48 protein-coding genes (1 of these 48 running past the window's edge) are annotated in these 57671 nt (G+C 65.6%); 27 read left to right on the top strand and 21 right to left on the bottom strand.

All coding sequences use genetic code 11. From position 1 onward, the window contains the following. On the bottom strand, positions 1-244 hold the 5' portion of the coding sequence (locus tag CKO27_RS12475) for a sensor domain-containing protein (RefSeq protein WP_200375225.1). The gene continues 3080 nt to the left of window position 1, outside the view; only the first 244 of its 3324 coding nucleotides appear in the window; the start codon lies at positions 242-244; the stop codon falls past the left edge of the window. A 251-nt stretch (positions 245-495) separates the two neighbouring features. Between CKO27_RS12475 and CKO27_RS12470 the strand changes: the two genes are divergently transcribed. Both CKO27_RS12470 and CKO27_RS12465 read left to right on the top strand, forming a co-directional pair. Then, on the top strand, positions 496-3993 hold the full coding sequence (locus CKO27_RS12470; protein WP_200375224.1) for a hybrid sensor histidine kinase/response regulator: 3498 nt from the start codon (positions 496-498) through the stop codon (positions 3991-3993). Then, positions 3974-4897, top strand: coding sequence for a diguanylate cyclase (locus CKO27_RS12465; RefSeq protein WP_200375223.1), 924 nt, complete (start codon positions 3974-3976; stop codon positions 4895-4897). Before CKO27_RS12470 ends, CKO27_RS12465 begins: the two co-directional genes overlap by 20 nt. Positions 4898-5026: 129 nt before the next feature. On the opposite strand, the gene CKO27_RS12460 is transcribed toward CKO27_RS12465, so the two are convergent. The 9 genes from CKO27_RS12460 to ruvB form a co-directional block, all read right to left on the bottom strand. Next, a complete protein-coding gene (locus tag CKO27_RS12460; RefSeq protein ID WP_200375222.1) occupies positions 5027-6958 on the bottom strand; it encodes a GGDEF domain-containing protein in 1932 nt (643 codons plus the stop codon). A gap of 8 nt (positions 6959-6966) precedes the next feature. Continuing rightward, positions 6967-8832 carry a methyl-accepting chemotaxis protein gene (locus CKO27_RS12455; protein WP_200375221.1) on the bottom strand — a complete coding sequence of 622 codons (1866 nt, stop codon included), beginning with the start codon at positions 8830-8832 and terminating at the stop codon, positions 6967-6969. 271 nt (positions 8833-9103) lie between these two features. Then, positions 9104-11212 (bottom strand): polysaccharide deacetylase family protein, encoded by a 2109-nt coding sequence (locus CKO27_RS12450; protein ID WP_200375220.1) that lies wholly within the window; start codon positions 11210-11212, stop codon positions 9104-9106. A 379-nt stretch (positions 11213-11591) separates the two neighbouring features. Next, positions 11592-12359 (bottom strand): SDR family NAD(P)-dependent oxidoreductase, encoded by a 768-nt coding sequence (locus CKO27_RS12445; protein ID WP_200375219.1) that lies wholly within the window; start codon positions 12357-12359, stop codon positions 11592-11594. Between the two features lie 317 nt (positions 12360-12676). Then, on the bottom strand, positions 12677-13360 hold the full coding sequence (locus CKO27_RS12440) for an HAD family hydrolase (protein ID WP_200375218.1): 684 nt from the start codon (positions 13358-13360) through the stop codon (positions 12677-12679). Next, positions 13353-14075 carry a bifunctional 2-polyprenyl-6-hydroxyphenol methylase/3-demethylubiquinol 3-O-methyltransferase UbiG gene (gene ubiG / locus CKO27_RS12435; protein WP_200375217.1) on the bottom strand — a complete coding sequence of 241 codons (723 nt, stop codon included), beginning with the start codon at positions 14073-14075 and terminating at the stop codon, positions 13353-13355. The genes CKO27_RS12440 and ubiG overlap by 8 nt, the downstream gene beginning before the upstream one ends. A 221-nt stretch (positions 14076-14296) precedes the next feature. Then, positions 14297-15262, bottom strand: coding sequence for a GDP-L-fucose synthase (gene fcl / locus CKO27_RS12430; RefSeq protein WP_200375216.1), 966 nt, complete (start codon positions 15260-15262; stop codon positions 14297-14299). Between the two features lie 127 nt (positions 15263-15389). Next, positions 15390-15920 (bottom strand): VanZ family protein, encoded by a 531-nt coding sequence (locus CKO27_RS12425; RefSeq protein WP_200375215.1) that lies wholly within the window; start codon positions 15918-15920, stop codon positions 15390-15392. Between the two features lie 168 nt (positions 15921-16088). Next, a complete protein-coding gene (gene ruvB, locus CKO27_RS12420; RefSeq protein ID WP_242470884.1) occupies positions 16089-17174 on the bottom strand; it encodes a Holliday junction branch migration DNA helicase RuvB in 1086 nt (361 codons plus the stop codon). 127 nt (positions 17175-17301) lie between these two features. On the opposite strand from ruvB, the gene CKO27_RS12415 reads away from it, so the two are divergent. The 3 genes from CKO27_RS12415 (at position 17302) to CKO27_RS12405 (ending at position 20145) form a co-directional block, all read left to right on the top strand. After that, positions 17302-18825, top strand: a complete 1524-nt coding sequence (locus CKO27_RS12415; protein WP_200375214.1) for a DUF2491 family protein — start codon at positions 17302-17304, stop codon at positions 18823-18825. A 51-nt stretch (positions 18826-18876) separates the two neighbouring features. Next, entirely contained in the window at positions 18877-19302 is a 426-nt protein-coding gene (locus CKO27_RS12410; protein WP_200375213.1) for a DUF350 domain-containing protein, read from the top strand. Between the two features lie 66 nt (positions 19303-19368). After that, the gene (locus CKO27_RS12405; protein ID WP_200375212.1) at positions 19369-20145 is read left to right on the top strand and encodes a hypothetical protein; all 777 of its coding nucleotides are present in this window, start codon (positions 19369-19371) and stop codon (positions 20143-20145) included. 10 nt (positions 20146-20155) lie between these two features. Here CKO27_RS12405 and CKO27_RS12400 read toward each other — a convergent pair whose 3' ends face one another. Continuing rightward, the gene (locus CKO27_RS12400; protein ID WP_200375211.1) at positions 20156-21790 is read right to left on the bottom strand and encodes an MBL fold metallo-hydrolase; all 1635 of its coding nucleotides are present in this window, start codon (positions 21788-21790) and stop codon (positions 20156-20158) included. Positions 21791-21927: 137 nt separating this feature from the next. Between CKO27_RS12400 and CKO27_RS12395 the strand changes: the two genes are divergently transcribed. Beyond that, positions 21928-23550 (top strand): response regulator transcription factor, encoded by a 1623-nt coding sequence (locus tag CKO27_RS12395; RefSeq protein ID WP_200375210.1) that lies wholly within the window; start codon positions 21928-21930, stop codon positions 23548-23550. On the opposite strand, the gene CKO27_RS12390 is transcribed toward CKO27_RS12395, so the two are convergent. Then, positions 23468-24952: an FAD-linked oxidase C-terminal domain-containing protein gene (locus tag CKO27_RS12390; RefSeq protein ID WP_200375209.1), complete on the bottom strand. Its 1485-nt coding sequence runs from the start codon at positions 24950-24952 to the stop codon at positions 23468-23470. The genes CKO27_RS12395 and CKO27_RS12390 overlap by 83 nt on opposite strands. Before the next feature lie 233 nt (positions 24953-25185). On the opposite strand from CKO27_RS12390, the gene CKO27_RS12385 reads away from it, so the two are divergent. After that, positions 25186-25752: an acetate uptake transporter gene (locus CKO27_RS12385; RefSeq protein ID WP_200375208.1), complete on the top strand. Its 567-nt coding sequence runs from the start codon at positions 25186-25188 to the stop codon at positions 25750-25752. A 62-nt stretch (positions 25753-25814) separates the two neighbouring features. Further along, positions 25815-26366 carry a cache domain-containing protein gene (locus CKO27_RS12380; RefSeq protein WP_200375207.1) on the top strand — a complete coding sequence of 184 codons (552 nt, stop codon included), beginning with the start codon at positions 25815-25817 and terminating at the stop codon, positions 26364-26366. 222 nt (positions 26367-26588) lie between these two features. Here CKO27_RS12380 and queF read toward each other — a convergent pair whose 3' ends face one another. Beyond that, positions 26589-26978: a preQ(1) synthase gene (gene queF, locus CKO27_RS12375; protein ID WP_200375206.1), complete on the bottom strand. Its 390-nt coding sequence runs from the start codon at positions 26976-26978 to the stop codon at positions 26589-26591. A 258-nt stretch (positions 26979-27236) separates the two neighbouring features. Between queF and CKO27_RS12370 the strand changes: the two genes are divergently transcribed. From CKO27_RS12370 to CKO27_RS12355, 4 genes are all read left to right on the top strand, one after another. Next, entirely contained in the window at positions 27237-31385 is a 4149-nt protein-coding gene (locus tag CKO27_RS12370; protein WP_200375205.1) for a hypothetical protein, read from the top strand. Between the two features lie 132 nt (positions 31386-31517). After that, positions 31518-32033, top strand: coding sequence for a hemerythrin domain-containing protein (locus tag CKO27_RS12365; RefSeq protein WP_242470889.1), 516 nt, complete (start codon positions 31518-31520; stop codon positions 32031-32033). Continuing rightward, positions 32026-32298, top strand: a complete 273-nt coding sequence (locus tag CKO27_RS12360) for a DUF2249 domain-containing protein (RefSeq protein WP_200375204.1) — start codon at positions 32026-32028, stop codon at positions 32296-32298. The genes CKO27_RS12365 and CKO27_RS12360 overlap by 8 nt, the downstream gene beginning before the upstream one ends. After that, positions 32292-33575 (top strand): hypothetical protein, encoded by a 1284-nt coding sequence (locus CKO27_RS12355; protein ID WP_200375203.1) that lies wholly within the window; start codon positions 32292-32294, stop codon positions 33573-33575. The genes CKO27_RS12360 and CKO27_RS12355 overlap by 7 nt, the downstream gene beginning before the upstream one ends. Here the strand turns inward: CKO27_RS12355 and CKO27_RS12350 are convergent. The 3 genes from CKO27_RS12350 to CKO27_RS12340 all read right to left on the bottom strand — a co-directional run bounded on the left by CKO27_RS12350 (position 33556) and on the right by CKO27_RS12340 (position 35523). After that, complete coding sequence (locus CKO27_RS12350) at positions 33556-34407, bottom strand: sirohydrochlorin chelatase (RefSeq protein WP_200375202.1); 852 nt, start codon at positions 34405-34407, stop codon at positions 33556-33558. The genes CKO27_RS12355 and CKO27_RS12350 overlap by 20 nt on opposite strands. A gap of 3 nt (positions 34408-34410) precedes the next feature. Beyond that, a complete protein-coding gene (locus CKO27_RS12345; RefSeq protein WP_200375201.1) occupies positions 34411-34926 on the bottom strand; it encodes a YbaN family protein in 516 nt (171 codons plus the stop codon). Between the two features lie 180 nt (positions 34927-35106). Next, positions 35107-35523, bottom strand: a complete 417-nt coding sequence (locus CKO27_RS12340; RefSeq protein WP_200375200.1) for a hypothetical protein — start codon at positions 35521-35523, stop codon at positions 35107-35109. A 277-nt stretch (positions 35524-35800) separates the two neighbouring features. Between CKO27_RS12340 and CKO27_RS12335 the strand changes: the two genes are divergently transcribed. Next, complete coding sequence (locus tag CKO27_RS12335; RefSeq protein WP_200375199.1) at positions 35801-36751, top strand: adenylate/guanylate cyclase domain-containing protein; 951 nt, start codon at positions 35801-35803, stop codon at positions 36749-36751. Positions 36752-36755: 4 nt separating this feature from the next. Here the strand turns inward: CKO27_RS12335 and CKO27_RS12330 are convergent, their stop codons facing one another. Further along, the gene (locus CKO27_RS12330) at positions 36756-37739 is read right to left on the bottom strand and encodes a hydrolase (protein WP_200375198.1); all 984 of its coding nucleotides are present in this window, start codon (positions 37737-37739) and stop codon (positions 36756-36758) included. A 327-nt stretch (positions 37740-38066) separates the two neighbouring features. Here CKO27_RS12330 and CKO27_RS12325 point away from each other — a divergent pair, with 327 nt between their 5' ends. The 7 genes from CKO27_RS12325 (at position 38067) to CKO27_RS12295 (ending at position 48366) form a co-directional block, all read left to right on the top strand. Continuing rightward, the gene (locus CKO27_RS12325) at positions 38067-39410 is read left to right on the top strand and encodes a TolC family outer membrane protein (RefSeq protein ID WP_200375197.1); all 1344 of its coding nucleotides are present in this window, start codon (positions 38067-38069) and stop codon (positions 39408-39410) included. 2 nt (positions 39411-39412) lie between these two features. After that, complete coding sequence (aroC, locus tag CKO27_RS12320) at positions 39413-40513, top strand: chorismate synthase (protein ID WP_200375196.1); 1101 nt, start codon at positions 39413-39415, stop codon at positions 40511-40513. A 246-nt stretch (positions 40514-40759) separates the two neighbouring features. Next, on the top strand, positions 40760-41902 hold the full coding sequence (locus CKO27_RS12315) for an MFS transporter (RefSeq protein ID WP_200375195.1): 1143 nt from the start codon (positions 40760-40762) through the stop codon (positions 41900-41902). 269 nt (positions 41903-42171) lie between these two features. Further along, positions 42172-44268, top strand: coding sequence for a glycogen debranching protein GlgX (gene glgX, locus CKO27_RS12310; protein ID WP_200375194.1), 2097 nt, complete (start codon positions 42172-42174; stop codon positions 44266-44268). A gap of 118 nt (positions 44269-44386) precedes the next feature. Next, complete coding sequence (locus CKO27_RS12305; RefSeq protein ID WP_242470883.1) at positions 44387-45673, top strand: polysaccharide deacetylase family protein; 1287 nt, start codon at positions 44387-44389, stop codon at positions 45671-45673. A 90-nt stretch (positions 45674-45763) separates the two neighbouring features. Next, positions 45764-46864, top strand: coding sequence for a hypothetical protein (locus CKO27_RS12300; protein ID WP_200375193.1), 1101 nt, complete (start codon positions 45764-45766; stop codon positions 46862-46864). 32 nt (positions 46865-46896) lie between these two features. Further along, positions 46897-48366 carry a glycogen synthase gene (locus tag CKO27_RS12295; protein ID WP_200375192.1) on the top strand — a complete coding sequence of 490 codons (1470 nt, stop codon included), beginning with the start codon at positions 46897-46899 and terminating at the stop codon, positions 48364-48366. A 27-nt stretch (positions 48367-48393) separates the two neighbouring features. Here CKO27_RS12295 and CKO27_RS12290 read toward each other — a convergent pair whose 3' ends face one another. Further along, complete coding sequence (locus tag CKO27_RS12290) at positions 48394-48768, bottom strand: PilZ domain-containing protein (RefSeq protein ID WP_200375191.1); 375 nt, start codon at positions 48766-48768, stop codon at positions 48394-48396. A gap of 120 nt (positions 48769-48888) precedes the next feature. Further along, on the bottom strand, positions 48889-49254 hold the full coding sequence (locus CKO27_RS12285; RefSeq protein ID WP_200375190.1) for a hypothetical protein: 366 nt from the start codon (positions 49252-49254) through the stop codon (positions 48889-48891). A 153-nt stretch (positions 49255-49407) separates the two neighbouring features. On the opposite strand from CKO27_RS12285, the gene folP reads away from it, so the two are divergent. Genes folP through nikB form a run of 4 tightly spaced genes read left to right on the top strand, consistent with a single transcriptional unit; the run spans position 49408 to position 52401 of the window. Then, the gene (folP, locus tag CKO27_RS12280; RefSeq protein ID WP_200375189.1) at positions 49408-50241 is read left to right on the top strand and encodes a dihydropteroate synthase; all 834 of its coding nucleotides are present in this window, start codon (positions 49408-49410) and stop codon (positions 50239-50241) included. Positions 50242-50252: 11 nt separating this feature from the next. Further along, the gene (mtgA, locus tag CKO27_RS12275) at positions 50253-50957 is read left to right on the top strand and encodes a monofunctional biosynthetic peptidoglycan transglycosylase (protein WP_200375188.1); all 705 of its coding nucleotides are present in this window, start codon (positions 50253-50255) and stop codon (positions 50955-50957) included. Between the two features lie 45 nt (positions 50958-51002). Next, positions 51003-51488: a L,D-transpeptidase gene (locus CKO27_RS12270; RefSeq protein WP_200375187.1), complete on the top strand. Its 486-nt coding sequence runs from the start codon at positions 51003-51005 to the stop codon at positions 51486-51488. Beyond that, positions 51481-52401 carry a nickel ABC transporter permease gene (gene nikB / locus CKO27_RS12265; RefSeq protein WP_338116009.1) on the top strand — a complete coding sequence of 307 codons (921 nt, stop codon included), beginning with the start codon at positions 51481-51483 and terminating at the stop codon, positions 52399-52401. The genes CKO27_RS12270 and nikB overlap by 8 nt, the downstream gene beginning before the upstream one ends. Here nikB and CKO27_RS12260 read toward each other — a convergent pair whose 3' ends face one another. Continuing rightward, positions 52402-53661 (bottom strand): glucose-1-phosphate adenylyltransferase, encoded by a 1260-nt coding sequence (locus CKO27_RS12260; protein ID WP_200375186.1) that lies wholly within the window; start codon positions 53659-53661, stop codon positions 52402-52404. A gap of 210 nt (positions 53662-53871) precedes the next feature. On the opposite strand from CKO27_RS12260, the gene gpmI reads away from it, so the two are divergent. The 3 genes from gpmI to sohB are packed head-to-tail and all read left to right on the top strand — an operon-like array spanning position 53872 to position 57329. Beyond that, the gene (gene gpmI, locus CKO27_RS12255) at positions 53872-55419 is read left to right on the top strand and encodes a 2,3-bisphosphoglycerate-independent phosphoglycerate mutase (protein ID WP_200375185.1); all 1548 of its coding nucleotides are present in this window, start codon (positions 53872-53874) and stop codon (positions 55417-55419) included. Positions 55420-55422: 3 nt separating this feature from the next. After that, positions 55423-56262: a thymidylate synthase gene (locus CKO27_RS12250; protein WP_200375184.1), complete on the top strand. Its 840-nt coding sequence runs from the start codon at positions 55423-55425 to the stop codon at positions 56260-56262. 59 nt (positions 56263-56321) lie between these two features. Further along, entirely contained in the window at positions 56322-57329 is a 1008-nt protein-coding gene (gene sohB, locus CKO27_RS12245; protein ID WP_420825830.1) for a protease SohB, read from the top strand. On the opposite strand, the gene CKO27_RS25290 is transcribed toward sohB, so the two are convergent. Further along, positions 57238-57624, bottom strand: coding sequence for a very short patch repair endonuclease (locus tag CKO27_RS25290; RefSeq protein ID WP_420825829.1), 387 nt, complete (start codon positions 57622-57624; stop codon positions 57238-57240). The genes sohB and CKO27_RS25290 overlap by 92 nt on opposite strands. Positions 57625-57671 lie beyond the last annotated feature (47 nt).

Raw genomic sequence — 57671 nt, 5'->3', positions numbered from 1 at the left:
CATCCTCGCACGGCGTCCCCGCCAGGTCGTAGGCGCCGGTCCGGGCCGGCCCGCCGTCCGCCCAGGCGGCTAGGATCTCCACGCGAGGCTGGTCCGCAAGGGGCGTGGCGACATGCACGTAGTCGAGTCCAAGATTCAGAGCGGCATGTTCGACCAACTCCGCGAAGAATCCCTGGCGACTCGGCGCGGAGACGAATTCCGCCGTGGCCTCCAGGGCGGACTCGAAACGATCACGCGGCTTCATATCCCTGATACCCGTTCAGTTTGAGAACCAGCTCTCAGTATTCGGGTTAGTGGCGAGTAAAGTCCAGCAAGGTATGACGGCGGTCCGATAGGATGCGTCTGGCGCCAGACGGGGGTTCGAAGCGCAAGGAACAGGCGTGAGCCTGCTCGACATGGCGGCTGGCGCGAATCCAATCCCAAACCCCGCGTCCCTGATTGGATGTAGTCGCGATCCGCGAGGCTCGTCAACGTTTCGGTTCCTTTATCAACACGATGTCCCCCATCTCTCCAGGTTTCCAGGGTCGCGGTCTTCAGTCGAAGTTGACGCTGGTGTTTCTCGGGGTCGCCCTGCTGGTGTCGGCCGCGACCTCGCTGGTGCTCTACCAGGTCGCGCGCGAGCAGGCCACCACGGATCTGCGCCAGCGGCTGGGCGATGTCGTCGCGATCGCCGCCGCCGGGCTGGACGCGGACCGGCATGCGAGCATCACTCCAGAGACAGGGATGGATTCGGAGTCCTACCGGAGCCTGAAACGCTATCTGCAAGGCGTTCGCGATAGCGCCCTGGATCTGCACTTCGTCTATACCATGCGGCGCGCAGCCGATGGGACCATCCGCTTCGTGGTCGACGCCGAGGAGGATCCCGGCGAGCTGTCTCCGTTGAACTCCGTCTATTCCGAGACGACCGACCTGCTGCTCCAGTCCTTCGACAGCCCCTTGGCTTCGCTGGTGGAGCGGGATGTCGACACCGATCAATGGGGAACCTGGCTCTCCGCCTATGCCCCCATCGTCACGAGCACCGGCGAGCGCGACGGGGTGCTGGGCGCGGACATCTCGGCGACGACCGTCCTGGCCTACGAACGGCGGGTGCTCTGGATCGCCCTGACGGTGTTCGCCGCCACCCTGCCTCTGATCCTTCTGGCCGGCTGGTGGATGGGGCGTGCCATGGCGCGCCCCATCGGTATCCTCGACGCCGGCGCGCGGCGCATCGCCGAGGGCGACCTCGGGGTGCGTCTGCGCCTCGATCGGCACGACGAGATCGGTGCCCTGGCCCGCTCCTTCAACCACATGGCGGAAGAGCTGACGCAGGGGCGACGCCGGATCGAGGAGGCGGCGGCCAAATATCGCTCCATTTTCGACAATGCCGCCGAGGGCATCTTCCAGAGCACGGCGGATGGGCGGGTGATCACCGCCAATCGCGCGCTCTTGCGGATGCTCGGTCATGGGGATCGGGAGGAGTGGCCGCGCGAGATCGATGATGTCGCCCGGTCGGTCTATGCCAACCCCGAGGATCGCCGTCGCCTGCTCGCCCAGCTTGGCGAAACCGGCCATGTCGAGGAATTCGAGACCCAACTGCGCCGCGCCGATGGCTCCACCTTCTGGGCCGCGATCAGCATGCGCTCGGTCGAGCCGGCCGGCTCGACCCAGTTGCTGGAGGGCATGGTCCTGGATCTGTCCGAGCGCCACGAGCGGCGACGCGCCGAGCGTGAGCGCGAGGCCGCGCGCGCGGCGAACGAGGCCAAGAGCGGCTTCCTCGCCCACATGAGCCACGAGATCCGCACCCCGCTGAACGCCATCCTGGGACTGACCGATCTGGTCCTGCGCGGTGAGCTCAACGCGCGTCAGCGCGATTATCTGGATAAGGTCAAGCTCTCGGCCAAGGCGCTGCTGGGCATCATCAACGACATCCTGGATTTTTCCAAGATCGAGGCCGGCCGGTTGGACCTGGAGCGCACCGCCTTCTCGCTCGACGAGGTGCTCGCGAGCCTCGCCGAGATGTTCGCCTATCGCGCGCACGAGAAGGAGATCGAGCTGATCCTCTCGGCCGCGCCCGAGGTGCCGCGCGCCCTGATCGGGGATCCGGTGCGATTGGGTCAGATCCTCATCAACCTGACCGGCAACGCCATCAAGTTCACCGAGCGGGGCGAGGTGGTGGTGACCGTCGCTCTGGTCGACCCGGCGCCGCGCGCGCTGGCCGATGGCGAGGTGATGTTGAATTTCAGTGTCCGCGACACCGGTCCGGGAATCGCGGAGGACCGGCTGGACGCCATCTTCCAGTCCTTCGCCCAGGCCGACGGGTCCATCACGCGCCGGCACGGGGGGACGGGGCTTGGGCTGGCCATCTCGCGCGAGCTGGTCGATCTCATGGGCGGCGACATCCAGGTCGCGAGCCAGGTCGGTCAGGGCAGTCTCTTCTCCGCGCGGGTCGTGCTCGGGCTTCAAGCGGAGCCCCTGCAAATCCGTCCGCGCACCCCGCTGGATCTGCGCGGACTCAGGGTGCTGGTGGTGGACGACAACGCGACCTCGCGCGAGATCCTGATCAGCCAGCTCGAATCCTTCCAGATGGAGCCGGCGTCGGCGGCCTCGGGCGAGGAGGCCCTGGAGTGTCTGGCGGATCCCGCCGCGACCTTCGATCTGGTGCTCATGGATTGGCGGATGCCGGGGATGAACGGCCTGGAGACCACCCGCCGTCTCCGTCAGGATCTGCGGCTCGACAAGACGCCGGTCGTCTGCATGATCTCCGCCTATGCCCGCGAGGATCTGATGCGGCCCGCGGAGCGCGTCCTGCTCGACGGCTTCCTGAATAAACCGGTCAATCAGTCCTTCCTGTTCGACACCATCATGACCCTCTTCGGTCATACCGACGCGGTTCTGGCCGGCGGATCGCTCGCGACCGGCCAGCCATCCGCCGAGGCACCTCCCGATTTCAGCGGCCGGCGGGTGCTGCTGGTCGAGGACATAGAGATGAATCGGCTGGTGGCGCTGGAGTGGCTGACCTCGGTCGGTCTGGAGGTCGATACCGCCGAGAACGGCGTCCAGGCGGTCCGGATGGCCGATCCGGCGAGCCATGATGCCGTGCTGATGGATCTGCAGATGCCGGTGATGGACGGTCTGGAGGCGACGCGGCGGATTCGCTCCGACCCCGCCAAGGCCGCGCTGCCCATCATCGCCATGACCGCCCACGCGCTCAAGGGCGACCTGGAGCGCTGTCTCGCGGCCGGAATGAACGACTATGTGGCCAAGCCGGTGGAGCCAGAGCGTCTGTTCGCCGCGCTGGCGCGCTGGATCGCGCCTGGATCGGGGGCGGCGCCGTCCGTGACCCTGGTCGATCTGGGCTCGGATCCGGCGCAAGCGGCCGCCCGGTCGCTGGTGGCGGAACTGAAACTGCCCGGCATCGATATCGCCGAGGGACTGTCGCGCGCCAACGGGAACGCCGTCCTCTATCTCAAGCTGCTGCGTGGTTTCGGGCCTTCCTGGGAAGACACGGCGGCGCGCGTCGAGGAGGATCTCGCGGCCGGACGGAGCGAGGAGGGGCGTCGTCGGGTGCATTCGGTCAAGGGCGTGGCCGGCAACCTGGGCGCCCAGGATCTTTACGCGAGGGGGCAGGTGGCCGAAACCTGGATTGCCGAGGGTGAGTTCGATCCCTACCATCCGATCTGGCGCGACTTCGCCGAGGCCCTGAGCCGGGTGACGGAGGGCCTGGCGGTCGTTCCGGAGCCTGGCGGGGCCGTTGCCGGTTCGGACGGAGAGGGCCGGGGGATGGACAGTGGCGCCCTGTGCCGGGGGCTCGACGCCATGATCGGTCTGCTCGACGATGATCTCGGACAGGCCCAGGCACGCCTCGATGGGCTGCTTCCCACGCTCTCGCGGCGTCTGGATCCCGAGCGCGTCCAGACGCTGCTGGCCCGAATCGACGGCTTCGAGATCGATGACGCCATCGCGACGATCAAGTTGATGCAAGAGGATCTTGAATGTGACCAGCGAGCGGGATGAACGTCCCAAGATTCTCATCGTCGACGACACCAGGGAAAACATCGATCTCTTGATGGAGGTCTTCCGCGACGAGTTTCGCGTCGCCGCCGCGACCAATGCCGAACGCGCGCTCAAGCTGGCGCGCTCCGGGAGTCCGCCCGACATCATCCTGCTGGATATCCTGATGCCCGAGATGGATGGCTACGAGCTGTGCGCCGCGCTCAAGCGGGACGAAACCACCAAAAGGATTCCGGTGGTCTTCGTTACCGCCGTGTCCGAGGTCATGGATTCAACCCGAGGTTTCGCCGCCGGGGCCGTGGACTACATCACCAAGCCCTTCCACCCGCCCATGGTGAAGGCGCGGGTCAAGCTGCATCTGGACCTCAAGAGCAAGTACGAGCTGCTCGAATCCTATGCCTTCATCGACGCCCTGACCGAGGTCAACAACCGCCGGCGCTTCGACCAGGTTCTGGAGGCCGAGCTGAGCCGCGCGCATCGCTCCAGGCGGTCGCTCTCGCTCGTCTACATGGATGTCGATCAGTTCAAGCAGTACAACGACGCCATGGGACATGGCGCGGGTGACGACTGTCTGCGTCGCCTGGCCTCGGCGCTCTCGACGGCGCTCAACCGCTCGGGCGACTTCATCGCCCGTTACGGCGGCGAGGAATTCATGGTGCTGCTGCCCTATACCGACCGGGATCAAGCCTGGTCGATCGCCACGCATCTCAATCAGGTGATCGACGACCTGGCGATCCCCCATCCCGCCTCCAGCGTCGCCACGCATGTGACCCTGAGCCTGGGCGTGGTCACCCTGGATCCAGACTCCAGGCTCGACAGCCGCGAGATCGTCGCGGCGGCGGACAAGGCCCTCTACGCCGCCAAGGCCGCCGGACGTAATCGCATCGTCCGGGGCGAACTCTCCTGAGCGGTTGCGAACAGGAAACGAAAGGCCGGCCGGGTCGTGCTCCCGGGTGGATGCCAAGCCCTTGATTCATTGATTATAAAAATCTCTTCGGCGGCCTATCCAGGTCTGGCGCACCACCGGAACAGGGTACTAGCTGGCGGTGGCCGGGCACGGATGGCGGGTCCGATCCAGGGGCGGAGACTCCCGATTGAGTGGCGCCAGATCCGCGATGATCACCGTTGGCCCAAGCGGATCGCGCCGCAGAACCAGCCCCGAGAGGCTCCGCTTGGCCTGGTGCTTCAACTCCGCGATGGCCCGTCCGAGTTCATCGCCGCTGCCGTAGTCGTCGCCAGGCCGGATCTCCAGCAGGGCCGCGCTGCATCGCATGAGCGGCATCCCGTGGATCTGGCCGAAGCGATCGCTGGCCCGGATGTGACCCCTGAGCCGGTCCTCCGGGTCGTAAAGGCCGCGCACGTCGGAGCGGAAATTCACCAGCAGTTGTCGCAGTTGACCGAGCACCAGCGTCAGCGGCGCGTCCTTGATGCCGGCGAAGAAATCGTCGCCACCCACATGTCCGACGAACCAGCCGCCCGGATTCAGGTGTTGTCGGATCAGCTCGGCGAACAGTTGGATGACGCGATCGCCCCGGCGGAATCCGTAGTGATCGTTGAAGGCCTTGAAGTTATCGAAATCCAGGTAGACGAGATGACAGGTTCCATCGCGTGGACCGAGCGCCTGTGAAACGTATTGATGAATCGGGTTGTTGCCGGGGAGCTTGGTGAGCGGGTTCTGGTCGCGCGCGACCGCGAGGTTCTTCTGCTCGATGAGCTGAAGGAGCGAGGTGGCGGAGATGAAGCCATGGTAGCGGCCGTCCCGGATGAGAATCACGCCGGCCGGATTGAGCGTGGCCGAGTAGGCTTCCAGGAGGCGATCGACGGGGTCATGGATGTCGACCATCGGGCAGGGTCGAACGAAATCCCGCAGTTGACGCGCGAAGGCTCGGTTGACGATCAGGTCGCGTCCATAGTTGGAGTAGATGAAGTCCTTGATGTCGGCCTCGTGGATCAGTCCCAGCGGATGCTCGGCGGCATCGAGCAGCGGGACGACATGATGGCTCTTGTCGCGCCGAAAGGCGTCGAACAGACGACCGATACCCTCGTCGCTGTGGAGCGGGGGGATGGTCTCCAGGAATGGCTCGATCAATCCCAGATCCCCCGGCCGATCGCGACGGTTGCGGCGGTGGATCTCGGCGACCTGATCGTAGCTCGCGCGCAAGGCGCCCAGATCGAGCTGGGGACGGGCGATCAGATAGCCCTGCACCAGGTCGCAGCCGATTTCGCGGCAGGCCAGCAGCTCCGACTCCGTCTCCACGCCCTCGGCGACGACCTGGATGCCCATCAGATGCGCGAGCTGAACCGCGCTGGCGACGAACAGCCGCTTGCGGTGATCCTCGGCGATCCCGCTGATGAAGAAACGGTCGATCTTGAGTAGATCCGGCGGATGTTCGTAGAGCAGGCGCAGGCCCGCGTAACCGCTGCCGAAGTCGTCGATGGCGAAGCTGAAATCATGCCGGCGATAGGCGGCGATGGCGCGCTCGACATTCGGATTGGCGGTCAGGTCGCTGCGCTCGGACAGTTCCAGACAGATGGATTCCGGTCCCAGGCCGTGTCGCGCGAGCAGCTCGATGGTGCTCTCCGGGTGTTCCTGCTCGATGAGTCGCGGATCGAGATTGAAGAAGAGGCGGTAACGTCGGGCGTTCGGGAGTTGCACGAAACTGGTGATCGCCAGCTCGCGCAGCAGCCTGTCGAGGGCACTGGAGAATCCGCGATCCCAGGCATGCGCCAGGAAGCCGAAGACATCCTGGAACCCAAGCTGGTCGACCCCCCGTAGCAACGCCTCGTAGCCAAAGACGCCGCCGGTATGGATGTTGACGATGGGCTGCAAGGCGTAGGCGAGCGACGCCCGCGCCTGAATCAGAAAATCCTCCTGTCCAGCGGGATCCGGGTCTGGTCCAGGCGCGGTGTCCGCGACGAGATCACGGGCGCGCGCGATCTCGCTAATCGGGATGGGGTCGGCGTGCATAAGGGCTCTCACTGGAGTCGGAAGTAGGCGACGCGTTCCCTGAGCGCGGATGAGAGGCTGTTGAGGTGGGCGCTCTGGGCGAAGCCGGAATCCGCCGCCTCGGCGTGATCCTGGGCCAACTGGGTAATCTGGTTGACGCTGAGCGCGATCTCGTCGGCCATGCGGCTCTGTTCCTCGGCGGCGCCGGCGATCTGGTGGCTCATGTCGGTCAGATGGGCGACCGAGGTCGCGAAGGCGTCGAGATTATCAACGGTCTGGCCATAGTGATCGACACTCTGCCGGGCGCGGTCGCGGTTGGCATGGATCACCCCCACGGCCTCCCTGGTGCTGCTGCGCAGGGCGCCGATCAGATTCTCGATCTCCTGGATCGAACGTTCGGTGCGGATCGCCAGTTGGCGCACCTCGTCGGCGACCACGGCGAAGCCGCGACCCTGTTCGCCGGCGCGCGCGGCCTCGATCGAGGCATTGAGCGCCAGCAGATTGGTCTGGCTCGCGATGGCGCGGATCACGTCGAGCACCCGGCCGACCGCGTCGCTGCGATCGGCCAGGCCGAGGACCACGTTCGCCGCCTCGTCGATCTCGACGGCCAGACGTTCGATGAGTTCGGTGGTGCGGGTCAGGATCTCGCGGCTGCCGTGGATGCGTTGGCGCGCCTCGGCGGTGGTTCCGACCGCGCGGCTGGTGTGAGCGGCGACCTCCTGGGCGGAAATGGCCAACTGATTGACGGCGCGATCGACATGACCGGTCTCGGCCTTCTGCCGATCGAAGCGGATCTTGCTGTTCTCGGCCAGGCGCGCCATGTCGCCGGCCGAATCGTGCAGATCCCCGCTGGCGACGTGAAGGTGACCGACGATGTCGCGGATCCGCTCGACCATGCATTGCATGGCCCGCATCAGTTGTCCGACTTCGTCCCGGCGGTGGGTCGCGAAGGAGACGTTGAGATCGCCCTCGGCGAGCGCCAGGACGGCCCGAACCGCCGCGTCCAGCGGACTCAAGGCGTGACGCATGTAGAGATAGAGCCCGATCAGGGTCAGCGCCAGGATCAGGGCGACACTGGAATAGGCGATCCACTCGAACCGCTGTCGCGCCATGTATCCCGAGGTGTCGTCCGTGACGCCGACCAGATGGGCGATGGGTTCTCCCGCGATGCCCCGGATCGGAAGCACCGCGACGCCGTAGGCCAGGTCGCCCGAGACGAGCGTTCGAAGGCGGCTCTCGCCCAGGGCCGGTAACGGCAGGGCCAGGCGTTCGAGCAAGCTCGGATCGGTCCCGCCCAGAACCCGGCCATCCACGTCGAGCAGGTAGGCGTCGGAGCCGTCGATCCCCTTGAGCGTCGCCAGGGCGGGCGTGATCGGCGCCTGGAAGACGACGGCGCCAATGGGGTCATGTCGCGAGGTCAGTTCGAACGCCAGGAAGGCCACCGGCTCGCCCTGCTCGTTCAGGCCGAGGCCCCGCCGTGGTTTCCCGTCGCTCCGGCTGGCGCTCATGAGCGAGACGGCATCGGCGGGCGCCGTCCCCGCGTCGCAACAAACCTGCGCTCGCTCGGCGTCGAACAGATAGAGCCGGTCGAAATAGCCCTGTTCGGCGATCAGATTGGTGAGCGAGTCGACGGCCTTGACCAGCGCCTCGGGATCGCTCTTCTTGAGTGCCTGCTTGAGATAGAAATCGTCCTGGAAGCTGGCGATGCCCTTTTCCATGGTTTCGAGGATGCGGTTGGTGACCTGATTCCAGATCAGGCTTTTGCCGGCGGTCACCTCCAGGGCCAGCCGCTGTTCGATACGTGCCTGACTGACTTGCGCCACCAGAACCAGAACCGCGGCGACCATGAGGGTAACCGAGATGGCCGCCAGCGTGACACTGCGACGGATGCTCATGAAACGACTCCAGGATCTTCATTCGAGTCGAACGGTTCGCGAGGGAAGCCGCTCGGAAGGCCCCGAGTAGAGCAAAGTGCCGTGACACTATGATGACACCGGCAAGGGATTGTGAACGGCGTCTCGATCTCGGACCCGTGGCGTGGGAGCGGCTTTCTAGCCGCGACCTAGTCGCGACGCACGTTGGTGTTTCGGCTCAAGCGCCGGCGCGGCGGTCTTCGCGGCGGCAAGCCGCTCCCACGGAATCCGATCGATTGGAGCTGGGCGCGCCTCAGGCCAGGAATATCCGCTCCAGCGCGCCGCTTGAGCGGTTCCCCCGCTGGTCCTCCGCTTCGATGAAATAGCGGATGTCCCCCAGTCCGACCGGCAGATCGGCGACGTAATAATGCGCCGTCGCGCGCGCGACGGTCTGGCAGGGGTAGGGACCGAGGTCGGTCATGGGGATGGCCTGCTCGCCCTGGTCCGAACGCAGACGCAGGGTCACGCGCGCCAGACTGGAGAGGTCGAAGACGAATGTGTGTACACGACCCTCGCGCGGGGCATCCATCAAACATCCCTGACCCCATTGCTTGCCGCCCGGATTCTCGGGCGTGACCCAGGGCGGGAAGATGGTCGGTCCGGTGCGGTCGGCGAGCCGCTCGAAATCCGCTCCGGCGAGCGACCAGGCGCGATTGGCGGCGTTGGTGACCTGTTGGTCCCAAACCGTCTGGCCGGTCCAGTACCAGTAGTCGCTGGCCTCGGCGGTCAAGAGCAGGCGTGTGAGTTCACCAAGTAGCGGATGCGTGGGCTCGGCGTCCTCCAGCGAGTGCACAGCGTTCTGCAGCGCCGTGAGCACGGCCCAGGAGTTGAGATCCGGGGAATAGGGCTCGCGATAGCGGCCGAACCATTTCATGAACTGCGGATCGCCGTTGTCCGCGCCGCTCCAGGAGCCGGGTTCCAGATGGACGGCCTGGTCGGGATCCGGTGGGAAGCGTTGCAGATAGTCGGCGATGCCGATCAGCTCGAAGCGCGGATCCTCCTGGAGCCATTCGATCATACGGGCGGTGTTGTGGCCGTAGTAGCTCTCGGCCCCGCCGCCGTGGTTGTCGCCGTCCGAATGCAGCAGCAGGAAGGGCGGGTGTTTGGGATCGAAGCCGTCGGTGTCGAGCAGGTGCTGGTACAGCTGCCCCATCACGTCCGGATACTGGAGCGCCCCGAAACCGCCGCGCGCGTCCTCGTTGCCGATATAGCGCTCGGCTGGAACCCCAATGATCTTGTGCGTCACGCCGTCCGGATCGGTATAGGCCAGATATTCCGGGCGCAGCAGGCTGGGCGCGATCTCCGAGCCGGTCCAGACGTTGCGCAGACGCAGCCAGTCGCGGACCGGCGGGTTGACCTGATCGGCCGGATTGGGCGGGAGCATGCCCTCGGTGGGACCGCCGTAGGGATAGTCGCGGCAGGCGCGATAGCGGTGGATGGAGTCGTACATCACCGCCTGGATGCCGGCCTGGTTGAGCGCCGGGATGAGGCGCGGATGAAAGGCGGTCTCGGGCGGGAAGAGGATGTTGGAGGCCGGGACACCGAAGACCCTGGGGATCAACTCGCGATGCCTATGGATCTGGCGGACGATGTCGCGCGCCGGGATCAGCGGCATCAACGGGTGATGGAAGCCGAAGGCGCTGATGTCCAGGCGCGGGTTGCCGAGCGTCGTGGTCAGGGTGGCGACCTCGCGCAACTGGCGGGTCCAGTCAGCGAAGCGCCCGCCGCAGCGGCCCTGCTCGGCGCAGCGCTCAAGCTGCTCGATCAGCGAGCCGCTCCAACTGCATGTCAGTCCGCCGTGGGGCAGTTCCGCCTCCGCGTACTGGCGGATCGCGGTGGGCACGAAATCGGTATAGGGGCCGCCGCGCGAACCGAAGATCTGGTCCTTCTCGCCATCCCAATAGTTCGGATCCACCGCGTCGTAATAGGGCTGATGCATGTGCTTGTGGATGCCGAAATAGAGTTTCGGCTCATCGCCGCCCTGGACGCGCGCGACGATCGGGCGGGGCGCGCGCTCCAGTTCCATGGTGCGGAAGGTCTTGACCCAATCGCCGCCGCCCGCCTGTCGATAGTCGGCCGAGCGGCAGCCCTCGATCTGAATCTGGACCTGACCCATACCGAGAAGTCCCGCCGGAATCTCGGCTCGGTAGCGCTGGGTTCCGTCCGGCTCGCTCGCGACGGGCGCGATCCGCTCGCCGTTGATCAGGTGCTCGCGACCCTGCTGGCGCAGTATGATCTGCGGGAAGGGGATGAGGCCGTCGGCCAGGAGGTCGATGCCGAAGCTCGGGTTCTTGTTGTTCGACTCGCCGCTGAGTCGATCGGGAAGGTCGATCCGGATGAAGCGGGTAAAGACGCTGGTCATGATTGGGAATGGTCTCGTTGAGGGGTGGCTAAAGCCTAGCGCGATTCGTCCCGGACGACCTTGACCTGAGGGGCTGGGCGCAGGCGGGTTCGACTGGATCTCATCCGTCCTGGCTGACGCGCTCGCGATCATTTCGATGGGGCCATTCCATCTCACCCTCAGCGGCTCACCCAGACCGTAGGATGGGCAGAGCGAGAGCGATGCCCATCTTTCAAACTGTGAATTCAGGATTGTGCCGGATGACATCGGCACGGTTCGATGGGCCTCGGGGCGCTCGGCCCATCCTTTTATCTTGAGCCTCGGAGCGTACAGGATGGGCATCGCTCCCGCTCTGCCCATCCTACGAAGGTTTTTTCACAAGCTCTGAGGCGTCCCGACCTCAGGCCGGCTTCGGGCCGAAGGTCTCGGCGTGAAGGGTCTCTCCGGTTCGGCCGCGACCCTCCGGTCCCAGAAGCTGGATGTAGGCCTCGGTGACGCTTTCGGGGGCCGGATGGCTGTTGGGATCCTCGCCCGGATAGAGACTGGCCCGCAGCGCGGTGCGCAGGATGCCGGGATCCAGGCTGTTGACCCGGATCCGACCACCCGCGCGGGTCTCGTCGGACAGGACCTGCATCAGCCCCTCGACCCCGAATTTGGCCGCCGCGTAGGCGCCCCAATAGGCCAGGCCGGCGCGGCCGACACGGTCGGAGGTGAAGAGGATGGAGGCGTCTTCCGAGAGTCGCAGCAGGGGCAGACAGGCTTGGGTGAGCAGGAAGGGCGCGGTCAGATTGACGCGGATCACGCGCTCCCATTCGCTCGCGTCATAGTCGTCGATCCGACTCAGAAAGGGCGCGGAGGCGGCGCAGTGGGCGAGTCCGTCGAGCCGGCCGAAGGTGTCGCCGATGCTATTGGCGGCGGCGAGGCAATCCTGTTCGCTCGCGGTCTCCAGGTTGAGTGGCAGGATGGCCGGCTCGGGATGACCCTCGGCGAGGATCTGGTCATAGACGGGCTCTAGGTCGGCCTGTTTGAAGGAGGACAGGATGACCGTCGCCCCCTCGGCGGCGCAGGCGATGGCCACCGCGCGGCCGATGCCTTCCAGGGCGCCGGTGACCAGGATGACGCGCTTGGCGAGTCGGTTGCTGGGGGGCTGTGTTTGATCGATGGACATAGGTCGGTTGTCAGTTGTCAGTTGTCAGTTGTCAGTTGTCAGTTGTCAGTTGTCAGGGAGGTTAGGCGATTTCCGGGAATTCCGTAGCCGCCCGAAAGCTCCGGAATTGGACAGGATTAACAGGATTCTTCAAGATTTACAGGATTAAAAACAGCGTTTTATAAATCCTGTCAATCCTGCGAAATCCTGTTAATCCTGTCTATGACCAAGCGAGTCACGGGCACGGGATTTCCTGGAAATCACCCGAGGGCTCCATGCGCGGATCCTCTCGAGTGGAGCACCACCAGTGGGCGATGTCTCGGGTGTCGGTGCCCGAATCAGCCGACCCTTTCCGGCAGCCAGTCGAGGACATCGAGCGGATGCTCGATCATCCCATGCGCGCCCCAGCCGGCCGGGTCGTCGTCCGGTCCCAGATAGCCGAAGAGGGCGGCGAGCGTGCCCATGCCGGCGGCCAGGCCGGCGCGGATATCGCGCTCGGCGTCGCCGAGATACCAGCAGCGGGCGGGATCCACCCGGAGCCGATCGCAGGCGTGGAACATGGGGTCGGGATGGGGCTTGGGACGCGCCGCCGTGTCGCCGCAGACCAGACAGGCGGCGCGTTCCAGGAAGCCGATCCGCTCCATCAACGGCTCGGTCAGATAGGTCGGTTTGTTGGTGACGATGCCCCAGGGGATGCCGCGCGACTCCAGCGTCGCGACCAGCTCGGGGATGCCGGGGAAGGGGGCCGTATCCACGACCAGCGCCGCCGCGTAGATGTCCAGATACTCCAGACGCCGCGGCTCGTAGTCGGGATCCTCCGGCTCCAGTCCGAAACCGACCTTGAGGATGCCGCGCGCGCCATGCGAGGCATGGGGTCGCACCCGATCGAACGGCAGGGCGGGGCGGCCATGGATGGCCAGCAGGGTTTGAAGCGCGGCGGCCATGTCCGGCGCGGTATCCGCGAAGGTGCCGTCCAGATCGAAGAGCACGGCGGCGTCGCGTGGGGGCGTGCGTTCAGGCATGGGTATCGCGCTTGCAGGTCACGAGATAGTTGACGTCCAGGTTATGAGGGTCGAGCCGGTAGACGCGGGTCAGCGGGTTGTAGGTCATGCCGACCATGTCGAGGGTGCGCAGATCCGTCGGGCGGATCCAGGAATCCAACTCGGACGGGCGGATGAAGCGCGAGTAGTCATGGGTGCCGCGCGGGAGCATGCCCATGATGTATTCCGCGCCGACCACGGCGAGCAGATACGCCTTGGGATTGCGGTTCAGCGTCGAGAAGAACACCAGACCGCCGGGGCGCACCAGCCGTGAGCAAGCATCCACCACCGAGGCCGGATTGGGCACATGCTCCAGCATCTCCATGCAGGTCACGACATCGAAGCCGGCGGGTTCCTCCAGCGCCAGGGTCTCGACCGGCACCCGGCGGTACTCGACCTCCACCCCGGTCTCCAGGGTATGCAACTCCGCGACGCGCAGTGGCATGTCGCCCATGTCGATGCCCATGACCCGCGCGCCGCGCAGCGCCATGCTTTCGGAGAGGATGCCGCCGCCGCAGCCGACATCCAGGATGCGCTTGTCGGCGAGTCCGCCCGCGCCGCGTTCGATGTAGTCCAGGCGCAGCGGATTGATGTCGTGCAGGGTCTTGAACTCGCTGTGCGGATCCCACCAGCGGGAGGCGAGTTCCTCGAACTTACTGATCTCGGCGCGATCGACGTTGTGGATGGTCTCGGTCATGGTCTGGGGTCCGGTGGTTGACGGGCGGGCGGGGGATCGCTACGCGCCCCTTGCGGAGTAATGGTTGCGGATGGCGCGATTCTAAACGAGCCGGCGGAGGATCGGGGCCTGTCCGCGACCAGGCGGACCGGAGAGGATCGATGGGCGATGGGATGGAACCGGCGAATCGTGACTGTCGAACCGACCGGGAGCGAGCCGTCCGGCGGCCGCGTCGCCTTGTTTCAGGCTCGGGTTCTGATCGTTCGCGGATTCTGGAGGAACCAGGCATAGGTTTGTTCCAGACCCTCGCGCAGACCGATGCTGGCCCGCCATCCCAGATCCCCGAGTCGCGAGACGTCCAGGAGTTTGCGTGGCGTCCCATCCGGCTTGGCCGGATTGAAGCAGAGGTCGCCGCTGAATCCGACGATCGCCTTCACCTGTTCGGCCAGTTCGCCGATGCTGACATCCGTGCCGACGCCGACGTTGATGTGGGAGAGCATGGGATGGGTGTGCGACTGGTAGGTTTCCTGATCCAGTCCCATGACGTGGACGCAGGCCTGCGCCATGTCGTCGACGTGCAGGAACTCACGCCGTGCCTGACCGGTGCCCCAGATCTCGACGGATGGCGCCTGCTCAAGCTTGGCTTCATGCAGCTTGCGGATCAGCGCCGGAATGACGTGACTCTGCTCCAGGTCGAAATTGTCGCCGGGTCCGTAGAGATTGGTGGGCATGACACTGCGGAAGTCCGTTCCATATTGGCGATTGTAGGACTCGCAGAGCTTGATCCCGGCGATCTTGGCGATGGCGTAGGGCTCGTTGGTCGGCTCCAGGGTTCCGGTGAGCAGGGCCTCCTCGCGCATCGGCTGCTCGGCCAGGCGCGGGTAGATGCAGGAGCTGCCGAGCAGGAGCAGTCGCTTGACGCCATGGCGATAGGCGGCGTGGATGAGGTTGGCCTCGATCATGAGGTTCTGGTAGATGAAATCCGCCGGATAGGCGTTGTTGGCCCAGATGCCTCCGACCTTGGCGGCGGCCAGATAGACGCAGGCGGGTCGCTCGGTCGCGAAGAAATGATCGACGGCGAACTGATTGGTCAAGTCCAGTTCGGCGTGGGAGCGGAGCCGTAGGTCTGGCTCGCCGGCCTTCTGGAGCTGTCGAACGATGGCGGCGCCGACCATGCCGCGATGGCCGGCGATATAAATCGGGTTCATAGGCTTTGGGGACCGTGATAAACGGGGATCGGGAGTCGAGAGAACAGCGGCGCGCGGCGGCCGTGGAGCCGCGGCCGGTGGCGGATGGTGCGCGCGCAAGGCCGACCTTGGGTGGCGCTCATGGGGTTCATCCGATCGTTGGCGTTGGCGCCGGTTGGGCGGCTTGCCGGGTGGTCGTGACCCGGAGCGTAATCAGCCCGAGCCAGGCTCCGACCAGATTGGCCGTCAGATCCCAGGCGTCACCCTGTCTCAGCGGCAGGAACCGCGTGCCCTGGATCCACTCCGAGCCGATGGCCAGGGCGAGCAGGGTGGCCATCAGGATGGCGAAACCGATGCCCCGCCGACCGGTCGCCAGACCGGCGAACAGAACCAGTGTGAAGAAGCCGGCGAGGTGGGCGAGTTTGTCGCTGTACGCGAAGGGGACGGTCAGCGCGCTCGGACGGAAGAGACAATAGGCGCAGATCAGCAGGCTGATGGCGAAGACTGTCCAGTGAAGCCAGGCAAGCGACGGAATCTTGCTGATCGCGGGTGGCTCCGGGATCCTGGGTGTCCCCGTGCCGGGTCGGGACCGATGCCCGCCGGGGCGGGCGGGGCGCATCCGAGCGGATGGGGTTCGCCCCTGGGTTCCGGCGGAGATCGGCTGTCCGGCGTGGCGCATCGTGAATCCTTGGTTTTGACCGCTCGCTATTCGCCCCGGCGCTTCGAATCCTGGGGCCGGGGGGCCGTCCTCTAGGGACTTGGCATGGTCGGTATTTTACACGTCCCCGGGGCGGGGGATAGGGACTCCCCCGTGGGAGCGGCTTCCAGCCGCGACGCGTCGGCCGGCTCAAGCGCCGGTGCGGAGTTCCTCGCGGCTGCAAGCCGCTCCCACGGACTCGAAGAGATCCGGCGTGGGATCCGGGGGCGGGGTCTTGACGCCGCTGAGTCCGAAGTGCCGGTAGGCCGTTTGGGTGGCCATGCGACCGCGTGGGGTGCGCATCAGAAAGCCCTGCTGAATCAGGAATGGTTCCAGCACATCCTCGATGGTTCCGCGTTCCTCGCCGATCGCGGCGGCCAGGCTCTCGACGCCGACCGGGCCGCCGTCGAACTTCTCGATCACCGCCGCCAGCAGCCGCCGGTCCATGTGATCGAAGCCCAGGGCATCGACCTTGAGCATCGCCAGCGCCAGGTCCGCGACCTCGGCCGTGATGCGTCCGTCGGCCCGTACCTGGGCGTAATCCCGCACCCGGCGCAACAGCCGATTGGCGATGCGGGGCGTGCCGCGCGAACGGCGCGCGATCTCGGCCGCGCCGCTGGGATCGGTCTCGATGGCGAGGATCTCGGCCGAGCGTTTGACGATGGTCGTCAGGTCTTCCGCCGAGTAGTACTCCAGACGTTGGACGATGCCGAAGCGGTCGCGTAGCGGCGAGGTCAGCAAGCCGGCGCGGGTGGTGGCTCCGACCAGGGTGAAGGGCGGCAGGTCGAGCTTGATGGAACGGGCGGCCGGACCATCGCCGATCATGATGTCGAGCTGATAGTCCTCCATGGCGGGGTAGAGGATCTCCTCCACCACCGGGCTCAAGCGGTGGATCTCGTCGACGAAGAGCACGTCGCCCGGATCCAGATTGGTCAGCAGGGCGGCCAGATCGCCCGGCTTCTCCAGCACCGGCCCCGAGGTCTGACGCAGATTGACCTGCATCTCATGGGCGATGATGTGCGAGAGCGTGGTCTTGCCGAGCCCTGGCGGGCCGAAGATCAGGACATGATCCAGCGTCTCGCGCCGCCCGCGCGCCGCGCCGATGAAAATCTCCATCTGTTCGCGCACCGCCGGTTGGCCCACGTAGTCCGCCAGCGTACGCGGACGGATGGCGCGGTCGATCGCCTTGTCGTCGCTGGCGGCCTCGGCGGTGATGAGTCGGTCGGGGTCGTTCATGGAGGTTGCATCGAACGGATGATGGACGAGTATGAGCTGGGTTCACGGATGTGTAGTCAGCTTAACGGGATGCGCTCATGATGTCTGCACTCGAATCGCCAAGTGCGCACTCCAGGGCTAGATGACGATGCCACGCCTGACTCCGACGCTCGTCCTGACGCTCATCCTGAGTCTGACCATCGGGTTGCTGAACCCGCTCGACGCCTGGGCCAGGAAGAGCCGCTCCAGCGGCGGCTATTCGCGTCCGTCATCGAGTCTGAGCCAGCGTACGCCATCGACACGCCCGAGCCGCGCCACGCGTACCCCGTCGGTCAGCGGCGGCTACAGTCGGCCGCGCAGCGCGTCTTCGTCGATCACCACCAGCCCGGTCACGCGCGGTAGCGCCAGTGATCAGGTGCTCTCGCGTCAGGGTTCCCAACGCGCGCTCGACGACTTCCGCCGTCAGCGCGAACCCGAGGCGCCGGCGACCGAACCGCTCTGGAGTCGTCCCTCGACCTCCAAGGCCCCGAGCGTGCCGCGCCGTCCCTCGACCTATGATTCGATCCTGAGTGGCTATGGGGGGACTCGCGGTGCCTCTTACGTTCCAGGAGCACGCTATCCGGTTCCGGCAAGCCGGTTGGCGAACTCCTCACCCAGCTTCGGCCCCTGGAGCGCCGTGCTGCTCTGGGGGCTGCTCGAAACCCTGTCGCGGCCCGGACATGCCGAGTTCTTCTACCATCACGCCGAGGATCCCGGCTATCGTCAGTGGCGCGCCGAGGCCGAGGAGCAGGCGCGCGAGGATCCGGCGCTGGCTCGTCAGTTGACCGAACTCGACACCCGACTGGCGTCGATGTCGGGACCGCGCGACCCGAATTATCCGGCACCGAGCGTCGAGTCCAAAGCGACCGGCTTTCCCTTCGGGGCGCTGCTGACGGCACTGTTCCTACTGCTCGTCGGCGCCGTGCTCGTCATCGTGCTCTGGCGGCGATTTTTCGGCGATGTCGACCGGCGCCGGTCTGCGGTGAAATCCACCGGGCGCGCGGGCGCGCGAGCGGCCTATCGTCCCGACTGGTTCCGCGTCGGCATGACCCTGCCGGTCGATCCCTCGCTGTTCATCCTGGCCGAGTCCTCGACCAAGCTCCAGGCGCCTCGGGTCGCGACCGGCAGCGGTCTGGTCTCGGTCGAGCGTCTGGGCGAGGTCCAGGGGCCGGACGTGCGCTGGTATCGGCTCTATGTCTCGGGTGGCGACGCCTTCTTCCAGGTGCATCTGGATGCGCACGGACGGTCCGACGAGTGTCGCTATTTCTCGCGGCGCGATGAGGTCGAGCCGGCCGACGCCGACGAATGGGGCGTCTGGCTCGATCGCGACGAAGGACTGATCGGCTGGCCGGAATTCCAGACCCAGGACGGCCGGCTCTATGCGCGTCTCTGGTCGCCCGGTCAGGCACGCCTCGAACCCTATGCGCTCCGCGAGACCCTGGAGACCGCCGACGGCGCGGCGGTCGAGCCGAGCCGGCAACAGGCGATGCTCTATGCGCGCGCCACCGGTGCCCAGCCGCCGGCGCCGGGCACCGAATATCTGCTGGTGGCCGCCAACGAGCAGGGCGAGGGGGCCTGGGTGTCGCTGCACGTCGGCATTGACATCCCCGTCGCCGGCCTGAACCTGAGCTGACCGCCACGCTCGTAACGAACTGCTTGCCTGCAACCTCCTGGAGTCCCTACCGTGACCGAGACGCTCGATATCCTGTGGCAGACGCTCAACAGCGGACTGCCGATCCTGTTGCTGCAATTTCTCACCACGCTGGCGCTGCTGGTGGTGGGTGTGGGCGGCTATGCCCTCATCACGCCCTTTCACGAGCGCGCCCTGATCCGGCAGGGCAACGCGGCCGCCGGGCTGACGCTCGGCGGTGCCTGGGTGGCGCTGGCCATCCCGCTGGCCGCGACCCTGGCCACCAGCGGTGTCTGGCTCGACATCCTGCTGTGGGGCAGCGTGGCGGTGCTGATCCAGTTGCTGACCTTCGGGGTCTTCGTGCTGCTGTTTCGCGATCTGCGCGCAGCCATCGAATCGGGCAACGTCGCCGTCGCCGCGCTACTGGTCGGGGTGCAGGTGGCGGTTGCACTCCTGAACGCGGGAGCCATGGCCGGTTGAGCCAGTCCTAACCACCGTATTTCCACACTCGAACATCCTTATCCGAACCATCAGGAGCGATCTTCCATGTTCAATTTCATTCGTCATTTCGCTGGAGTCAAAGCCGATCAGGCCGTCCAGAGCGGCATCGAGGCCCTGGTTCGCTGGGATCCCAAGGGCGCGACCGAAGCCGAACTGCGCGCCATGGAAGAACATCTCGACGACCTGGGCCTGGAGGTCGCCCAGGCTCGCGCGGCCTATGAGCGCGAGAAACAGGAGGCCGACGCCATCCAGATCCTGCTCAATCAGCGTGTGGCCGCCGCCGAGATGCTGCAAGGTCAGCTCACGACTGAAGTCGATCCGACTCGTCGGGCGACGCTCGAACGGAGTCTGCATACCCTGCTCGACATGCTCGAACAGATGGCGCCCGATGTGGAACGCGAAGCGAGCGAGGCGCGCGATGCCCAGGAGTTTCTGGCGATGCTGGAACAGACCTATGCCGATGCGGGCGCCAAGCTCAAGGAGGCGCGCCGTCAGTTGGAGCGCGCCGAGCGCGACATGAAGCGTGCCGAGCAACAGCGCGAGCAGGCCGAGCGTCAGGCCGAAGTCGCGCGCCGCGCGGCTGGTCTCAGCGGCACCACCAACAGTCTGAACGTAGCGCTCAAGGCGATGAACGAGGCCGCCGCGCGCGATCTGGCCCAGGCTGAAGCGGCGAGTCTGAAAGCCAAGCTGCTCGCGCCCACCCGCCCGGAGCAGGACGATCCCAACATCGCCGCAGCCCTAGCCGCCGCCAGCGGCAAGGGGCCGGTCCCGCAGTCGGCCAGTGAGCGTCTGGCGCGGCTGAAGTCGCGTACCGGGAGCTGATGCAGCGGAATCAGTAGCCGTCTTCGCGGAAGTTGCACTCGCCATCGGGGCCGCAGGGGCAGATGGCGGTTGCGGTGTCGATCTGAGCGTAGGGATCCCCAGCCGCCCCCCCGGTCTGGCCCGCGTAGTGGTATTTGGGTGTGTCGAATCCATCCGGCTGGTTGTAGGTTCCGGGCGGAGGCTGGTAGGTGGCCTGGAAGCCGAACTCCTCGACCATACCGCGCTGTTCGAGGATGCGATCCTTGGAGACGGTGATCACCATACGGTCGAACGACCAGGTGACCCGCGCCGCGTCCGCAGTGTGGTTGGCGTTGTTGCCCATGTAGACCGGGCCGTGCTCCCGCAGGCTACGCATGGCGCAAGCGACGGTATCGTCGGCGGTCGGGAAGTGGGTCGCGACGGTGAGACGCGGGCGCGGGTGGATCTGATTCAGTATGTAGCCGAAGGCGCCCTGCGGCGAGTGCGAGCTGTTCTGGACCATCTGCGATTGCTGGACGGCGGCGTCAGGAACCTGGTCCGGGTCGTTCAGGCGCAGTGATTTCATGGCCCAGATCTCGGCGGGCACGGCCATCTCGTGGATGAAGACGTCGATGCCATCACCGCCGTTGCGGGCTTGTTCCAGGGATTTGGTTTCCGGCTTGGTGTCGCCGGTGAAGATCAGGCTCAGGCCGTTCCATTCGAGCTTGTAGCCGATGGAGCCAAGACGGTCGTGGATGACCGGGAAGTAAGTGATCCGCACGCCGGTCGTCGGATTATCGTAGGCGACACGCTGCTCGGCCGGCAAGGTCAAGTCGAGTTCGATCGGGATCAGGGCGTAGGCGTCTCTGGGTGAATCTGTACCGACCGGGACGGGTTCGTGGGGGAGTCCCCAGTCGGCCTGGGTCGGTGGCTCGTAGAGCTTGTAGCTGGTGGTCTGGAAGCTGAAGCTCTCGGAATGCCAGCGACAGGCCTCGCGCAGATGCGCGCAGAATGCCCGATTGCCATCGTCGTAAAACTCGGGACCGCGTGTCTCGTCTGCGGGATCGTAGTCGGGATTGCGCAGGCCCGATGGACCCGGACCCCAAACGAACTGCGGCGATTTGCGGTCGCCCGAAGGACCGAAGCAGTAGATGTGGACCAGATCGCTCATGTGGTCGCCGTGCAAATGGGTCAGGAAGATCTTGGTCATCCGCCCGTAGCCGACGTTCATGGCGCCATAGTTGGCGCAGACGCCGGAACCGCAGTCGAAGACGAACTGGTCGCGCGGCATCTGGGTCGCCTCGTCCCAGCCGATTTCGACGAAGATGCTCATCATGCGTTGGGCGAGCGTGCGCGGCGGGACCGCCGAACCCATGAAGGTGATCCGCATCTCGTCCTTGCCCAGCCGTGGAATGGTGGTTGAAGTCTCGCGGCTGAAGGGTGAGAAAGGGGGCAAACGGTTGAAATAGGTGTAGTTCTGAGCTCGGGCCTCGCTGTCCCAACGGCAACTCGGCCCCTCGGCGCAGGTGCAGTCGGACTCACAGGTGTCCGCCGCCTGTGCGGCGCGGGTGACGAGATCGAACAGACTGCCGCCGCAGGCGAGTCCGCCGAGCGTCAGGCCGGAGAGCTTGAGGGCTTCGCGGCGACTGATATTGGTGCTGGAATCGGTGTTGTCGTGGTCGTTCATGATGCCGTTCCTATTCCTCGGATACGTTGTTGTCGTGGCTGGCGCCTCGCGTCGGTCGAGGCCCTGTCCAGACTAGACGGACGCGGCGTCCTGTCGATTGCACCAAAGGGCCAAAAGGCGAATTCAGGCATGTTTCGATGATCTTCGACGCCCGTACCGGTTTTCTCTTCCTCGGTCTGCTCAGTCTGGTCGTTGCGCTGGCGCTGTGGGCCGTGCTGTTTCGTCAGCGTCGTCCATCGCTCCATCTGTGGTGCGGTGGTGGACTCGCGGCGGCGGGTTCCAGTTTCTTGCTAGCCTTGCGCGACTGGGTTCCGGATCTGTTCGGCCATACACTGGCGGCTCTGCTCGCCTTTGCGATGCTGGTGCTCAAGCTCCAGGCCATCCGTCTCGAACTGAAGGCACCTGAGCCCCGGCATCGGCTCGTCGTGCTGGTGCTGGCCTATCTGGCGCTGTATGCGATCCTGCGTCTGGAATTCAGCGCGGCGGCGACCTTTGCGATGCTGCTCGGCGTCGTGCTGGTCATGAACGCCCGGATCGCCTGGTGGGCCTGGCGGCTGGGACTTCAGGAGGGTCGGCGGAGCGCGCGCTGGATCTCGGTCGCCTTCGGGGCGATGGCGGTCATGTATGGGATCCGACTGATTCACATCGGACTGGGCACCTTCGATACGCATCTGCTGACCCAGGGTTACGACGCGCTCATCTTCGCCCTGACCTCGGTGCTGGGCATCATTCTCAGCAATCTGGGTTGGCTCTGGCTCGGCATCTCGCGGGGGATCGTGGTGAAATCGGATCTCGATCCGAAGCCGATCCTGGAGGCCGGCTATTTGGGAGGAGGCATCGCGTTTTCGCGACCGCTGCACCAGGCGACCGAGGGACGTGTGGTCGAGACGATCCGGGTGGCCCCGATCCGGCGCACGGTGACGGTTGAGGATCAGCGCTTGGCCGAGCGCCATGCTCGCGGTTGCATCGTCGTCATCGACGAGGATGACGCGGTAGCTGAGCGACTGCGCGCGCTCTTCACCGACGCCGGCTATGCCTGCGATAGCCACGGGTCGACGCGCGCCTATCTGGAAAAACTGGTGGCAAACCGGCCGCGCTTCCCCGGACCATCCTGTGTCATCTGCGATGTCCGTGCTATCACATCGGACGGTCTGGAGCCAGAACCGTGCCTGGTGGTGGGACCGACGGCGGTGCCTCTGCTGCTGACAGGCAGGATCGAAGACATGCCGCTGGCACTGAGCGCCTTGCGTGCCGGGGCACTGGATGTGCTCGTCAAGCCGCTGGACAGCGCGTCACTCCAGGCGGCGGTGTCCAAGGCACTGGCCGTCAGCGCCGAGCGTCGGCGTCAGTGCTTGCAGCAGGAAGAACTCGGAACGCGCTTCCAGTCACTGACGGGGCGCGAGCGCGAGATCGCGCACCGTGTGGCTCTCGGACAGCGCAATCAGGAAGTCGCCGAGGCGCTCGAGATCTCGCTGCGCACGGTCAAGCGCCATCGCCAGCAGGTCATGCGCAAGATGCAGGTCGAGACCCTGGCCGATCTGGTGCGGGTCATGGATAGCCTCAGACCTGAGGCCGCACGGGCAAACGGCCTCATGGCGGATCGCCGGATGACCGGCGTCGATCCCAGCGTGGTAACCGGCTCCGCGACCGAAGCGCGACGGTGCTCGACGCCCGCGTTCAGTCGTGTGAACAACCCGGTGTCGGCAACTGCCGATACTCCGAACAGCGTCTCGGGGTCGGCACGCCCTTGCCGGGGTTGAGCAGGGCGAGCGGGTCGAAGGCTTCCTTCACGGCGTGGAACTGGCACAGTTCCTCGGGGGTGAACTGGACGCACATCTGGTTGATCTTCTCGATGCCCACGCCATGCTCGCCGGTGATGGTGCCGCCGACCTCGACGCACAGCTCCAGGATGCGTCCGCCCAGTTCCTCGGTGCGTTCCAGCTCGCCCGGCTGGTTGGCGTCGAACAGGATCAGGGGATGCATGTTGCCGTCGCCGGCGTGAAAGACGTTGGCTACCCGCAGACCGTATTCCTCGGACAGTTCGGCCGTGCGGCGCAGCACCTCGGGAAGGGCGCGACGGGGAATGGTGCCGTCCATGCAGTAATAGTCAGGCGAGATCCGGCCCACGGCGGGAAAGGCCGCCTTGCGACCCTTCCAGAAACGCAGCCGCTCCGCATCGTCCGTGGAGGTACGCACCTCGGTCGCGCCGCTCGCTAGCAGCAGATCGCGGACCCGCATCACCTGCTCGGAGACCTCCCGGTTGGTGCCGTCCAGCTCGCAGAGCAGGATCGCCGCCGCGTCGGTCGGATAGCCGGCATGGACGAACGCCTCCGCCGCCTGGATCGCCGGGCCGTCCATCATCTCCAGGCCGGCCGGGATGATCCCGGCCGCGATGATGTCGCCGACCGCCTGACCGGCCTTCTCGACATCATCGAAGGCCGCGAGCAGGGCCTGCGCCCGCTCCGGAACCGGAAGCAGCCGGACCTCGACCTCGACCGTCACGCCCAGCATACCCTCGGATCCGATGATCAGCGCCAGCAGGTCATAGCCCGGCGTGTCGAGCGCCGTCGAGCCCAGCTTGATGAGTTCGCCCTCCATGGTCACGAAGGTGACCGAAAGGACGTTGTGCACCGTGAGCCCGTACTTGAGGCAGTGCACCCCGCCCGAGTTCTCGGCCACGTTGCCGCCGATGGTGCAGGCGATCTGGCTGGAGGGATCCGGGGCATAGTAGAGCCCGTGGCCGAGCGCCGCCTCGCTGATGGCCAGATTGCGCACCCCCGGCTGGACGCGCGCCGTGCGCCCGACCGGATCCAGCTCCAGGATGCGATTGAAGCGCGCCAGACTGAGCAGCAGCCCATCGGCGAGGGGCAGGGCGCCGCCCGAGAGCCCGGTGCCGGCGCCGCGCGCCACCACGGGCAGGCGTCGTGCGTGACAGAGTTTCAGGATCCGCTGGACCTCCTCGACCGTGCGCGGCAGCACCACCAGCAACGGCAACTGTCGATAGGCGGACAGACCATCGCATTCGTAGGGACGTACCTCCTCCTGGCGCTCCAGCACGCAGTCCTCCGGCAGAAAGTCCCGGAGCTCGGCCACCAGCGCGGCTCGGGTCGCGGTCAGATCCGGATCGTCGAAGGCGATTCGAGAGGGTTGAATCAGGCTCATAGATGGAGTCCACCCAGGGGATATTCGCAAGAATGGCCCGAGCCTATGGGCACCGGGAGATCCAGTAAAGACCCAATCGCGCGCGCCGTCGAAAACCCTGTCGGATACGGACGCCCGCCCGGCCCGTTCCGCGCCTGCGTTCGCCCTGGATCTGGAGTAGCATGCCTCGCCCTGCCGTCGCGCAGGTGGACATCCCTACCCACTTCTTCAGTCGAACGCTCGGATACATACAAATGGCGGAACAAAAACTCGGCAACCCGGCGGTGGTTGGCCTGGCCGGCTTCGGTCTCACCACCCTGGTGCTGCAATTCCACAACGTTGGCTGGATGTCCAGCATCGGACCGGTGGTCTGGCTCGGGCTGATCTTCGGCGGCGCGGCGCAACTCTTCGCTGGGCTTCAGGAGCAGAAGACCGGCAACAATTTCGGTTACTGCGCCTTTACTTCCTACGGGGCCTTCTGGATCGCGCTGGCGCTGATGCTGATCGCCAATAACTACGACCTCTTCAAGGCCAGCACCCAGGACGTCGGCTGGTTCCTGGTCGCCTGGACCCTGTTCACGGCGATCCTCTGGGTTGGCTCGTTGCGCATCCATGGCGCCATGGCCTTGACCTTCACCTTGCTGCTGGCCGGCTTCATCCTCTTGGATCTCGCGCACTTCGGCTATCCGTCCATGACGCTGGTGGCCGGCTACGTCCTCATGGCCTGTGCCCTGACGGCCTGGTACATGATGGCCCGTATCATCCTGAACGAGGTTTACGGGCGTGAACTCTTGCCCGCGGGCAAGCCCTGGGTGGGATGAGCGACCCAGGATTCCGCTCGCAAACCCGCTTTCAGCGCTGTCCGATTCAAGAGGATTCAATCATGGGAAAAACAACATTGGCTCTGGCCGCTCTGGTCTTGACCCTGGGCACGGCCCCGACCCTTACCTGGGCGGACGACTCCGCCGCCAGCGCGCAGGAGGTGGTGACGAAGGTGCGCGAGGCCGTCCAATATCTCAACGAGAAGGGCTTGGCCGGCTTCTTGGATTTCAACAACAACAAGGACGCCCGCTGGGTATGGAAGGACAGCTATGTGTTCGTCTATAGCTGCCGCGAGGATGTCATGATCGCCCATCCGCTGCGCCCCGACATGGTGGGCAAGCCCATCCTGGGGATGCGCGACGATAAGGATCACCCGCTGTTTCAGGATCTGTGCAAGGCCGGCGCCCAGAAGAACGGTGGCTGGGTCGAGTATTGGTGGCCGAAGCCGGGCGAGGCGAAGGCGTCGCGCAAGATCTCCTACGCCTTGAGCGCGGTGGTCTCGTTCAAGTCGGATATCCAGGTCGGCGCGGGGATCTACGACGACCAGCTCACCCCGGCCGAGCTGAGCAAGATCGTCGAGACGGCTTCCAAGCCCTCGAAAGCCGTGCCCTGAAGGCCGCTTCACGGCGGTCAGGATTCGTCTGGTTTTTTCGCCCCATCAAGCCATGCCGAGAATGGCCGGCCGCGAGGTGGGATGCGACCAAAAATGAGGCGTACCGGCCATCCTTCGTTGGGGTGAGCGAGAGCGAACCCCAACGTCCCCGCTGGTTGAATGTTGGGGCTCACGTTCGTTCGCCCCAACAACCGACCTGCGGCGCGGCGAGCGGATCGGGGGTCAGGGCAGGGTGACGGGCGTTGGCGGTTGCCAGTCGGCGGCGCGGTGCTCGGCGACGACGGTGGTGTAGATGCCGCCCCGGACATTGAAGTCCGCCGTCAGACGCATGAAGCGCGGCTGGGTCGCTTCCACCAGATCGTCCAGGATGCGATTGGTGACCGCCTCGTGGAAGGCGCCCTCGTCGCGATAGGACCAGACATAGGTCTTGAGCGATTTCAGCTCGACGCACTGCCGTTCCGGGATGTATTCCAGGGTCAGCTCGGCGAAATCCGGCTGGCCCGTCTTGGGGCAGAGACAGGTGAATTCGGGCACCCGGATGCGGATCGTATAGTCGCGCTCCGGCTGGGGGTTGGGAAAGATCTCGAGCGCTTTGCTCGGGACGCTTGGCATCGTCTTCGTCTCCTAACTCAGGTTGAAAGCGGAACCGCTCTATGGGTATCCGCCCGTGGCACGCCGACCGCTGATCGACGTCTCCAGGCGCTAGTCTAGCCTCTGATCCACCCGCACAGGTAACGCGAGACTTGGAATCGGCTCGGATCGGGCCGGTTCGCCGCCCTCTCACTGTCCACCGAAGGCCGGCCAGCGGTTGTCCACCAAGGCCCTGGGCTTCAAGATACAGGGAGCCAAATGCCAGGGGAGGTCCGCGTCATGTCAGGCTTCGTCACCGCCTTGCTTCAGCCTTTTGTCTTGGTCGCGCTCCTCGGCGCGCCGGCGCAGGCCGCGCCGCCGCCGCCGGAACCGCTGGAGGCCGCCGACCTCGCGAGCACCGAGGCGGCGATTCCCGACGCCCTCAAGCCCTGGATTCCATGGGTTCTCGGTCAGGATCGGGCTGGTTCCGACCGGAGGGGCTGCGTCCTGGATGCCCAGGGCGTCGACCGGCTCTGCGCCTGGCCGGGACCGCTGCATCTGGAACTGGAGGCCGATGGCGGGCGTTTCGAGCAGATCTGGCAGCTTCAGGCCGAGGATTGGGTGCCCTTGCCGGGTGACGTCGAGATCTGGCCCCAGGAGACACAGGATGGCGATCGGCCGCTGGCGGTGATCGCGCGCGAGGGTCGACCGGTGGCGAGGCTGGCGCCCGGTACGCATCGGTTGACGGGGCGTTTCCAGTGGCGGTCGCGTCCGGAGTCGCTGCCGTTGCCGCCCGAGACCGGGATCCTGACCCTGGTGCTGGACGGCCAGCCACACGCCGCGCCGCGACTGGAGACGGGCGGCCGGCTCTGGTTGCGTGATCCGGCGGGGGCGGTGACGGACGGCGAGGGCGATCAGCTTCGGCTTGAGGTCTATCGGCGGATCGAGGATAGCCTGCCGCTGCGGGTTCTGACCCGTCTGGAACTGGAGGTGTCCGGGCGCGCCCGGGAGGCGCGGCTTGGCCCCGTGGCCCTGCCGGACGGAATTCCGCTGCGCGTCGAGAGCGCGCTTCCGACACGTCTGGAGCGCGATGGAACCTTGCGGATCCAGGTCCGTCCGGGACGCTGGGTGCTGGAGGTCGCGAGCTATCATCCGGGCGCCGTGACCGGGCTGGCGCGCGCGACCGGCACGGATGACTGGCCCGAGCAGGAGGTCTGGGCCTTCGCGGCGCGTCCGGAGCTGCGCCAGGTCGAGGTCTCCGGGCTGGATGCGATCGATCCGCGCCAGACCGGTCTTCCCGCGGATTGGGCCAGATTGCCGGTCTACCGGGCCGGCCCCGAGGATGTCCTGCGACTGGCCGAACGGCGCCGCGGCGATCCCGATCCGGAGCCGGACCGGCTCAGCCTGTCACGCGAGCTTTGGCTGGATTTCGACGGACAGGGCTACAGCGCGCGCGATCGTATCCGCGGGGATCTGACCCGGAGCTGGCGTCTGGAGTCCGGCTCCGAACTGGAGCTTGGACAGGTCCAGGTCTCGGGTTCGCCGCTTCTGATCACCCGGCTCGAGGATCAGGCCGCGCCTGGGGTCGAGGTCCGTCGCGGCACCTTGGATCTGATCGCCGAGGGCCGGCTCGCCGCCGCGCCGGACCGGATTCCGGCGTCGGGTTGGGCGCTGACCTTCGATGCCGCGCGCAGCCGTCTTCATCTGCCCCCCGGCTGGGATCTATTGGCTGTCGCGGGCGTCGACAATATCCCGGATACCTGGCTGGCCCGCTGGACGCTCCTGGATCTCTTTCTGGTGCTGATTCTCACGCTCGGCATCGGTCGGATCTGGGGGCGAGGCTGGGGCCTGCTCGCGCTCGCCGCGCTGGTGCTCAGTTGGCAGTCGCCCGACGCGCCGCGCCTGGTCTGGCTGCATGTCCTGGCGGCGGCGGCCCTGCTGCGTCTGCTGCCCCGAACCTCGGAGCGTCCGGGCCTGAACAGGCTGCGTGGTCTGGTGAGCTGGTATCGGCGGCTCGGGTTGCTGGCGCTCCTGGTGCTGGGGCTGCCGTTCCTGGTCTCGGAGGTGCGCGATGGTCTCTATCCGCATCTCGCCCAGTCCCATTGGACCCCCTTTGGCGGACAGTCGCTGGACGGGAGCGGGGCGGGGCCTGCCGACGCGATGAGCGTCCCCGAGCCTGCGTTCGACACCCCGCTGGAAATGCGCGAGTTGACCGAGCCACGGGCCTTGCTCCCGGCGGATGTCCCGGCCGCGCGCAAGGGTCCGGCCGCGCCCGCGCCGGCGCCACCCCCGCCGGAGATGCTGGATCCCAAGGCGCTGGTCCAGACCGGACCCGGCATCCCGAACTGGAGCTGGAAGGCGTTCGACTTGACCTGGACCGGGCCGGTCGGGTCGGCCGAGCAGGCGCGACTCTGGCTGCTGACGCCGTTCTGGAATCTCATCCTCGCGCTTGGCGGCGGCCTGCTGTTGGTCGTGCTCGCGCTGCGACTGGCGGGGGTGATCGAGGCTTCGCGCCGCCCGCCGGCCGGTTCGCTCCTGGTCCTGACCCTGGCCCTCTTGGTTGGGAGCGGGTTCGCGCCGCGTCCGGTCCTGGCGTCCGAGTTCCCATCGCCCCAGTTACTGGAGGAACTGCGCGGACGACTGCTCGCGCCACCCGACTGTCTGCCGGACTGTCTGGTGCTCTCACGCCTGGGGATTCGCGCGGAGCCGGAGCGTCTGACCCTGGAACTGACCCTGGAGGCGGCGACGGGGATGGCGGCGGAGGTGCTGGGCGGCCAGGCGGGCTGGACGCCGAGCCAGGTCAGCCTGAACGGGCTGGCCCTCGACCGTCTGCGCCGGGGCGCCGATGGACGTCTGCTGGTGCCGCTCCCGCCTGGACGCCACCAGCTCCGGCTGACCGGCCCTCTGGGCGGCGAGGACCGAGTCGATCTGCCGCTCGCGCTGATGCCGCGTCTGGTGACCCAGGAGACAGAAGGCTGGCGTCTTGAGGGACTGGATGCCGCCGGTCGCGCGGGTCCGCAGCTCCAGTTGATCCGACTCGCCGGGAACGGGGTCGCGTCCACCGAACGTCTGACCCAGGACGCCTTGCCGCCCCTGCTCCTGATCGAGCGTCGGCTGGCGTTGGGGATCGACTGGCGGGTCGAGACGCTGGCGCGCCGGCTCTCATCGCCCGAGTTTCCCCTGCTGGTTCCGGTTCCGCTCCTGCCGGGCGAGTCGGTGCGGACGGCGGATGTCCAGGTGGAGTCCGGCCAGGTCAAGGTCGTCCTCATGCCAGGCGAAACCGAGCGGAGCTGGACCTCCAGTCTCGAACCCGCCGGAGAGCTGAGGCTGACGGCCAGCGACGATCCACGACTCGCCGAGTCCTGGCGCTTGGATCTGGGGTCCATGTGGCATCTGGAGCATTCGGGTATCGCCCCCGTCCATCACCGAGAGGCCGGCGACCGCTGGCTGCCGAGTTGGCGTCCGCTCCCAGGCGAGACGCTGCGCCTGCGCATCACCCGGCCAAGCGGTGTGCCGGGACCGACGCTCACCCTCGATCGGGTGGACTACCGGGTCGACCCTGGACGCCGGGGGAGCGATGCCGTGCTCACCCTGGTGGCGCGCTCCAGTCAGGGCGGGGTGCATGGCGTTCGCTTACCCGATGGCGTCGAGTTGCGACAGCTCAGTCTGGATGGCCGGAGCCTGCCGTTGCCAGCCAGCGGATCGTCCCTCGTCGAGCTGCCCTTGGTTCCAGGCCGTCAGGAGGCGATGATCGCCTGGCGCGCGCCCCGAACCCTGAGCCCGGTCTTCACTCCCGAGGTGCCGGACCTGGGTCTCCCGGCCGTCAATCTCACCCAGACCCTACGCCTGCCCGATGACCGCTGGGTGCTCTTCGCCGCGGGTCCGGGCCTCGGGCCGGCGGTGCTCTTCTGGGGCCTGCTCATCGTGCTGACCGGACTCGCCTTGGGTCTGGGGCGTAACAGGCTGACGCCCCTGCGCTTCCATGACTGGTTTCTGCTCGGGATCGGGCTGGCGCTGGTCGAGGTCTGGGCGGCGCTCCTGATCGCGGGCTGGCTGTTCGCGCTCGGGCTACGTCGAGAACTGGACGAAGGCCCAAGCGCCTGGCGTTTCAATCTGATCCAGATCGGTTTGGTCCTGCTGACGCTGGCCGCGCTGGCGGCCTTGATCGGAGTTGTCCAACAGGGTCTGCTGGGACGTCCCGAGATGCAGATCATGGGCAACGGCTCTTCCGGCGGACTCCTCAACTGGTATCAGGATCGCGGCGGCCCGACCCTGCCCGAGGTCTGGGTGCTCTCGGTTCCCATGTGGATCTACCGCGCCCTCATGCTCGGCTGGGCGCTCTGGCTCGCCTTCCGGCTGCTCGACTGGCTGCGCTGGGGCTGGGAAGGATTCTCGCGGCCCCGGCTGTGGCGGGAGCGGGTCAAGAAGGCGCCTGGATCATCCATTTGATCTTGAACATCCCGTTAATCCCGTCCGTTCCGCATCCAACCGCATCGTCGCCCTGTCATGTCACCCGGCCTCCGCGCATCGAGCGCGGATCCGGGCCTCTGGGGTTCCATGGATAATGCCGCCTCCTTGCCCATGACCCAAGTCAAGGAGCCTCCGCGCGGCGACTCGCAGAATCCGGCCATTCCCATCCATCAAGCGAGCGACACCAGCATGGCCTCCATCATTACCGACGCCTTCACCCAGGATCATCACGCCTGTGACCATCGGCTGGCCGCCGCCGAGGCCTGCGTCGGTCGCGGCGACTGGTCCGACATCGGAACGGCGGCCGAGGCGCTGGTCTCGGCCATGAACCGCCATTTCGATGCCGAGGAACAGACCCTTTTTCCGCGACTGGCCGAGATCTATCGCGTGGCGGCCAATCCCATCGAGGTGATGCTCTCGGAGCACGCGCAGATGCGTGTCCTCTTCGAGGATCTGACCGAGGCGGTTGGTCGCCAGGATCGGGACACCTGTCTCGGGATCCTCGAGACCCTGCATTTCCTGACCCAGCAGCACAATTCCAAGGAGGAATGCGTGCTCTATCCGATGGCGGACGGCGCCCTGAAGACGCAAGCAGGCGAAATCGCCGATCTCCTCGCCCATGGCTGATCCGCTCGCGCCCAGGGTGCTGGATGTGCGCCGGCTGGAACCGCCGGAGCCGATGGAGCGGGTTCTGGATGCCCTGACGGACATGCCGGAGGATGGACGTCTCTGGGTGCTGCATCGCCGCGAGCCCTTTCCGCTCTATGACCTGCTGCGGCGCCTGGGCTATGCCTGGCGCACCCTGGGTGAGGAGGAGCGTTTCGAGATCCTCATCTGGCCGGCCGATTTCCCGCCGTCTCGGTCCGAACTGGACTGGAGGATCCCGTGCTGAATACGGGCGGGCTCAGTCTGGATCAGGCCCCGCCGATTCGCGTGCCCTTTGCCTTCTTTCTCGCCGCCCCGCTGTTCGCGATCCTGGCCGGCGGCTTTCTGCTCTGGCAGGGAAACCTGGCGCTGCTGACACGCTGGTCGCCCGCCGCGCTGGCGGTCACGCATCTGATCGCGCTGGGGTTTCTCACCCAGGTGATGTGCGGCGCGCTCTTTCAGATGCTGCCGGTGCTGGCGGGCGCGCGGGTGGCGGCGGTCACGCGGGTGGCACCGCTGGTCCAGGGATGCCTGGTGACCGGCACCCTGTCGCTGAGCGGCGGACTCTATTGGGGCGGCGCGCTTTGGCTGGTCGTCGGGGCCGTGCTGCTCTCCTGTGCCTTGCTGATTTTCATTGGGGCGGCGGGGCTGGCGCTCGCGCGGGCGCGCGGTGTTCCAAGGACGCTCCAGGCGATGCGTCTGGCGCTTCTGGCGCTCTTGATGACGCTGCTGCTGGGCGGTCTTCTGGTGGCGGTGCTGCTGGGCGCCCCCATCGGCGGTTTTACCCATTGGGTCGATCTGCATCTCGGCTGGGGTCTGCTGGGCTGGGTCGGGATGCTGGTCATGGGCGTGGGTTATCAGGTGGTGCCCATGTTCCATGTGACGCCGGCCTATCCGCCCTGGCTGACGCGCGCGGCGGCACCGCTGGTGTTCGCCGGCCTGCTGGTCGCGACCGGATTGACGCTGACGGGGTCGGCCGTGCCGGCGGCCTGGGGATTCGGCGTCTCGGTGAGCGGCCTGGTGCTGTTCGCGGTGGTGACGCTGATCCTTCAGCGTCGCCGCGAGCGTCCGCGTCTGGATGTCACGCTGATTTACTGGTGGACCGCGATGCTCGCCGCGCTGGCGGCGGCCCTGGTCTGGGCCTTGGACGGGCGGGTCGAGCCGATCGGCGTGCTGCTCCTGATCGGCGTCGGTATCGGACTGCCGAGCGGCATGCTATTAAAGATCATGCCCTTTCTGAGCTGGTTCCATCTTCAGCATCGTCAGGTGACGACCCGGCGATTCGATGTGCGCCTGCCGTACATGCAGGTCTTCATCCCGGAGCGACTGGCACGCATCCAGTTCGGCGTCTTTCTCGGCGCGCTCCTGGTGACGGTCGCGGCGGCGGGCTGGCCGGTAAGCGGTTGGGGGGCCTGGCTCGCGCGTCTCGGCGGTCTGGGGCTGGTCGTCTCCTCGGTCCTGCTCTGGTGGCTACAGGCCGGGTGCGTCTGGCGTTATCGCGAAATCAGTCGGCGCCTGGGGTGAGTCGGCGCCACCGGCTCATTTCCATGAGCCTGGATTCAAGGATCTCGATCAAGCCCGGATGGAGGCCGACCAGTGGCGCCGTGTGAAGGCGCAGGGTCGGACAGCCTTGCTCGATGCGCGCGCGGATCCGGGCGATGTCGCCATCCGGTCCGGCGTGTCGCCCGGCGGAAAGAAAAAGCATGGAGAGCAGGATGGGCGTGGTCGGATCGGTCTCGGCCAAGCGGGCGAGCCGATCTTCCAGCAGCGGACCGTTGAAGTCGTATTCGATTCCCGGTCGGCGTTCCATGACCGCCTGTTCCAGCTCGACCTGGGGTCCGAGCCGAAGGGCGAGTCGGTCGCCGAGCCAGCGGCGCACGGCCGTGACCTCGGGGATGGGCGAGCCGTGGTCGACCAGTATCACCCGCTTGGGTGCGATTCCGGCGCTCGTCGCGGCCACGTTCAGGTTGTCCAGCAGGATCTCGACCAGGCGGGGTTCGCCTTGGGGGAGCGGGCAGAGTTCGGGCGCGATCGCGAGCCGGAAGGGGCCAAACTCGACGGCCAGCGTGGCGGCCGTCTCGGGCACGAATTGGGAGAGGGCGCGGCTCGGACCGAAGAACAGGGGGATCAGCACCAGATCACGCACGCCGTCGGCGAGCAGGCGCCCGAGCATGGGCGCGAAGGTGTCGGCCGCCTGGCCCGCGAGCTGTTCGGCCTGGACCTGATCGGAATGCAGCAGCGAGACAGGCCGTACCAATTCGCCGGAGCGCGCGGAGAGTGCGTCGGCGATTGTTCTCAGATTCAGCGTCGAGTCTGGCCGTTTGGAGCCGTTATCGATCAGCAGAACGGCGCGCATGGGCTAACCGGGTGGGTTGGCGGGTGGCTTGGCGACCGGCCGGGGGCTCGCCCAGGCGGCTGGATCCAGGGTGACGGCGACCTGGGACGGCCCTCGCGTCTGGCGCGGGCTTTCCGGTCGTGTCGCGATCCAGAGTGCGACTAGGGCGAGAATGCCGGCGACCAGGAGGGCGATCGGCCAGCTTGGGCGCACGAGCGCGATCCAGATCAGCAGACTGCCGGTCATGCCAATGAAGGCGGCGTTCTTGCCCGTGCGGCAGATTTCACCGGTTTCGAGAAAGCGGCGGATGGAGGCTCCGAACCGTGGGTGCTCGACCAGGAACTTGACCCGATGTGGCCGGCTGCGAAGCCAGAGCCAGGTCGCGCAGATCCAGAAAACGGTGGTCGGCATCAGGGGAACCACCATGCCGAGGAAGCCGAGTCCGAGGCACAGCCAGGCGAGGATGTTGTAAATGTGGTGTCGGCGCTGGTCGATCCGAGGCTCGGTCGCCGCCGTCTTGTCGTGCTCGGTGCCCTGCATTGGCTGTCCTCCGGTGTCTAGGCCCGGAATCATAGCCTGTTTTGGTCAGGAATTCCCGACGCGCACCAAAGGTTCGAGGCCGCGCCCGATCCGGTTGGGTGGGGCGGTCCTCGATGAGCCTCCCGCCCCGCCAGGGTCAAGCCGGACGTACCGCCCGGCGAAATTGGGTGGAGCCGCCGCTCACCGACTCACGCCATGATCGGCGAGCCATTGGGTGTCGAGTTCCCAGTCGACGCTCTGGACGTCCGGCTGAGCCAGCATCAACCCCATGGCGCGCTTCTGGTGGTCGATGAGATCCTGCTGGGCCGCCGCCATTTCCGGATCATCCTGGTTCTTGCCGGCGAGTTTCGGGTGAATGATCTGCAGGAACTGGAGCGCCGGCACGTCGAAGGAGCGGGGTGTCGAGATGACGGCGATGCCATCGTTGAACGAGCGCAGCCGGAATTGATAGGGGTAGGTCGAAAGCTGGGCGTCGGAGGTCAGGATTCTGTCGAGCCCTCGGACGCCCGGCTGCCAGGATGATTTCATCCAGAAAAACAGCCCTAGAATAACGATGATTCCCAGCAAGATACTGTAAGTTTTCGTGAAACGGTCCATGCGCGGTCTCTCTGTGATCAAGGCGTCGAGGGGTCGCTCGCGCCGACGAATGAAGATAACGCCAAGCATTGCCGGTGAGCGCCGCAAAACCCATGAAAATTGTCAATTTATCGTCAGGGCGTGATCGCGCCGACCGGCGGGATCAAGAGCGGATAGTCGATCCCGTCGGGCCGGGCTAGTCGCTGCGGTCGATGCGGTGTATGGTTTCGCGGCCCCATCGGGCCGTCATCAGAAACGACGCTGAGCGAGCGTCCGACGTCAACGAACGGATGCCTTTATGAACAATCCTCATCCGGTCATCGGAACCCGGGCGACCATCCTCATCGCCGATCTGCGTGGATTCTCCGCCTTGATGGAGTCCTTGCCGGCGACCCAGATGGTCGATTTGTTGAATCGGTTTTTCACGCTCATGGCCCAGGTCGTCGACCGCCATGGCGGCGTGGTCGACAAGTTCATGGGCGACGCGGTGATGGCGCTCTTCGGCGCGCCGGTTCGTCGCCCCGATGATCTGATCCGCGCGCTGAACTGCGCCGTCGAGATGCAGCAGGCGATGGCGGACCTGAATCGGCACAGCGAGGCGCGCGGCGAGCCGCGTCTCTATGCCGGCATCGCCGTCAGCACCGGCGACGTCATGGCCGGCAGCTTCGGATCCGAGATCTATAACGAGTACACGGTGATCGGCGATCCGGTCAATCTCGCGGCCAGGATCGAGGCCTATACGCTGCGAGGTCAGGTCTTGATGAGCGAGGCGGTCTTCCACGGCGCCGAGGGCCAGATCGAGGTGGGGGCCGTGAACGAGGTTCTGGTCAAGGGCAAGTCCACCCCGGTGAAGCTTTACGAACTCAAGGCCGTGACCGAGCCCCGGACCTCACTGGTTCCGGCGATCGAGATCCGCAAATCGCCGCGCATCCTGGTCGACTTCCCGGTCGTGTTCCGGCGGGTCGAGGACAAGCGCATTCAAGCCGAGCGCTTCGTCGGCACCGTCAATGACCTGGGATACTTCGGCATGAGCGCGGATCTGCCGATGGTTCTTCCGACCTACTCGGAGATCCTGATGTCGCTCTCGCCCGAGCTTGGATCGGAGAACGCGGTCGAGGTCTACGCGCGGGTGCTGAGGTCGCGACGCAACAAGGGCAGCTACCGGACCAACCTCCAGTTCACGACCATCGACACCCCCGGACACAAGAAGGTCAAGCAGTATGTCGATCTCGTTCTCTGGGGGAAGTGAGGATTCATGAGGTTTCGGCGACGATCTCCGGGGGAATGATCTCGCGAAGGAACTCGAGGATTCGGGTCTCGGCCCAGTAGACCGGACGCCAGGGCCAGGCGCCCGCGATAAACCCGACGTGTCCGCCGTGCTCGGCCAGCTCCAGGGTCACGCCCGGTCCGAGTTCGTGCTCCCAGGGCAACGTGGCGGGGAACATGAAGGGATCGTCAGCCGCCTGGATGATGAGCGTGGGCGTGGTGATGCCGCCCAGATAGGCGCGGCAACTGGCGCGGTTGTAGTAATCGAAGACCCCGGCGAACCCATTCAGCGGCGCCGTGATTTGTTCGTCGAACTGGTTGAAATCACGGATGCCGTCCAACTCCAGGTCGAGCGGACAGGGGCGGTCGGTGAATTTGCGCCGCACGCTCGACTTGAGCTTTCCCAGCAAATGGCCGCGATAGATCCGCGACCAGCCGAGATCCAGCCGGAGCATGGCGTCGCGCAGCACGAAGGGGACCGAGACCGCGATCCCGGCCTCGATTAGAGGGTGTGATGCCTCGCCGAGATACTTCAGCAGCAGATTGCCCCCCAGCGAGAAGCCGATGACGGCCTTGGGCGCGCCCGCCGCGTCGGGCGCGAGCGCCTGGAGAACCTCCGCGAGATCCTCGGTGGCGCCGGAGTGATAGGCGCGATCCAGCCGATTCGGCTCCCCGGAGCAGCCGCGCAGGTGCATGAAGATGGGCTGATAACCGGCGCGTCCGAGGGTCTCGACGAGCGATCCGGCGTAATGGGATTCAAGGTTGCCTTCCAGGCCATGGATGATGAGCACACGAGGGCCGGACGTCTCACCGATGGCCAGGTCGATGAAGTCGCCGTCGCGCAGCTCGATACGACGCCAGGCCAGCCGCGCGCGCGGCCGACGCCGGGTCAGGCTTGGCCAGAGGGTCTGGATGTGCGGGCCTGGAAGCCACCAGGCCGGTTTGAATGGACTTCGCGTGATCCGGCCCATGGCCAAAGGTCTCCAAGGCGAAATATCGGTTGCGGGATTCGGTGGGTGAGGGCACGCCATCACCATGGGGACGGAGTGTCGCATGAGGTTCCCGTGCTCAGGAACCATCGGTGTCAGGGTCGCCGGGCGCCTGGCTTCCAACAAGGAAAAACCGAGGATCTCTTGGGGCCAGGATCCCTGGCGGGAGCCCCAAGTGCTTGCCGCGAGCCCGCGAGTCGCTGTCCCGCGCGGCTTGGGTTCGATTGAGACCAAGCCCCTTTGTCCCCTATACTGGCCGCTGAATCAAATCGCGGCTTCACTGCCCGCTGGACAAGGAAACCAATACCGATGCCGAGAATCCTTCCGGCCCTGATTTCGATGCTGCTGTGCGCACTGCCCCAACTGTCGCCGGCTGAGGATCTGATCCAGATCTACGACATGGCCGTGGTGAGCGATCCGACCCTGCGGGAGGCCGAGCAAAACCTGTTTGCCTCGCGCGAGGTCAAGCCGCAGGCGCGTTCGCTGCTCCTGCCAAGCGTCAACCTCCAGGGCAACCTGGATTATTACGACGCGGATTCGCGCGGCGGCAGTCTCGGGATCGACCGCTCCGATCGCTACGGCACCCAGGAGGCCCAGGCGGTCCTCAGCCAGAGTGTCTATAACCGGGCGAGCTGGATGACGCTCAAGCAGGCGGACAATGTCATCGCCCAGGCGGAGGCCGAGTATCGCAACGCCCAGATCGACCTCATGGTCAAGACCACCGAAGCCTACTTCAACGTGTTGCGGTCCGCGGATGCCGTCACGGTTCAGGAGGCGCTGCTGCGAGCCAACGAACGCCAGTTGGAGCAATCCAAGCAGAGATTCGAGGTTGGTCTGGTCGCCATCACCGACGTGAACGAGAGTCAGGCCGCCTACGACCGTTCGCGCGCGGATCTCATCAACGCGAAGAACGCGCTGGACAATGCCTGGGAGGCCCTGCGAACCATCGTGGGTCCGATCGGCGCGCCGCTGGCCCGGCTCGGCGAGAAACTCCCGCTGGCGCCACCCGAGCCCAACGACATCCAGGCCTGGGCCGGCACCGCCATCCGTGCCAACTACGGCATTCTCGCCGCCACCGAGTCGGTCAACGCGGCCAAGCGGACGATCGAGATCGAGCGCTCCGGCTATTTTCCGAAGGTCGATCTCCAGGCCGGTTACGACGTCTCGCGCTCCGGCGCGGAGTACGGCACCGATTCGGATACCGGCTTCGTCGGTCTGTCGGTGTCGGTGCCGATCTTCCAGGGCGGCTCGGTGGCCTCGCGCACCCGCGAGGCCGGCTACAGGTACCGGGCCAGCCAGGACCGGCTCGACCAGGTTCGGCGCCAGGTCGACCAGCAGGTCAAGGACGCCTTCCGCGGCATTCTTTCCAGCATCGAGGACGTCAAGGCCCGTCAGGCCTCCATCGTCTCGGCGCGCTCGGCCCTGGAGTCGACCCAGGCCGGACTCGAGGTCGGAACCCGCACCCAGGTCGATGTGCTCAACGCCCAGCGCAGTCTCTTCCAGGCCGAGTTCGATTATCTCAGCGCGCGCTATGACTACATCATCAACGGGGTCAAGCTGCATCAGGCGACCAGTACCCTGACGCGCGACGTCCTGGCCAAGGGCAACGCCTGGCTCGAGCCAGGCGATGTCGTCCCGCTGCCCGCTAACTGACGATGTCCGGCAATAGCTTTGGCAAGAGCTTCGTCGTCACCAGTTTCGGCGAGAGTCATGGCCCGGCCATCGGCGGTATCGTCGACGGCTGTCCGCCGGGGCTCGCGCTCACGGCCGCCGACCTGCAGCGGGATCTGGATCGGCGCAAGCCGGGGCAGTCGCGTCACACGACCCAGCGTCGGGAGTCGGACACGGTTGAAATCCTCTCCGGGGTGTTCGAGGGGCGGACCACGGGCACGCCCATCGGCCTGCTGATCCGCAACGAGGATCAACGTTCCAGGGACTATTCCGAGATCGCGAGCCGTTATCGTCCCGGCCACGCCGACTACAGCTACGAACAGAAATACGGCGTCCGCGACCATCGGGGCGGGGGACGCTCCTCCGCGCGCGAGACCGCCATCCGCGTCGCGGCCGGTGGCATCGCCAAGAAGTACCTGGCGGAGCGCCACGGGGTCCGGGTGCGCGGCTATCTCTCGCAACTCGGCCCCATCCGTCCACGCGGATTCGACTGGGATCAGGTCGAGCGCAATCCCTTCTTCTGGCCTTGCGTCGAGACCGTCGTGGATCTCGAGACCTACATGGACGAGCTGCGCAAGGAGGGGAATTCGATCGGGGCGGCCGTGACGGTGGTGGCCTCGGGGGTTCCGACCGGTCTCGGCGAGCCCATCTTCGACCGGCTCGATGCCGACATCGCCCACGCCCTGATGAGCATCAACGCGGTGAAGGGTGTCGAAATCGGCGCCGGGTTTGGCTGCGTCGAGCAAAAGGGCACGGAACACCGCGACGAGATGACGCCCGACGGCTTTCTCTCCAATCACGCCGGCGGCATTCTCGGCGGGATCTCCTCCGGACAGGACGTGGTGGCACGCCTCGCCCTCAAACCAACCTCCAGCATCCGCCTGCCGGGACGCACGATCGGCAGCGATGGAAGCGCGACCGAGGTGATCACCAAGGGGCGCCACGATCCCTGTGTCGGCATCCGCGCCACCCCGATCGCCGAAGCCATGCTGGCGCTGGTGCTCATGGATCATCTTCTACGCCAGCGGGGACAGAACGCCGATGTCAGGCCACCGACCCCCGCGATTCCGGCGGTTCGCGGTTAGGGGCGAGTTGTCAGTTGTCAGTTGTCAGTTGTCAGTTGTCAGTTGTCAGTTGTCAGTTGTCAGTTTGCGGGATTGTGACGGCGTCGGGGCTGGCGTGCGACCAATTCGCGAAAGGATTAGGCCCTCGACAGGCGGCGGCCTGATCCTAGTCTGGGAGACTTGGTCTGAACCTTCGATACTGAAAACTGACAACTGACACCCGACCATCGGGGCCTTCCGATCACTCAACGCGAGCCCCGCGCCCCGATGCCCTACTGGCGGCTTTCGAGCTATTACTTCTTCTATTTCGCCTCGCTCGGGGCGCTCGTACCCTATTGGGGGCTTTATCTCCAGGGCGAGGGGTTCGATGCCCTGGCCATCGGTCTGTTGATGGCGATTCTCTCGGCGACCAAAGTGGTGGCGCCGATGGTGTGGGGCCACATCGTCGACCGCACTGGTCATCGCATGCAAGTGGTGCGGCTGGGGGCCTTGCTCTCGGTGTTCGGTTTCGCCACCGTCTTCGTCGCGGATGGCTTCTGGAGCATGGCGCTGGCCCTGCTGTTGTTCAGCTTCTTCTGGAACGCCTCGCTGCCCCAGATGGAGGCCGTGACCTTCAACCACCTCCGCGAGCGCCCGACCCGCTATGCCCTGGTGCGTCTCTGGGGGTCGGTGGGCTTCGTTCTGGTGGTAGTCGCGCTCGGTCTCCTGTTGGAACGCGACTCGCTCGCCATCGTGCCGCTCTGGATCCTGTCGCTCACCCTGGGAATCTGCCTGACCGCCTTCCTCATCCCCGACAGCGCGCCGGATTCTGGATCTCGGGTCGATGTCTCGCTGCGTCTGTTGTTGCGGCGACCCAGTGTTCTGGCCTTCTTCGGCGCCTGCTTCCTGATGCAATTGAGCCATGGCATCTATTACGCCTTCTATTCGATTCATCTGGAATCGGCGGGTTATTCCAGCGCCGAGGTCGGCTGGCTCTGGGCGCTGGGCGTCATCGCCGAGGTGCTGGTATTCCTGGTGATGCCCCGACTGCTTGAACGCTTCGGCGCGCGTCGCGTCCTGCTCTGGAGCCTGGCCTTGGCCGTGGCGCGCTGGCTGGCGATCGGTGCCTTCGTGGATATCCTGGCGGTCCAACTGGTCGCCCAGATACTCCACGCCGCGACCTTCGGAACCTTTCACGCCTCGGCGATCCATCTGGTCCATCAGGTCTTTTCCGGTCGTACCCAGGGGCGCGGTCAGGCCCTCTACAACAGCCTGAGCTTCGGCGCCGGTGGGGCGGCCGGAAGCCTGATCGGCGGTGTCCTCTGGGCGGGATCCGGACCACTGATCACCTTTGGGGTTGGCTCGGTGTCGGCAGCGCTGGGGCTGTTCGTCGCCTGGCGCTGGATGGACGCCGAGATGCGTCACCCGTGACCTCGTGGTCGTGGAGCGCCGCCATCGCCCCGCACTGGCCTGATCGCTTGCCGTTCAACCGCTGAAAGCCGGCGCTTCCTTCGGAAGTGCCCCGATTCGCATCGAGACTTGGGCGTTCGAGCACATGTCGCTCATGAATCGCGTGTTATGATCGAAATCAGTCGGATCCGACCCCCATATTTCGACTTCCATAGTCCTCGCGTGTCCGCTGATTACCTCTGTTGGACCATTTCACCTAAGTGAACCCGTTTCCCTGAGGCGCCTTCCTTATGTCTGCTTCCCATGGTCCTTATCGAGTCCTGCCTGGCCGGCGCTATCCTCCGGGGGCGACGGTCGAGGACGATGGCGTCAATTTTTCCGTCTTCAGCCGTCACGCCACGGCGGCCGAGCTGTTGCTCTACGCGGGGGCCACGAGTCCCGAGCCCTTTCAGATCATTCGTCTGGATCCGCGTACCAATCACACCTTCTTCTCCTGGCACGTCCTGATCGAGGATCTGCCGCCGGGCACGCATTACACCTGGCGCATGGATGGCCCGCACGATCCGCACCTGCATGGCTGGCGTTTCGACTCGGGTATCGAGCTGGTCGATCCCTGGGCGCGGGCGGTCAATGTCGGCGACTGGAACCGCTGGCGTCGCCTGCGCGAGGGCGTACAGCCGCACGACTCACCGCGCGCCATCGTGCTGGCCGAGGAGTATGACTGGGAAGGCGACACCCCCCTGCGCCTGCCCACGGAGCAGACGGTCGTCTATGAGCTGCATGTGGGTGGTTTCACCCGACACCCCAGTTCGGGCGTGCGACACCCTGGAACCTTCCTGGGGTTGATCGAGAAGATCCCCTATCTGCAAGACCTGGGCATCACCCATGTCGAGCTGATGCCGATCATGGCCTTCGACGAGCAGGACGTCCCGGAACAGGTCTGGGAGTCCGGATTGCGCAACTACTGGGGCTACAGCAGCTACGGTTTCTTCTCGCCGCATCCGGGGTTCTGCGTCACCCCGGAGGAGGGCACGCATCGGCGCGAGTTCCGGGACATGGTCAAGGCGCTGCACCGGGCCGGCATCGGGGTCATCCTGGACGTGGTGTTCAACCACACCAGCGAGGGCGGCGCCAGCGGACCCACCATGACCTTCAAGGGCTTCGGCAACGAGACCTTTTACTGTCTGGACGGTCTCGACAAGGGGATCTATCTGGACTTCACCGGCTGCGGCAACACGGTCAACGCCAACCACCCGCTGGTGACGCATTTCATCCTGGACGCCCTGGAGTACTGGGTGCGTGAGATGCATGTGGACGGCTTCCGTTTCGATCTCGCCAGCGCCATGGCGCGCGACGCCGACGGCCGGCCCATGGCCAACCCGCCGGTGCTCTGGGAGATCGAGCTGTCCGACACACTGGCGGCCTCGCGCATCATCGCCGAGGCCTGGGATGCCGCGGGTCTCTATCAGGTCGGCACCTTTCCCGGCTATCGCTGGATGGAGTGGAACGGACGCTACCGCGACAGCATCCGGCGGTTCGTCCGGGGCGATCATGGCCTGGTGCCGGAGCTGGCGACCCGTCTGTCCGGGAGCAGCGACCTCTACGAGGCCAATCTGCGCAAACCGATCAATAGCGTCAATTTCGTGACCTGTCATGACGGTTTTACCCTCTGGGATCTGGTGTCCTACAACCGCAAGCACAATCTCGCCAATCGCGAGGCCAACCGCGACGGAACCAACGACAATCTGAGCTGGAACGGCGGGGTCGAGGGCGAGACCGAGGATCCCGAGATCCTCGCGCTGCGCCGCCGTCAGGCCAAGAACCTGCTGACCCTGCTTTTCCTGAGCCAGGGGATCCCCATGCTGCTGGCCGGCGACGAGCTGCTGCGGACCCAGAAGGGCAACAACAACGTCTGGTGTCAGGACAATCCGCTCGGCTGGCTCGACTGGTCCCTGCTGGAGCGCAACGCCCAGATGCTGCGTTTCGTCCGCGAATTGATCGCGCTGCGCAAGCGCCATCCCAGCCTGCGGCGTCGGCATTTCCTCTCCGGCCAATTGAGCCAGGGCTCGGATCTACCGGACGTCACCTGGCATGGCGTGGAGCTGAACGAGCCGGCCTGGGACGATCCTCGCAACCAGATGCTGGCCTTCACGCTCGCGCCAGCCGGCCCGGATGAGGGTCTCCTGCATGCGATGATCAACATGAGCGATCGCGCCCGTGACTTCGAGCTGCCCGACTTCACCTGGAACCATTGGTATCTCGCCCTGGATACCGGCCGGGCCTCGCCGACCGATGTGGTCGCGCCGGCCGACCAGCTCCGGGTGGAGGAAAGGCGCCATCTGGTGCGTTCCCGGAGTATTCTGGTGGTGGAAGGCCGTCGGGCGTGACGAAATCCTGATCCCAGGGCTTTGACCGTGGAAGTTCCATTGTTTAATGTGATGCGGTAGGCGAGTTCGCCGCATCGCGGGGTCAGGCGTGCGGCGCCCGCGGTCATTGCGAGGACTCATGGCACAGAGAAAGCTTTTTCATGCGCTCGGGCTGCACATGCATCAGCCTCCGGGCAATCTGCGTCTCCTGATCGAGATCAATCCATGGGAGGCGGAGGAAATCGTTCGCTGCTATGAGCGGACCGTGCGCTATGCCGAGCAATACAAGGATGTCGCCCGACTGCATGTGGGCTTCTCTGGCGTCCTGCTCGAACAGTTCCTGGATCCCGATATCGTCGATCGTTATCGGCACATCGTCGACATCCCGGACATGCTCGCGCGCTACCGGGAGGCCGACAACATCGAGCTGATCGGGATGGGCTACTATCATCCGATTTTCCCCCTGATCCCACGCGCCGATTGGCTGGAGCAGCTCGAACGCGGGCGCGCCATGATGGAGCGCGTGTTCGGGCGTAGCCCGCGCGGCTTCTGGCCGCCCGAGATGGCCTTTTCGATGGAGATGATTCCAGCCCTGGCCCAGGCCGGCTACGACTATGTGGTGGTCGATGGGGTGCATGTGCGTCCGGAAGACGGTCTCAACGACATCTTCAGACCCTATATCGCCTGTCACGATGGGGTCTGCATCACGGTCGTGCCGCGCGATCGGGATGTCTCCAATGCCCAGGAGAGCGGGCTGAATCCCCGCTGGTTCCAGGACGAGGTCTCCTGGCGGGCCTCGGTCTCGCCCCGGCCGGACGAGGCGCGACTCATCACCACCTGGTCGGATGGCGAGAATGGCGGCTGGTTCAGACAGATCCACGAGCCCGCCGGGTTCTTCGGCCATTTCTTTACCCCTTACATGGACCAATGCCGAAGCGGTGGCTATCCGATCACCCCGGTGACCCTGGGTGCCTATCTTGCCCAGACGCGGCCATTGGCCCGCGCCAGGGTCCAGACCGGCGCCTGGAACGTGGGATCGACCTCGGGCGAGGATCTCTCGCAGTGGTCTGGCTCCCAATCCCAGCGCCAGGCGGTCGCCGAGGTGCGGAGTCTGAGCGATCGCTACTGGCGCATCTGTCGTGACCACCCCGATATCTATCGTGTCGCCGGCGAGCCGATGGTGCGTGCCCGCCAGCAGATTCTCGAGGCGGAGACGAGCTGTTTTCTGTTCTGGGGCGATGCCTGGATCCCGCACCTCTATGCCCGGACCCGGCCGGCCAAGGGTGCCCTGGATGAAGCCGAGGAGGTCGTTCGTGCCGGCGACTCCAGTCGCGCCGCCCATCCATTCACGAGCGTGCTCGCGGAGACGGCGGTCGGTGACGCCGAATCCGATCCAGCCGAACCCTCGGCCGGATCGGGCGACTGATTCGGATTAGGAGCTGGCCGCCTTGTCCATTCGGGGGATTTGACTATCACCAGCGACGCGGAGCGTTTCGATGGCGCCTCGGAGAGTCCGATGACGGATGGCATCGAGGCTGGGCCTGATCCCGCCGATCCAATCTCCGACAGGAAGACGGGGGGCGAGGTCACGCCGGATCTGGCGGTTCCCGAATCCCCTCTTGCCCCGATATTCCCGCTCGCGGCCGATGGCACCCGTCTCGTGCTCTACCCTGGGGCGCCTGGAGAACTCCGGGTGAGTTGGAGCCTGCGCGCGAACGACGTCGTGAGCCATGGGGCCGGATTCCCCGTCGAGGACGGGCGTCCCGAGGCGGTGCTGCGTCTGACCAGATTTCGCTATGACGGCGGGGGTGAACTGGCCCAGGAGACGCGGCTTCGTCCGTCCGGGATCGGCGGGCACGGCGACCTCTCGTTCGGAATCGGTGACGACTATTCGCGCTTCGAGGCCGAGTTGGGCCTGGTCAACGGGGAGGGTGGCTGGTTACTGCTGGCGCGCTCCAACCGGCTCCAGCATGCCAGGGGGCTCGGTCTCGACGGCATCGGGTTTGGAGCGCGAAGCGATCCGGCAGGCTTGGAGTCAGGCGTCGCCGATCAGCCGGCTCAATCCATCCCCTTTGATTGGGGGGCCGCGCCGGTCTCGACGAAGTCCACCGGCATTGCTTCGGCTGCTGGTCCCTGGGAAACCCACGAGGCACGCTCGGGCGACGGCGTCCAGACGGGGGCCTGGGAGGATTCCAGCCTGATCGTGGGCGGCGAGCCGCCGATCGCCTGGAATGGTGATAGGAACGCACAGACGCCCGCTCTGTCCGGCCTGGACGCTCAGGATCCGGCTCCGAGTCCGATTCCTGGCCAGAACTTGCGGGCCGAGTCTGATTTCAATGGAAGCTCGGCGAAGAATGCGACCGTCGCCGCATTCCGGATCCCTGTGCTGAGCTATGGTAAGCCCCCGGCGTCGGGAAACGATCTGGTGATCGAGGCCGAGCTGCGGATTCTCGGTTGGGCGGCCCCCAACAGCGAGATCGATCTCTTCGGCCACCGCTATCGCGTCGGTCCTGGAGGGCGCTTTCAGTTCGTGCTGAGAGTGGACGACCCCGATCTGTTGAGACGCGCCCTGGCGCAACATCCGCCGCCGGAGCTGAACAGTCAGCGCGAAGACTGAGCCGTCATAAATAGGGAAGGGGGTTCCGGCGTATGCATATCGCCATGGTGAGCGCCGAGTGCGCGCCGATCGCCAAGGCTGGTGGTCTGGGTGATTTCGTTCAGGGTCTGGCCCATGAACTGGCCCGAGGTGGCGAGCGGGTCGAGGTCATCCTTCCTTGCTACGACGTTCTCCGGCGCGAGGCCCTGACGGGGTTGCGCGAGATCCGCGCCGACCTGAAGGTTCCCTTCCAGAACCGCCTGCTCGATTGCCGCGTGTTCGCTGGGACGCTGGACGGATACGACTGTCTGCTGATCGATCCGCGCTCGGAGGATCGGTTCTTCGAGCGCGGCTGTATCTATGGCGAACCGGACGATGCCGAGCGCTTTGCCTTCTTTTCACGGGCGGTGCTCGAATGGCTCTGTCAGGCCGATCGCCGACCCGACATCCTGCATTGCAACGACTGGCAGACCGGGCTGATTCCGGTCCTGCTCGCCGAGCTGTTCCAGTCGCGTGGCCTGGAACACACCCGCGTCTGCTACACCCTGCACAATGTCGGCTACCAGGGCCGGGTGGAGGCCGCCATCCTGGGGCAGGTGGGGCTCGACCCCGCGCGCCTGATGGTGCCCGAGCGCTTGCAGGATCCGGGAGACCCAGGACTGGCGAATCTGATGAAAGGCGGCATCGTGCACGCGCATTTCGTCAACACCGTCTCGCCGCGCTATGCCTGGGAGATTCAGAACACCGAGCAGGGAATGGGCTTGCAGCCGCTGCTGCACAGCCATCGTCACAAGTTCGGCGGCGTGCTCAATGGCATTGACGACAGCGTTTGGAACCCGGAGGTGGATCCGCTCATCCCGGTGAACTTCGGCCCCAACTCGCTGCCCCTGAAGGCCGCCAACCGCAAGGAACTGCGCTCGCGAATGGGCCTGGAGTCATCCGACAAACCGATCATCGCCGTGGTCAGCCGACTGGATCGTCAGAAGGGCGTCGAGCTGGTTCAGCATGGCATCCGCCATACCCTGGCGGAAGGCGGACAGTTCGTGCTTCTGGGATCCGCCCTGGATCCGGTGATCGACGAGCAGTTCAAGCGGCTCAGGAGGGCGATGGACGCGAGTCGCAATTGTCGCATCGAGCTGGGCTACGATGAGTCATTGGCGCACCTGATCTATGCCGGCTCGGACATGATCCTGATCCCAAGCCTCTACGAGCCTTGCGGACTCACCCAACTGATCGCCATGAAATACGGAACCGTGCCGATCGTGCGGCGCGTTGGCGGATTGGCGGATACGGTCTTCGATGCCCATTACTCGGACAAGTCGTTCGAGGCCCGCAATGGCTATCTCTTCGACGATCCGACCGAGGACGGACTGGAAAGCGCCATGAGCCGCGCGTTCGGGCTCTGGAAACGCTTCCCCGAATACTTTCGCCAACTGCGGATCAACGGCATGCGGGGCGACTATTCCTGGCGTCAGCCCGCGCGTCGCTATCTTGAAATCTACGCCCATGTTCGGGCGCATTGATTGGGAAGGCGCAATCCCCGACCGGTTTCAGTCCGAGTCTGGATCCCGACGCAGGATGTTGCGAATGCTGGTGAGCGCCATGTCTCCGATATCGGAGAACTCGATACCCAGGCACCACTGATTGTTGGATGGGGCGGGCGAGATCCAGGCCACGGATCCAACCGCCTGAATGCCTTCCGGAACCTCGACCGCCTCCATTTCCACCAACAAGCGAGAGCGGATGGCGAACAGCCGATCGCTACGGACCTGTAATCCACCCTCGCTGATGTCGCGGGCGATCACGGCCTGGATGCTCGGCATCGGTGCGCGGGGCTCCAGGCTGAGTGGAAAGAGCCGCGCATGGCATTCCCAGGATCGGCGTTCGGAACATCGTCTCTCGTCTTCCGTCGTTTCCGAGATCATGGATCTGTTTCCTCTTGTTGTGGGAAAGACACCGCTCCGGACGACTCAGTGTGGATCGTTTCGATAGCCTATTCGCAATCCATCGAACTCCATGGGCATGGAGAACGGATCACGGCGTTCTCATTGGCGCGACATGATGCAAGTCGGCGACAGACGCAGTCTCAGGGTCTGTCTCGGCCTGATACCAAAGGCTCCACCGCAGTCATTGAGCCCGATCGAATAGCGGAGAAAATACTCCCCTGGATCCAAGCGTGTACTGTAGCTCTGATTGAGGCCCAGGCGATAGATGTCGCGGTCGTTGAGCTTGACGCGCATCGTCCCGAACAGCCCGATCAGCGAGCCGTCCCGACTGATGACGAGGGTGCCGGCCTCGGAGGGCTGTCGGAGTGGGGGCGGCGCGCCGACCGGGCCGCCGGAGAGCGCGCATCCCGAGATCACGACCGCAGCGACTACCGAGGTTATCAGGGCCGGGGGGTTCTGATTCATGTCAGGTGTCTCTTAAGGCTTGGTTCTGGCCGCGTCCGGTGCGCGAGCGGTCGGGACGGACCCTTCACGGCTGGCGCGGATTCGATATCCTGTCAAAATCATGCGCGCGCCCAAGCTCTGGCGTCAAAGTCTTCCGTCATCATCCGGTCCACCATGAACGAACCATTCCACGACGGCCTCCGTCCTCCGCTCATCATGGGCATCCTCAACCTCACTCCGGATAGCTTTTCGGATGGAGGACGGTACGGGGATCCCGACTCGGCCCTGCGGCAAGCCCTGGCGATGCTGGACCAGGGCGCGGACATCATCGACATCGGCGGCGAATCGACGCGCCCAGGTTCGCGACCGGTTCCGCCCGAGGAACAGGAGCTTCGGGTTCTGGAGGTGATTCGGCGCATACGCGAACGGGTTCCGTCCGAGATCCCGATCAGTATCGACACCACCCTGGCGCTTGTCGCCCGCGCCGCGCTGGACGCGGGCGCGAGTTGGATCAACGACACCTCGGCGGGACTCGATGATCCCGCCATGCTGCCCCTGGCCGCCGAGCGGGACGTCCCCATCGTGCTGATGCATCGTCCGGGCCTGCCGGAGACGATGCAACTGGATCCGCGTTACTCGGACGTCGTGACCGAGGTGCGCGATCATCTCGCCGCCCGTGTCGAGGCGGCCCTGACGGCGGGCGTGCGCGAGAGCCGGATCCTGATCGATCCCGGTATCGGGTTCGGCAAGCTCGTGGAGCATAACCTCGCCCTGCTGGCCGGGCTCGGTCGCCTGGCGAGCCTGGGCTTCCCCCTGTTGCTGGGAACCAGCCGCAAGCGTTTCATGGGCACTATTTGCGGTGGCGTCGAACCTACCGAGCTGATGCCCGCGACCTGCGCGACCACCAGCCTTGGCGTCATGGCCGGAGTCCAGGTCTTCCGCGTTCACGACGTGGCCGGCAACCGTCAGGCCGCCGATATGGCCTGGGCGATCCGTCGCGCGGGCTGATGGCGATGAACATGAGGCGTTTCAAACACTGGTCGGGCCGATTCCTGAAATGGTCGCTGGCGCTGATCGCCGGCTTTCTGGTTCTCTCATCGACGTTGGTTCTGATGCTGCGCTGGGTGGATCCGCCGACCTCGGCCGTGATGCTCCAACACCAGATCTCCGCGCGATTGGGGTCCGGGGAGCCGCTGCCCATCCATCACGAGTGGGTCGACTGGGAGCGGATTCCCGGCACGCTCGCCCGGGCCGTGATCGCGGCCGAGGATCAACGCTTCCCCGATCACAATGGCTTCGATCTGGTCGAGATCCGCAAGGCCATGGCGCAGGCCCAGGCCGGAGGGCGACTGCGTGGCGCCAGTACCATCAGCCAGCAGACGGCGAAGAACCTCTTTCTCTGGTCGGGGCGCGACTATCCGCGCAAGGCGCTGGAAGCCTGGCTAACGGTGCTCATCGAGACCCTCTGGTCGAAGCAACGGATCCTGGAGATCTATCTCAATATCGCCCAGTTCGGACCCGAGACCTATGGCGTCGGCGCGGCCAGTTGGCGCTATCTGGATCGCCCCGTCTCGGCGGTTGGCGCTCGCGAGGCCGCGCTGCTCGCCGCCGTGCTCCCCAATCCCAACATCTATCGCCTGGACGCACCGTCCGCCAGGGTGCGACGGCGCGCGGACTGGATCGGCCGGCAGATGCGCCAGCTTGGCGAGCGTCCGTTGAGGTAAGACAGGAATTCCATGGTCGCGCCACGAGAATCGATGGGGAAACAGATGCGGAGAAACATCCTGGTCGATATCGAGCGGCAAACCCTGACCCTGTTCGAGGGGCCGCGATCCAGACTCCACTACCCGGTGTCGACCGGGCTCAATGGGGTAGGCGAACTCGGCGGGAGCGGTTGCACGCCCCGAGGGCGGCATCGGGTGCGGATCCGTATCGGCGAGGGCTGTCCGGTCGGGACCGTCTTTCGGGGGCGGCGGCCGACGGGCGAGATCCATGACGCAGCCCTGGCCGCCCGGTTTCCGGATCGGGATTGGATCCTGACCCGGATCCTCTGGCTTGGCGGCTGCGAGCCTGGACGCAATCGCGGCGGTTGTGTCGATACCCTGAGACGTTTCATCTATATCCATGGCTGCCCGGATTCGGAACCCATGGGCGAGCCCCGTTCGCATGGCTGTATCCGCATGCGCAATCTGGATCTGATCGAGTTGTTCGACCAAACGCCGACCGGGACGCTGGTGGAGATTCGCGGTGGTTGAGCGGGTGCTGACGCGCTTGGGCTCGGCCGCGCTGGTCGTTCTGGGTGTCTGTACCCTGGTCTTTCTGCTCATCCACCTGGTTCCGGGCGATCCGGTGGCGGTGATGCTGGGGGAGGGCGCGCGTCCGGCCGATCAGGCCGCGCTGCGTGCCTCGCTCGGGCTCGACCGGCCGCTGGGCGTGCAATACCTGGAGTATCTGACGCGGCTCGCCCGGTTGGATCTGGGCACATCGCTCCACGCGCAACGGCCAGTGGCTGACCTGCTCGCCGAGCGTATCGGCCCGACCCTGGAGCTGGCGATCGCCGCGCTCGCGCTGGCGATCCTGATCGCCATTCCACTCGGGGTCGTGGCCGCCCAGCATCAGGGTGGCGCGATCGATCGCGGCGCCATGGGTTTTTCCATGCTGGGCGCGGCGATCCCGAATTTCTGGCTGGGTCCGATCCTCATCCTGGTGTTTTCGCTCTGGCTCGGCTGGACGCCGGTCAGTGGCCGCGAGGGGGTGGCCAGTCTGGTGCTGCCGGCGATCACCCTGGGGACCGGGCTCGCCGCGATTCTGGCGCGCATGGTGCGAAGCAGCGTGCTGGAGGTGTTGGGGGAGGACTATATCCGCACCGCGCGCGCCAAGGGGCTGGGGCCGACGGCAGTGCTCTGGCGGCACGCCCTGCGTAACGCCTGGCTGCCGATCCTGACGCTGATCGGGATGCAATTCGGGGCGCTGCTTGGCGGGGCGGTGGTGACGGAGACCGTCTTCGCCTGGCCGGGTCTGGGGAGCCTGCTGATCGAGGCGATCCAGACCCGGGATTATCCGCTGGTACAGGCGGCGGTGCTGCTCATCAGTCTGAGCTATCTGCTGGTCAACACGGCGACCGATCTGCTCTATGTCGCCGTGGATCCACGGATCCGGGTCGGCTGATTATTCTGAATAGCCGCGCCGCCCGGAACCCCGGATGTCACGGGCGAAGTAGCTGACGCGGCCCTGAGGAATCACGGTGATGCCACCGGGGCTGACATCGAAGCGCTGGCTGTCCTTGTCCGAGTCGAAACCGATGCGGTCGCCGGCCTCGATGATGTTATGCCGGTCGACGATGCACCGGCGCAGATGCGCGCCGCGACAGACGCGCACGTAGTCCATGATGATGCAGTCCTCCAGCACCACGTCCTCCTCGATCACCGCCTCGCGGCGGATGATGGAGTTCTTGATGGTCGCCCCCTTGTGGACCATGGTCGCCGCGCCGAGCAGGGCGTTTTCGATGTAGCCGCCAAGCACCCGCGCCACCGGTCCCTGATAGCCGCTGGAGTAGATCGGCCAGTCCGGATTGAACATATCGAAGGTCGGCTCGGCGCCCAACACGTCCAGATGGGCGTCGAAATAGGCGTCGAGGTTGCCGACATCGCGCCAGTAGACCCGCGTCTCATAGGGCTGAACGCCGGGGATCTCGTTGGTCGCGAAGTCGTAGGCGAAGAGGCGATGGGTGCGCAGCAGCCGCGGCAGCACATGCTGGCCGAAGTCGGTCTCGCCCGCCTCCTGGGCCTCCTTGAGCGCCTTCATCAACACCTCGGTACTGAAGATGTAATTGCCCATCGAGGCGAAGGCCATGGAGGGGTCCGAGGCTAGCGGCGTGGGATGGGCGGGTTTCTCCTCGAAGGCGCGGATCCGGCCGTCCGCGTCCGCCGCGATGACGCCGAATTCGGTCGCCTCGCGCAGCGGGACGGGTAGGGCGGCGATGCTCACGTCGGCCTTGCGATCACGGTGGAAATCGACCATCTGGCGGATATCCATGCGGTAGATGTGATCCGCGCCGAACACCGCGACCAGGCTCGGACGATGTTCCTCGATCAGGTTGATGTTCTGGTTGACGGCGTCCGCCGTGCCCTGGAACCAGTGCTCGCCGGTCATCATCTGCGGGGGCACCACGGTGACGAACTGGTTTTGAAGCAGGGGCGAGATGGTCCAGGCCTTGCGGACGTGCTCGATCAGCGATTGCGATTTGTACTGGACCAGCAGATAAATGGTCTGGATCTGGGAGTTGACCAGATTGCTGAGGACGAAATCGACGATCCGGTAGCGGGAACCGAAGGGGACCGAGGGCTTGGAGCGTCCGGTGGTGAGCGGTTGGAGTCGGGAGCCTTGGCCACCGGCCATGACGAAGGCGATGATACGGTCGTTCTGCATGAATCCTCCGCGGCCCCGTGGCGGGGGCACTTCTACTGTTGATATTGGCGCCCCATGATAATCCTCTCGATCGGAGGTTTCCTGATATTTGGCACCCGCGCGTTTCGGCGGAGAAACGCGATCGCCTCCGTCCATCGAGGGTCGCCGCGTCCGGATCGTTTCGGAGCCCTCCCTTCCGGCTAGAATAGCCACTTTCCGAGGAATGCAGCCATGAGCGACCCCATGAAGAACCTCCCGCGCCGCCCCGTCATCCTGATCATCCTGGATGGCTTCGGTCTGAATCCATCCAAGGCCAACAACGCGGTCGCGCTGGCTCGCACGCCGAACCTCGATCGCTACTTCTCCAGTAATCCGCATATCGCCATCCTGGCGTCGGGGCTGTCGGTCGGGCTGCCGGACGGACAGATGGGTAACTCGGAGGTCGGGCACATGACCCTCGGGTCCGGCTGCGTGGTGTTCCAGGATCTGGTCCTGATCGACCAGGCGATCGCGGATCACAGCTTCTTCGAGAACCGCGCCCTGGTCGCCGCCGCCCAGGCCGCCGCCGCGCAGGGCCGACCGATCCATCTCATGGGGCTGGTCTCGGACGGCGGCGTCCACAGCCACGTCCATCATCTCAACGCCCTGATCAAGCTCTGCAAGCATCAGGGCGCGCGACCCATGGTCCACATCTTCACCGACGGTCGCGACACGCCCCCGCGCTCGGCCCTGAACTATCTCAAGAGCGTCGAAGGCGCGCTGGAAGTCGCCGGCGGCCAGATCGCCAGCGTCTCTGGCCGCTATTACGCCATGGACCGCGACAACCGTTGGGATCGTACCGAACTGGCCTGGCGGGCGATGGTCGACGGGGAAGGGCGACACGCCGCGAGCGCCCGCGAGGCGATCGAGGCCGCCTACGCGGCCGGCGAGGACGACGAGTTCATCCATCCCACGCTGATCGAGGGTGGCGAGACCATCCAGAACGGCGATCAGGTCATCCACATCAACTTCCGCAAGGATCGGCCCCGTCAACTGGTGTCCGCGCTCTTCAAGCCCGACTTCGCCGAGTTCGACCGACGGGGCATGACCGGGGCCCGGGTCACCTGCATGATGGAATACGACCAGTGGTACGGGCTGCCCTTCGCCTTCGACCACGACATGCCCAAGACCACCCTCGGCGAAATCCTGAGCGGGGACGGCCTGCCGCAGTTCCATTGCGCCGAGACCGAGAAATACGCGCACGTCACCTTCTTCTTCAACGGTGGGCGCGACGAGCCCTTCCCCGGCGAGGAGCGCGCCCTCATCCCTTCGCCCAAGGTGGCGACCTATGACCTGCAACCGGAGATGAGCGCGCCGGCGGTCGCGGACACCGTGATCGAGGCGCTCGAACGCCGCGTCTATCCCTTCATCGTGGTCAACTTCGCCAATGGCGACATGGTCGGTCATACTGCCGTGCGCGAGGCGGTCATCGCGGCGGTCGAGACGCTCGATCATGAGGCCGGACGGGTGATGGACGCGGCGGTCGCGGCCGGCTACTCGATCATCCTCACTGCTGACCACGGCAACTGCGACGAGCTGATCGATCCGGTCACCGGCGAGCCGCACACCCAGCACAGCCTCTATCCGGTGCCCTGTCTGATCGTGGACGAGGTGCCCTGGCGGCTCTCGACCGGCGGCGGCATCAAGGACATCGCGCCCACCGTGCTCTCGCTCATGGGGATTCCCGTGCCCGATACCATGGACGGCCGCTCGCTCCTGCTCGGCCCGGCGATGACCTGAGCCATGCGCATCTACCTGGACTTGCTGCGCGATGTCATCGAGAACGGAACCGACAAGGGCGACCGGACCGGGGTCGGCACCCGCTCGGTTTTCGGACGCCAGGTTCGTTTCGATCTGGCCGACGGCTTTCCGCTGCTCACCACCAAGCGCATCCATCTCAAGAGCCTGATCCACGAACTGCTGTGGTTCCTGTCCGGCTCGACCGACAACGGCGTGCTGCGCGGGGAGGGCGTCACCCTCTGGGACGAATGGGCCGACGAGGATGGGAATCTTGGCCCCATCTATGGCGCCCAGTGGCGCGCCTGGCCTTGCCCCGACGGACGGGTGATCGACCAGCTCGCCGATCTGGTCGAGACGATCCGGACCCGGCCGGACTCGCGCCGGCTGGTGGTCTCGGCCTGGAACCCGGCGGATCTACCCGACGAGACAATCAGTCCCCAGGCCAATGTCGCGGCCGGACACATGGCGCTCGCGCCCTGCCACTGCCTCTTTCAGTTCTACGTGGCCAACGGACGCCTCTCCTGTCAGCTCTATCAGCGCAGCGCCGATCTCTTTCTCGGAGTGCCCTTCAATATCGCCAGCTATGCCCTGCTGACGCATCTGATCGCCCACCAGTGCGATCTGGTCGCGGGCGAGTTCATCCACACCTTCGGCGACCTGCATCTGTATCGCAACCATCTGACGCCAGAGATCGTGTACGAGCAGCTCGATCGCGAGTCCAAGCCCCTGCCGACCCTGTCGCTCAATCGTCGGCCGGCGAGCCTGTTCGACTATCGCTTCGAGGACATCGACATCCGCGGCTACTATCCCCACCCGGTCATTCGCGCGCCGATCGCGGTCTGAAGGTTCACGACGCGCCCGCGAGACGGGCGTGCCTCTCAATTTGAAGGCTCTTGTCCATGATGGAACTCCTGTTGGCATCCCTGTTCGACTACGGCCTTTTCCTGGCCAAGACACTGACCCTGCTGGTCGCGATCGGATTACTGCTGATCCTGGCGTTGCGCGCCCGCTCGGGCGGCGCGCACCCGGAGCAGCTTGAGATCACGGATCTCAAGGAACGCTATCGCTCACTGAACCATGCGCTCAAGGAATTTTCCCTGCCGAGAAAGGAATACAAAGCCTTCCTCAAGCAAGAACGCAAGCGTGAGAAAACGCGCGAAAAGGCTGGGAATGCCGAGCGCAAACGGCTGTTCATCATCGAATTCAATGGCGATATTCGCGCCAGCGAGGTCGGGGCCTTACGGGTTCTGGTGACGGCCTTGATCCAGGAGGCGCGGGAGGGCGATCAGGTCTTGATCCGGCTCGACAATGCCGGCGGCATGGTGAGTGAACACGGGCTCGCGGCGTCCCAATTGGCGCGCATCCGCGCCAAGGGCCTCCCGCTCACGGTCGCGGTCGACAAGGTCGCCGCCAGCGGCGGCTATCTGATGGCCTGCGTCGCCGATCGCATCATCGCCGCGCCATTCGCCGTGCTGGGCTCCATCGGGGTGCTGGCCGAGCTGCCCAACTTCCACCGTCTGCTGGAGCGCCACGGGGTCGATTTCGAACTTCACACGGCCGGCGAGCACAAACGGACCCTGACGCTCTTCGGCGAGAACACCGACGAGGGCCGGCGGAAATTGTGCGAGCAACTGGAGGAAACCCACCGCCTATTCAAGGCATTCGTCGCCGAGTACCGGCCGAGTCTCGATCTGGATCGGGTCGCGACGGGCGAATACTGGCATGGCCAGCGAGCCGTCGAACTGGGTCTGGTGGACGCCATCCAGACCAGCGACGACTTCGTGATGGACGCCGGCGAGGACATGGAACTGCTCAAACTCAAATACCGCGCCCACAAGAAACCGCTCGAACGCCTGCTCTCCAGTGTGCAAGCCACCCTCGATCGCGCCTTCGCGACCTGGCGCGGCTGAGAGGTTGTGAAACGATTTCATCGGGTATAGGGGTTTCAGTATGCGCTCCTGCTCGACTCTCCCGGAGCTTGTTCTCCCAGAACTCGCGGCGGGTGGTCGGAGTGGCGGACAGATGACAGCCGTGCGCGTGCCAGAAACAGCCATGAATCAGGATCAGCGCCCGTCGTCCGGGAAAGACGATGTCGGGCCGGCCGGGCCGTTTTCGATCATGGAGACGGTAGCGGTAGCCTCGGGCAAAGAGGGCGCGACGAATCAGGATCTCCGGTTTCGTATCGCGCGAACGGATGCGTGACATGCAGAGCGAACGCTGCTCCGGCGTCAGCACATCGCCGGAGTTCGTCG

It is taken from the genome of Thiocystis violacea, assembly GCF_016583575.1.
GTDB lineage: Bacteria > Pseudomonadota > Gammaproteobacteria > Chromatiales > Chromatiaceae > Thiocystis > Thiocystis violacea.
The sequence above is the reverse complement of the archived record's forward strand: the minus strand, read 5'-3'. Positions and strand labels throughout refer to the sequence as shown.

Bases quoted from the DNA above. Each gene is read 5' to 3' on its own strand.
- CKO27_RS12370 (WP_200375205.1), top strand. From the start codon at position 27,237: ATGTCAGGCTTCGTCACCGCCTTGCTTCAGCCTTTTGTCTTGGTCGCG.
- CKO27_RS12260 (WP_200375186.1), bottom strand. From the start codon at position 53,661: ATGCAGAACGACCGTATCATCGCCTTCGTCATGGCCGGTGGCCAAGGC.
- CKO27_RS12285 (WP_200375190.1), bottom strand. From the start codon at position 49,254: ATGAATCAGAACCCCCCGGCCCTGATAACCTCGGTAGTCGCTGCGGTC.
- CKO27_RS12335 (WP_200375199.1), top strand. From the start codon at position 35,801: ATGAACAATCCTCATCCGGTCATCGGAACCCGGGCGACCATCCTCATC.
- CKO27_RS12325 (WP_200375197.1), top strand. From the start codon at position 38,067: ATGCCGAGAATCCTTCCGGCCCTGATTTCGATGCTGCTGTGCGCACTG.
- CKO27_RS12390 (WP_200375209.1), bottom strand. From the start codon at position 24,952: ATGAGCCTGATTCAACCCTCTCGAATCGCCTTCGACGATCCGGATCTG.
- CKO27_RS12270 (WP_200375187.1), top strand. From the start codon at position 51,003: ATGCGGAGAAACATCCTGGTCGATATCGAGCGGCAAACCCTGACCCTG.
- CKO27_RS12295 (WP_200375192.1), top strand. From the start codon at position 46,897: ATGCATATCGCCATGGTGAGCGCCGAGTGCGCGCCGATCGCCAAGGCT.
- CKO27_RS12315 (WP_200375195.1), top strand. From the start codon at position 40,760: ATGCCCTACTGGCGGCTTTCGAGCTATTACTTCTTCTATTTCGCCTCG.
- CKO27_RS12350 (WP_200375202.1), bottom strand. From the start codon at position 34,407: ATGCGCGCCGTTCTGCTGATCGATAACGGCTCCAAACGGCCAGACTCG.
- CKO27_RS12470 (WP_200375224.1), top strand. From the start codon at position 496: ATGTCCCCCATCTCTCCAGGTTTCCAGGGTCGCGGTCTTCAGTCGAAG.
- queF (WP_200375206.1), bottom strand. From the start codon at position 26,978: ATGCCAAGCGTCCCGAGCAAAGCGCTCGAGATCTTTCCCAACCCCCAG.
- CKO27_RS12440 (WP_200375218.1), bottom strand. From the start codon at position 13,360: ATGCCTGAACGCACGCCCCCACGCGACGCCGCCGTGCTCTTCGATCTG.
- sohB (WP_420825830.1), top strand. From the start codon at position 56,322: ATGGAACTCCTGTTGGCATCCCTGTTCGACTACGGCCTTTTCCTGGCC.
- gpmI (WP_200375185.1), top strand. From the start codon at position 53,872: ATGAGCGACCCCATGAAGAACCTCCCGCGCCGCCCCGTCATCCTGATC.
- CKO27_RS25290 (WP_420825829.1), bottom strand. From the start codon at position 57,624: ATGTCACGCATCCGTTCGCGCGATACGAAACCGGAGATCCTGATTCGT.
- CKO27_RS12450 (WP_200375220.1), bottom strand. From the start codon at position 11,212: ATGACCAGCGTCTTTACCCGCTTCATCCGGATCGACCTTCCCGATCGA.
- CKO27_RS12305 (WP_242470883.1), top strand. From the start codon at position 44,387: ATGGCACAGAGAAAGCTTTTTCATGCGCTCGGGCTGCACATGCATCAG.
- CKO27_RS12340 (WP_200375200.1), bottom strand. From the start codon at position 35,523: ATGGACCGTTTCACGAAAACTTACAGTATCTTGCTGGGAATCATCGTT.
- mtgA (WP_200375188.1), top strand. From the start codon at position 50,253: ATGAGGCGTTTCAAACACTGGTCGGGCCGATTCCTGAAATGGTCGCTG.
- fcl (WP_200375216.1), bottom strand. From the start codon at position 15,262: ATGAACCCGATTTATATCGCCGGCCATCGCGGCATGGTCGGCGCCGCC.
- CKO27_RS12400 (WP_200375211.1), bottom strand. From the start codon at position 21,790: ATGAACGACCACGACAACACCGATTCCAGCACCAATATCAGTCGCCGC.
- CKO27_RS12300 (WP_200375193.1), top strand. From the start codon at position 45,764: ATGACGGATGGCATCGAGGCTGGGCCTGATCCCGCCGATCCAATCTCC.
- CKO27_RS12250 (WP_200375184.1), top strand. From the start codon at position 55,423: ATGCGCATCTACCTGGACTTGCTGCGCGATGTCATCGAGAACGGAACC.
- CKO27_RS12380 (WP_200375207.1), top strand. From the start codon at position 25,815: ATGGGAAAAACAACATTGGCTCTGGCCGCTCTGGTCTTGACCCTGGGC.
- CKO27_RS12460 (WP_200375222.1), bottom strand. From the start codon at position 6,958: ATGCACGCCGACCCCATCCCGATTAGCGAGATCGCGCGCGCCCGTGAT.
- folP (WP_200375189.1), top strand. From the start codon at position 49,408: ATGAACGAACCATTCCACGACGGCCTCCGTCCTCCGCTCATCATGGGC.
- CKO27_RS12445 (WP_200375219.1), bottom strand. From the start codon at position 12,359: ATGTCCATCGATCAAACACAGCCCCCCAGCAACCGACTCGCCAAGCGC.
- CKO27_RS12330 (WP_200375198.1), bottom strand. From the start codon at position 37,739: ATGGGCCGGATCACGCGAAGTCCATTCAAACCGGCCTGGTGGCTTCCA.
- ubiG (WP_200375217.1), bottom strand. From the start codon at position 14,075: ATGACCGAGACCATCCACAACGTCGATCGCGCCGAGATCAGTAAGTTC.
- ruvB (WP_242470884.1), bottom strand. From the start codon at position 17,174: ATGAACGACCCCGACCGACTCATCACCGCCGAGGCCGCCAGCGACGAC.
- CKO27_RS12395 (WP_200375210.1), top strand. From the start codon at position 21,928: ATGATCTTCGACGCCCGTACCGGTTTTCTCTTCCTCGGTCTGCTCAGT.
- CKO27_RS12405 (WP_200375212.1), top strand. From the start codon at position 19,369: ATGTTCAATTTCATTCGTCATTTCGCTGGAGTCAAAGCCGATCAGGCC.
- glgX (WP_200375194.1), top strand. From the start codon at position 42,172: ATGTCTGCTTCCCATGGTCCTTATCGAGTCCTGCCTGGCCGGCGCTAT.
- CKO27_RS12455 (WP_200375221.1), bottom strand. From the start codon at position 8,832: ATGAGCATCCGTCGCAGTGTCACGCTGGCGGCCATCTCGGTTACCCTC.
- CKO27_RS12290 (WP_200375191.1), bottom strand. From the start codon at position 48,768: ATGATCTCGGAAACGACGGAAGACGAGAGACGATGTTCCGAACGCCGA.
- aroC (WP_200375196.1), top strand. From the start codon at position 39,413: ATGTCCGGCAATAGCTTTGGCAAGAGCTTCGTCGTCACCAGTTTCGGC.
- CKO27_RS12345 (WP_200375201.1), bottom strand. From the start codon at position 34,926: ATGCAGGGCACCGAGCACGACAAGACGGCGGCGACCGAGCCTCGGATC.
- CKO27_RS12365 (WP_242470889.1), top strand. From the start codon at position 31,518: ATGACCCAAGTCAAGGAGCCTCCGCGCGGCGACTCGCAGAATCCGGCC.
- CKO27_RS12385 (WP_200375208.1), top strand. From the start codon at position 25,186: ATGGCGGAACAAAAACTCGGCAACCCGGCGGTGGTTGGCCTGGCCGGC.
- CKO27_RS12425 (WP_200375215.1), bottom strand. From the start codon at position 15,920: ATGCGCCACGCCGGACAGCCGATCTCCGCCGGAACCCAGGGGCGAACC.
- CKO27_RS12415 (WP_200375214.1), top strand. From the start codon at position 17,302: ATGCCACGCCTGACTCCGACGCTCGTCCTGACGCTCATCCTGAGTCTG.
- CKO27_RS12360 (WP_200375204.1), top strand. From the start codon at position 32,026: ATGGCTGATCCGCTCGCGCCCAGGGTGCTGGATGTGCGCCGGCTGGAA.